The organism is Pigmentiphaga humi, assembly GCF_900606115.1.
Lineage (GTDB): Bacteria > Pseudomonadota > Gammaproteobacteria > Burkholderiales > Burkholderiaceae_B > Pigmentiphaga > Pigmentiphaga humi.
Map to the genome: position 1 here is coordinate 1 of NZ_UWPJ01000027.1, position 55,531 is coordinate 55,531.

Genomic DNA, 55,531 nt, shown 5'->3' on the forward strand with positions numbered 1-55,531 from the left:
GAGCCGGGCAGCGACGCCGGTCCCGCTGCGCGGGACTTCCCGTCGCCGGAACGCCGGCCGGGGCGGGCGCAGAACTCGCGCGGGGACAGTCCCCCGGACTGTCCCTAATGCCGCGCTCGAACAGCTGCGCCCTTGCTTCCCCGTCCGGCGCCCCGGCGACGGCGGCCCCGGATGCCCGGCTCCCGCGCGCCGCCGCGAAGACGGCCTCCGGTGATGTCATGCATCGGGCAGAAGAGCAGGCGACTCAAACCGAGGGCGTCTGCAGGGTGTTGGGATACCTGCGGGGCTACCTTTTCGCCTCTAGCCGGATCATCTCTTTCTGTACCGCTTCGTCGACCATGCGGGCGAGTTCGGCATGCAGGCTGTCGGCGATGTCGTCGAGGGCGCGGGCGGCGGCGGTTTCCAGGGCGGCGCGCATGCGGGTCTTGAGGAGCGGTTCGACGCGGTCGAGCAGGTCTTTCAGGACCTCGGCGCGCACGGATTCGAACTGGGCTTCGAGGTCGATGGCGGCTGCGGCCTGGGCGGGAGCTGCGGACGCGGTCGGCGCGGCTGGCGTGGCCGGTGCGGCGGGCCGCAGGGGCGGGGGCGTGAGGTCGAGGACCTCGGTCAGCAGGGGGACGCCGGGGTCGTCGCGCAGGGAGTGGGGGGCTGGCATGCTTTAGGGTAGCTGTTGGCGCGACACGTCGTGGCGCACGATGGTGTGGCCGCATTCCTGGTAGAAGCGCCAGCGGTCGCGGGCGGCTTCGCGGTCGGCCACGTCGTTGGAGACGACTTCGATCACGCGCCGGAAGCGGGTGTAGATGGGCGGCCAGGCGTCGTCCAGGTTCACCAGCCAGTCGTGGTGCGGCGTGGCGGCGTCGGAGGCGGTCAGGATGACGGGAGTCTGCGCCGCGAGCGGATCGCTGACGCGCACGTGCGGGATGAAGGAGATGTCGTCCAGCGCCCAGAGCATTTGATCGAATGCGTTCAGCCGCCCGCCGTCGCGGCAGAACACCACCAGCTTGTGGCCCGCCTGGTGATGGCGGGCGACGATCTGGCAGGCGGTGCGCAGGCGGTCGGGGGCGCTGAACGCGAAGTCGATCTCGGTCACGGGCTCAGACCAGCGACAGCAGGTATTGCGTGAGCAGCGGGACGGGACGGCCGGTGGCGCCCTTGTCCTTGCCGCTGCGCCATGCGGTGCCGGCGATGTCCAGGTGCGCCCAGCGGTACTTCTTGGCGAAGCGCGACAGGAAGCACGCGGCCGTGACGGCGCCGGCGGGCGGGCCGCCGATGTTGGCCATGTCGGCGAAGTTGGACTTGAGCTGCTCCTGGTATTCCTCGTCCAGCGGCATGCGCCAGACCGGGTCGAGCGCCTGGCGCGACAGCGTGATCAGAGCATCGGCGAGCGCGTCGTCGTGGGTGAACAGGCCCGAGTTCAGGTGGCCCAGCGCGGTGACGCAGGCGCCGGTGAGCGTGGCGATGTCGATGACGGCGGCGGGCTTGAAGCGTTCGACGTAGGTCAGCGCGTCGCACAGGATGAGGCGGCCTTCGGCGTCGGTGTTGAGGATCTCGACGGTCTGGCCGGACATGGTGGTGACGACGTCGCCGGGCTTGTTGGCGCGGCCGCTGGGCAGGTTCTCGCACGTGGGCACGACGCCGATCACGTCCAGCGGCAGATCCAGTTCGGCCACTGCGCGCAGGGTGCCGAACACGCTGGCCGCGCCGCACATGTCGTATTTCATCTCGTCCATGCCGGCGGCGGGCTTGATCGAGATGCCGCCGGCGTCGAAGGTGATGCCTTTGCCGACCAGCACGATGGGGCCGGGGCCGGCGGCCTTGCCGCGGCCGGTGGCCTTCTGCCTGGCGCCTTCGTGGCGCAGCACGATGAATTTGGGCGGCTCGTCGGAGCCGCGGGCCACGGAGAGGAAGGAGCCCATGTTGAGCGCCTCGATCTGCTTGCGGTCCAGCACCTCGACCTTGAGCTTGTGGCTGCGGCCCAGCTTGCGGGCGGTGTCGCCCAGATAGGTGGGGGTGCAGACGTTGCCGGGCAGGTTGCCGAGATCGCGCGCCAGCGTCATGCCGTTGGCGATCGCGCCGCCTTCGAGCAGGCCGGCGTCGGCCTGCTTGGCGTCGCCGCGCGCGACCGCCAGGGCCAGGCGGGCCAGTTTCGGGCGGTTGGACGCGTTGCGGCTGCTGAAGGTGGCATCGAAACGATAGGTAACATCGCCCGCGGCGATGGCGGACAGGCGCGCGCGGGTGCGCATGTCGGCCGCCTGCATGGGCACGGCGGCCAGGGCCGATACGGCCTCGGCCACGCCCAGGCCCGCTGCGACCGCCAGCGCGGCGCGGCTGGCCGCGGCCAGCGCTTTGGGAGAATAGGCATCGGGCGCGCCCAGGCCCGCCAGGATGACGCGCTGGGCCGCGACGCCGGACAGGCTCCTGAGCACCAGCGTCTCGCCCGTCTTGCCCTTGAAGTCGGTCTTCGCCGCCGCGCGCACGGCCCCTTGAGCAGCCTGGTCCAGGGCGTCGGCAGCAGGCGTGAGCATCCCGTCGGCGAACACGCCGACCACCAGCGCGGCGGTCTTGATCTTCTCGGGGGCGGAGGTCTGTGTGCTAAAGTCCATGCGCGATTCTTCCTGTATGTAGTCGCGAGATCGTCAATTATCCCGCAGATGCGGGTCCCTCGCACAGGCCAGCACCGTGTCCCTGTTTCAACGCTCCGTCAAAGACGAGCTGTCCAGCCATGCCAGCGTCGTATTCTCCACGCTGGTGGTCGTGTGGGGCAGCGTGCTCATGGTGCGCCTGCTGGGCGAAGCGGCGGCGGGCAGGATAGGCGCGGACGTGGTCATGGGCATCGCCGCCTTCTCGTCCATCAATGCCTTGCCCACCATCATCGGTGTCTCGGTGTTCATCGCGGTGCTGACCACGGTCACCCGCAACTACCGCGAATCGGAAATGGTCGTCTGGTTCGCCAGCGGCCTGAGCCTGCTGGACTGGATCCGGCCCATCCTGCGTTTCGCCATTCCCTCCGCGGCCCTGGTGGCCGTGCTGACGCTGGCGGCGTCGCCCTGGGCGCAGCGGCAGATCGCCGATTACCGGCTGCGCTACGAGCAGCGCTCCGATGTGTCCAAGGTCACGCCGGGGCAGTTCCTGGAGTCGAGCGGCATCGACCGCGTGTTCTACGTGGAGTCGGCCAGCAACCCGGTGGACCGCGTCAACAACATCTTCGCCCGTTGGCTGGAGAACGGCAGGCTCAATATCCTGGTCTCGGGAACGGGCCAGATCGACGAGCATTCCAATGGCGATCGCTTCATGGTGCTGGGGTCGGGCCATCGCTACGAGTTCGTGCCGGGCACCCCGGAGTTCCGCCTGACGAGCTTCGAGAAGTACGGTGTGCGGATGGAAAGCAAGGCCGGGCCCCTGGGCGACGACTTGTCCACCAAGGCGCGGCCGACCATGCAATTGCTGCGCGACGGCGGGCCGGGCGCCGCCGGCGAGCTGCTGTGGCGGATAAGCATGCCGCTGCTGGCGATCAACCTCGCCTTGCTGGCGATTCCGCTGGGCGCGGTCAATCCGCGCCTGGGGCGGTCGGGCGACGTGGTCATCGCCTTGCTGGTGGCGCTGTTCTATCTCAACATGGTCAACCTGGCCAAGGCCTGGGTGAACAACGGCAAGCTGGATTTCTTCGTGGCGATGATCGGCCTGCACGGCTCGGTCGCGCTGTTGACCGCCGTGCTGCTGCATTTCCGGCTTCGGGTAAAGAAGCCCAAGGCGGCGTGAGACGCCCGGCTTCCGACCGCCGGCATGCGGGCGAGGCCAGGCCCCGCATGCGATATGCTAATTACTAAATATAATAAGTAGATTGGTGCATATTACATTATGATCTAATGCTGCCGGCTTCCGTTCGTCGGAGCCGGCGGCCATCATAGTGAAACGCACCATGAACCTGCAGCAATTCAAATTCGTCCGTGAAACCGTGCGCCGGGACTTCAACCTGACCGAAGCCGCGCGCATGCTCTATACCTCGCAGCCCGGGGTGTCCAAGGCCATCATCGAGCTGGAGGACGAACTGGGCGTCAAGATCTTCGAACGCCACGGCAAGCGCATCAAGGGGCTGACCAAGCCCGGCCAGGCCGTTTCGCAGATCGTCGATCGCATCATGCACGAGGTCGACAACCTCAAGAAGGTCAGCGACGAATATGCGCGCCGCGACGAAGGCGGCCTGACCATAGCCTGCACCCACACCCAGGCCCGCTATGCCTTGCCGCAGGTCATTCCGGCATTCCGCCAGCTCTTTCCCAAGGTCCACCTGACCCTGATCCAGGGCAGCCCCGGCCAATTGGCCGACATGGTGCTCAACGAGCAGGCCGACCTGGCGGTGGCCACCGAGGCGCTCGCCCTGACGCCGGGCATGGTCACGCTGCCCTGCTATACCTGGGAACACGTGGTCGTGGTGACGCAGGAACATCCACTGGCGCAACTGACTTCCTCGCAGGCTAAAAAGCTCACCCTGGCACAGTTGGCGCAATACCCCATCATCACCTACGACCGCGCCTTCGCCGGCCGCGGGGCGATCGACCAGGCCTTCAGCGCCGAAGACATCCATCCCGACTTCGTGCTGGAGGCCATCGACGCGGACGTCATCAAGACCTACGTGGAGCTGGGGCTGGGGATAGGGATTATTGCGGGGGTGGCCTACGATCCGCGGCGCGACAGCAGGCTCGTAGGCCTGCCGGTGGGGCGGCTGTTCGGCGTGCACACCAGCCGCCTCGGCATGAAATCTGGCACCTTCCTGCGCGACTACGTCTATACCTTTGTGGAATTGCTGGCGCCCAGCCTGACCCGCGACGTGGTGCAGGAGGCCATCAAGCCCGCCGAGAAGGGCTGACGGAGCGCGGGCCGCCTGCCGGTGCAACGGGAGATTTGTCTTTTTCCTATCCGACCGGAGGTATCGATCATTTTATTCAAATGATAATCCGTATCATTCTTATTGACTCTATAACGAGAATGATTATCATTTGTTCATTCGTTCGATATCACGGAGAACACCATGGCTGTCAGCGCAGTCGTCGTCGGAGCGGACCGGCTCGGCAATATTCCGGACCTGCTGAAAGGGCACAACATCGCCATCACCCATCACATCAGCGGCCGGGATCCCGCGCACCAGAAAAAGACGCTGCAACTGCCCTCGGGAACGGAACTGCTGATCCTGCTCACCGATTTCCTGGGGCACAACGTGATGAAGGCCTTTCGTCAGGCCGCGCAGCGTTCGGGGATACAGGTCGTCGCCTGCCGGCGCTCGGTGTGTTCGATGCAGCAGGCCCTGGAGAACTGTGGCCTGTGCGGCGCGCAGCCGGGCGAAGCCTGCGCCCGCGGCGCCCGCCAGCAAGAGGTCAGCGTGAGGCTTATTCGGCAGAAGCCAGGCGCCGTGCGCCATTGAAGCGCTTCTTCCAGTAGGCCAGGTCCATGCTTTCGATCCGGACGACTCCCCCCGTCGAGGGGGAGTGGACGAAGCGGCCGTCGCCCAGATAGATGCCTACGTGCGAGAACTTGCGGCGCAGCGTGTTGTAGAACACGAGGTCGCCGGGCTGCAGGTCGCCCAGCGCGATGGGCGAGCCGACCCGGCTTATTTCCTCGGCCCTGCGGGGCAGCTTCAAGCCGAGGACTTCGCGGCTGACGTAATTGACCAGGCCGCTGCAATCGAAGCCCGCGTCGGGCGACGAGCCGCCGGAGCGGTAGGGGATCCCGAGGTAATTCAGCGCGTAGGCCGCCAGTTCCGCCTGGCTGGCCGCTGCCGTATCGTCGGGCGTCTCTTCCTGCCATTGTCCTGACAGGATCTTTGCCGGGTCGGCTTCGAACCGGTTGGGCAGGGCAGGAACGGGAGAGAAGTCTTTCCAGGACGGAACCGGATGGGAGGGAAGGCTGTAGCGTGCCGTGCGGCTGGCCGGTGCAGCCTGATCGGCCTTGGCCGCCTGATCGACCGTGGCGGGCTGCGTGGCGCACCCCGCCAGCGCCGCCAAGCCCAGCACCGCCATGGCATGCTTGCCCGCTTTGGCGAGGCCTACGTATTGGATGAAGGGCTTTTTTTCCATGCGTGGCGACGGCATCTGACGCGTATTGATGCAAAAGTGGCGCTAAGATACATGTTTAGGGGTGTTTCGGTCAATGCACTTGTGCACGCGCGGGCATGAATCCGGCGCGCCGCCGTCCTACAATCCGGGGTTTCCTCCCCAACTAGGATTCTCTTCATGAAGACCAAGCATGTGCTGACCGCCGAAGACGTCAAGAAGCTTCTGGCCGCCGCGGAAGCGGAAGCCGTGGCGAACAACTGGGCCGTATCCATCGCGGTAGTGGACGACGGCGGCCATCTGCTGGGTATGCTGCGCCTGGACGGCGCCCCGCCGATCTCCGCGCACATCGCGCCGGCCAAGGCCAATACCGCCGCGCTCGGCCGCCGCGAGTCCAAGGTCTATGAAGAAATCGTCAACGGCGGCCGCGCGGCCTTCCTGTCCGCACCCGTCCTCCAGGGCATGCTGGAAGGCGGCGTGCCGGTCACCGTCGAAGGCCAGGTCATCGCGGCCGTCGGCGTCTCGGGCGTCAAGTCGAACGAGGATGTCCAGATCGCCCGCGCCGGCATCGCCGCGCTCGGCATCTGAGCCGGAACGGGTCCGCACAGGGCGCCGGGATGCCGGTCCGCTTCATGCGCGGCGCGCTCAACGAGGGCGTGCGGCCGCGCGAGGTTCTGGCCTGGGCGCTCTATGACTTCGCCAACTCGGGGTACACGACGGTCGTCCTGACGGCCGTCTTCAATGCCTATTTCGTCAGCGTGGTCGCCCGCAATGCCGAGTGGGGCACGCTGGCCTGGACGGCGGCGCTGTCGTTGTCCTATCTCATCGTCATGCTGGCCATGCCGGGCCTGGGAGCCTGGGCCGACGCGCGCGCCGGCAAGAAGCGCCTGCTGGCGGCCAGCACCATAGGCTGCGTCGCCGCCACCGCCGCGCTGGCGCTGGCCGGACCGGGCAGCCTCTGGATCGCGGTGGCCGCCATCGTGGTCTCCAATGTCTGCTACAGCATAGGCGAATCGGTCATCGCCGCCTTCCTGCCGGAATTGGCGCGCCCGCAGGCCCTCGGCAGGGTATCGGGCTGGGGATGGAGCTTCGGCTACGTGGGCGGCATGCTCACGCTGGGCCTGTCGCTGGCGATCGTGCTCGCAGCCCAGGCGGCGGGTCGTCCAGCCACCGACTTCGTGCCCTGGACCATGCTGGTCACGGCGGCGGTGTTCGCCGCGGCGGCGGTGCCGGTGTTCATGTTCCTGCGCGAACGGGCACAGCCGCAGGACGCGGTGCGGGCGGTGCCCGGCCCGGGCGCCGTCCTGCGCCAGCTGGCGGCCTCGTGGCGCGGCGCGCGCGCGTTCCCCGATTTCCGGATGCTGCTGGTCTGCGGCGTCTTCTACCAGGCCGGGATAGCGGTGGTCATCACGCTGGCCGCGGTCTATGCCGAACAGGTCATGCAGTTCGCCCAGGCGCAGATCATGATGCTGGTATTCCTGGTCAACATCGCGGCGGCGGCCGGAGCGTTCAGCTTCGGCTTCGTCGAAGACCGCATCGGCCACAAGCCCGCGCTGGCCGTGACGCTGGCTGGCTGGATCGCCATGGTGCTGGTGGCTTTCTTCGCCACCAGCCCGGCGGGCTTCTGGGTGGCCGCCACGATCGCCGGCCTGTGCATGGGATCGAGCCAGAGCGCCGGCCGCGCCATGACGGGAGCCCTGGCGCCCGTCGCCCGCCTGGGCGAGTTCTTCGCCCTCTGGACTTTCGCCACGCGCCTGGCTTCCATCATCGGTCCTTTGACCTACGGCATCGTCACCTGGGCCACGGCCGGCAACCACCGCCTGGGCATACTCTCGACCGGCGTGTTCTTCGTGATCGGGCTGGCGGTACTGGGCCGCGTCGACATGGCGCGCGGCGTGGCGCGAGGGCGCGCCGCCGGGGCGGTCAGCCCTTCAGGTAGTTGAGCAGGCCCAGCACCAGGGCCGTGGCAGGCACCGCCGAGGCGGCATACCATTTCACGTAGCCGATCTCGCGGGCAACCGAGTCGATCTTGGTGTCGAGACGGTTTTCCATCGTCAGCGCGCTGAACAGTTCGATATGCACGATGGCATCCTGCGGAAATAGTAGAGCAGGACGCCATCGTGGACAATTCGGCCCGGCGCGGCATTCCTCCCTGGGACGGCCGTGTCCTGTCCGACCGGGCCGGTTACGCTTCCACGACGGGGATGTTGGCCAGTTCCGAGATCTTGGCCTGCCAGACCTTGGGGCCGGTCTGGTGGACCGACGTGCCGGTCGAATCCACCGCCACCGTCACCGGCATGTCCTGCACGTCGAATTCGTAGATGGCTTCCATGCCCAGGTCGGCGAAGCCGACCACCTTGGCGCCGCGGATGGCCTTGGACACCAGGTAGGCCGAGCCGCCCACGGCCATGAGGTAGGCCGACTTGTGCTTGCGGATGGCCTCGATGGCGGCGGGGCCGCGCTCGGCCTTGCCGATCATGGAGATCAGGCCGGTCTTCTCGAGCATCATGTCGGTGAACTTGTCCATCCGGGTGGCGGTGGTGGGGCCGGCGGGGCCGACCACCTCGTCGCGCACCGGATCGACCGGGCCTACGTAGTAGATGACGCGGTTGGTGAAGTCCACCGGCAGCTGCTCGCCGCGCGCCAGCATGTCCTGGATGCGCTTGTGGGCGGCGTCGCGGCCGGTCAGCATCTTGCCCGACAGCAGCAGGGTCTGGCCGGGCTGCCACGAGGCGACTTCCTCCTTGGTCAGGGTGTCGAGATCCACGCGCTTGGACTTGTTGTAGTCCGGCGCCCAGTGCACGTCGGGCCACTCGTCCAGCGACGGCGGGGTGAGGATGGCCACGCCCGAGCCGTCCAGCACGAAGTGCGCGTGGCGGGTGGCGGCGCAGTTCGGGATCATGGCCACCGGCTTGGAGGCCGCGTGGGTCGGGAACATGTTGATCTTGACGTCGAGCACCGTGGTCAGGCCGCCCAGGCCCTGCGCGCCGATGCCCAGCGCATTGACCTTCTCGTAGAGCTCGATGCGCAGTTCTTCCAGCTTGTTGGCCGGGCCGCGCTGCAGCAGCTCGTACATGTCGATGTCGTCCATCAGCGACTGCTTGGCCATCAGCATGGCCTTCTCGGCCGTGCCGCCTATGCCTATGCCCAGCATGCCCGGCGGGCACCAGCCGGCGCCCATGGTCGGCACGGTCTTGAGCACCCAGTCCACCAGCGAGTCGCTGGGGTTGAGCATGACGAACTTGGTCTTGTTCTCGGAGCCGCCGCCCTTGGCCGCGACCTGCACGTCGACGGTGTTGCCGGGCACCAGTTCGACGCTCAGCACACAGGGGGTGTTGTCGCGGGTGTTCTTGCGCTCGAACTGCGGATCGGCCAGCACCGAGGCGCGCAGCATGTTGTCCGGATTCAGGTAGCCGCGGCGCACGCCTTCGTCGCACAGCTCCTGCAAGGTCCTACAGGTGTCGAAGCGCACGTCCATGCCGATCTTCATGAACACGTTGACGATGCCGGTGTCCTGGCAGATCGGGCGCTTGCCTTCGGCGCACATGCGCGAATTGGTCAGGATCTGCGCGATGGCGTCCTTGGCGGCCGGGTTCTGCTCGCGCTCGTAGGCGCGCGCCAGGTGGCGGATGTAGTCGACGGGGTGGTAATAGCTGATGAACTGGATCGCGTCGGCGATCGACTGGATCAGGTCTTCTTCCTTGATGACGGTGGACATGAGCACTCCGAAAAAAGTGGAAGGCGCGGGCATGGCTGCCGCGCCGCGTGGTCGGCCGGGCGGTTCAGTGCCCCGGATGGTCCTGCGAGAGCATGGGGGCCATCAGGCGATCGCAATAGGCGATCGCCATTGCGGACAGCAGGAAGGCCAGGTGGATGCCGGTCTGCGCCAGGATGGTCTTGGCGTCGTAGTGGGCGGCGTTGATGAAAGTCTTGAGCAGGTGGATGGACGAGATGCCGATGATGGCCGTGCCCAGCTTCACCTTGAGCACCGATGCATTGACGTGCGAAAGCCACTCGGGCTGGTCGGGGTGGCCTTCCAGGTGCAGCCGCGAGACGAAGGTCTCGTAGCCGCCGACGATCACCATGATGAGCAGGTTGGAGATCATTACCACGTCGATCAGGCCCAGGACCACCAGCATGATGGTGGTCTCGGTGAGCTTGGTCGGCACCGCGGCCGGCGCGGCGCCCGGAACCACGGGCATGACCGCCTCGGCCAGCATGGCGATGGCGTGTTCGTTGCCGAAGGCGGCTTCGATCAGGTGTACGAGCTCGACCCAGAAGTGATAGACGTAGACTGCCTGGGCCACGATCAGCCCGAGATAGAGCGGCAGTTGCAGCCAGCGGCTCATGAAGATGAGCTTGGGCAGCGGCCGCAGGGGTTCCGTCCGGGGCAGGCCGGCGTGCGAGGGAGGGAAGGACATGTTCTGCTGAGAGCGCGACGTGCGATATATCGGGACGGCACGAATTGTAAGCCAAGGCCGGGCAGCGCCATTTCTGCTGCATTGCAGCGCGAACTCCACGCCAAGTTTCGGTAACCTACTCGTCTCAGCCACCACTTAACCCACCCACCCCCTCTCGCGCCGATCCAGGGCGCCGCGGATCCGGCTCCACCGGTCCGCCAGCGCCGCCCCCTTTAGGGGGCCCGCGAAGCGGGTAGGGGGTGGGCTTCCCCTATAGGACGCAAGGCGATGTCTACCATCGATTCTGTTCTGACCGAAACGCGTGTTTTCCAACCTTCCGCGGCGTTCGTCCAACAAGCGAACATCTCGGGGCCTGCCGCCTACCAGGCCTTGTGCGAGGAGGCCGAACGCGATTTCGATGGGTTCTGGGGTCGCCTGGCGCGCGAGCACCTGCAGTGGAGCAAGCCTTTCACCAAGGTGCTCGATGAAAGCGATGCGCCGTTCTACAAATGGTTCGGCGATGGCGAGCTGAACGTCTCGTACAACTGCCTCGACGTCAACCTGGCCAACGGCAACGCCGACAAGGTCGCCATCATTTTCGAAAGCGACGACGGCACGGTCACCAAGGCCACCTACCGCGACCTGCATGCGCGCGTGTGCCGCTTCGCCAATGGCATCAAGGCGCTGGGCTACAAGAAGGGCGACCGCTCCATCATCTACATGCCCATGTCCATCGAGGCCGTGGTCGCCATGCAGGCCTGCGCGCGGCTGGGCATCACGCACTCGGTGGTGTTCGGCGGTTTCTCGGCCAAGAGCCTGCAGGAACGCATCGTCGACGTCGGCGCCACGCTGATCATCACCGCCGACGAGCAGGTGCGCGGCGGCAAGACCATCCCGCTCAAGCCCGCGATCGAAGAGGCGTTCGCCATGGGCGGCTGCGACGCCGTGAGCAAGGTGATCGTCTATCGCCGCACCGGCGGCGCCGTGGCCTGGAACGATGGACGCGATCTCTGGATGCACGACGTCGAGCAGGGCCAGCCGGACACGTGCGAGCCCGTGCAGGTCAACGCCGAGCATCCGCTGTTCGTGCTCTACACCTCGGGCTCGACCGGCAAACCCAAGGGCGTGCAGCATTCGTCGGGGGGGTATCTGCTGTGGGCGGCGCTCACCATGAAATGGACTTTCGACCTCAAGCCCAAGGATGTCTATTGGTGCACGGCCGACGTGGGCTGGGTCACCGGCCACACCTACATCGCCTACGGCCCGCTGGCGGCCGGGGCGACGCAGATCGTGTTCGAAGGCGTGCCGACCTACCCGAACGCCGGCCGCTTCTGGGAAATGATCCAGAAACACCGCGCCACCATCTTCTATACCGCGCCTACGGCGATCCGCTCGCTGATCAAGGCGTCCGAGGCCAATCCCGACCAACATCCCCGGAAGTACGACCTGTCCAGCCTGCGGCTGATCGGCTCGGTGGGCGAGCCCATCAATCCGGAAGCCTGGATGTGGTACTACACCAATGTCGGCGCAGAGCGCTGCCCGATCGTCGACACCTGGTGGCAGACGGAGACGGGCGGGCACATGATCAATCCGCTGCCGGGCGTGACCGGCTTGAAACCCGGTTCATGCACCAAGCCGCTGCCCGGCATCTTCGCGGCCATCGTCGATGAAACCGGCGGCGACGTGGAGCTCGGCAAGGGCGGCTTCCTGGTGATCAAGCGCCCCTGGCCGGCGATGATCCGCACCATCTGGGGCGATCCGGAGCGCTTCAAGAAGAGCTATTACCCCGAGGAGCTCGGCGGCTATTACCTGGCCGGCGACGGCGCCAACCGCGATGCCGACGGTTATTTCTGGATCATGGGCCGTATCGACGACGTGTTGAACGTCTCCGGCCACCGCCTCGGAACGATGGAAGTCGAATCGGCGCTGGTCGCGAACCCGCTGGTTGCCGAAGCCGCGGTGGTCGGCCGTCCCGACGACCTGACCGGCGAGGCCGTGGTCGCCTTCGTCGTCCTGAAGGGCGCGCGGCCGGACGACGCGAAGGCGGCGGAAATCGCCAAGGAATTGCGTAACTGGGTGACCAAGGAAATCGGCCCCATCGCCAAGCCCAAGGAAATCCGCTTCGGCGACAACCTGCCCAAGACGCGTTCCGGCAAGATCATGCGCCGCCTGCTGCGGGTGGTGGCCAAAGGCGAAACGGTTACGCAGGACGTCTCCACGCTGGAGAATCCCGCCATTCTCGAACAGTTGGGCAAAGCGCTGTGAGCCGGTAAGATGCACGCTATTGGTGCTTTCGTGGCAGGCTTTTAAAGGCTGTTTGCACCATCTAGGGGTGAATACCTAGTGTCACATGAGTAATAGCGGTGCAGAATATCGTCATGCAGTGGAGGAGACAAAACCCCTGCAGTCTTTAGAAAAACAAAACGCCCGAGCGGCCGATGCCAAAGTAGCATCGGCCGCTCGCGGCTATAGAAATACTCCCGAATTCCGGTTCTTCTCCGCTGTACTTCTTCCTTTTGCAGTCTGCTCTGCAATTCTCCATCCATTGCCCCGCTGAGCCTTTCCAAGCCGCCGCGCCTGGTCCGGTTCGTTTCCGCCCGTTTCGCCGCGCTGTCCGGCTCGTCGAATGCCGGGGCGAACGGCGCGTCCGCTGCCCCGGGAACGTTCACGAAGCTACCAGTCGAAGCGGATCGCAGCCATCTTGGTGCGCGTATAAAAGCGCAGGCCCTCCACTCCCTGCTCCTTGAAAGGCGAGCCCGATTCCTTAAAGCCGCCGAAAGGCTGGTGCACGTCCCAGCCGGACGTGGGCAGGTTGATCCCGACCTGGCCCGTGTCGGCGGCGTCCAGGAAGCGCTGGGCATGGCGCAGGCTGGAGGTGAACAGCGCTGCCGACAGTCCGTAGTCCGAATCGTTGACCGCCGCCACGGCCTCGTCGAACGACGCGACGCGCCGTATCGCCAGCACCGGGCCGAAGACTTCCTCGCGCCAGAGCGGCATGTCGGCGGTGACGCCGGTGACGATGGTGGGCTGGACGAAGCAGCCGTGCGCATAGGCCTCGCCGTCGGGCTGGCCGCCGCCGAGTTCGATACGGCCGCCATGGGCGCGGGCCTTGTCGATATGGGCCAGCACCTCCGCCTGCTGGCGGCGGCTGACGACCGGGCCGAGCTGGGTGCCGGGATCCAGGCTGGCGCCCAGCCTGAGCGCGCCGGCGGCGGCGCGCAGGCGCTCCAGCAACGCGTCGTGTACGGTTTCCTCGACGATGACGCGGCTGGTGGCCGTGCAGCGCTGGCCGGCCTGGCCGAACGCCGCGGCCGCCAGCGTGGAGGCGGCCAGGTCCAGGTCCGCATCGGCCAGCACGACCGTGGCGTTCTTGCCGCCCATCTCGGTTTGCAGCCGTACGGTGCGGCCGGCCAGCTTGCGTGACAGGCCCAGGCCGACGGCGGTCGAGCCGGTGAAGGTGACGCCCGCCAGGCGCGGATGGGCGATCACCGCTGCGTCGAACGTGGCGTGATCGGCGATGACGGTGTTCAACACGCCGGCGGGCAGCCCGGCCTCGACCAGCGCGCGCACCAGCAGGTCCGCCGCCAGCGGCGTCTCGCGCGCCGGCTTGAGCACGACGGTGCAGCCCGAGACCAATGCCGGGCCGAGCTTGCGCGCGGGCGTCAGCATGGGGTCGTTCCACGGCGTGATCATCGCGATGACGCCTACCGGCTCCGTCATGGCCAGGCCCCGTGTGCCCGGGCGGGCGTCGGCGATCAATCCGCCGCTGGGCATGCGCGCGGTAGCGGCGTAGAAATCGAGGAAGTCGGCGCTTTTCTCGACTTCGACGGTGGCTTCGGCTAGGGTCTTGCCGTTTTCCCGGGCCACCACGCGCGCATGTTCGTCACGCCGCTGCCGCAGCAGCGCGGCAGCCTTGGACAGGACGGCGGCGCGCGCCACGGGCGAGGCGGCTTTCCAGCCCGGGAAGGCCTCGATCGCCGCGTCCATGGCGCGATCGACCTGGCTGCGGCTCATCAGCCGATAGCGCGCCAGCACCTCGCGCACGTCCGACGGGCTGGTGTCTTCGGCCCAGTCGCCGTGCTCGCCGGGGGCCCACTCGGCCCCGATTCGATATTGCAGTTCCATTGGTCTTTCCAGTCGGGTGCGGTCTCGGGTCAGGCGGAGATATTCGCGAAGAAGCGGCGGACGATGCCGGCGCATTCGTCAGGATGCGTCGCGGCGACGTGATAGGAATCGCCGGGCAGGACTTCGAGCACGGAGCCGGGTATGGTCTCTTGCCAGGCGCGGACCGTATCCACGCTGCCCAGTCCCGAGCCGGTGGTGGTGATCACCACCGTCGGGCATGCGATGCGGGGGACGTCGGCCGTGGCATCGACGGTCGGCACCATCTGCAGGAAGGCTTCCAGCGTCGAGGCCGGGGTGCGCGACATGAGTTCGACCCACCAGTCTATGGCGGCGGGCGGCAGCGAGCTGCCGAGCCGGCCGGCAGTCGTGTCGCGGACCCACCATTCCACGCCGCGCTCGCGGATCTGGCTGCGCCAGGTCGGCGCCCGTTCCGCGAACGAGGTCAGCGAGATCGGCGCGCCCACCGCGGCCACCGCGGCGACGCGCTCGGGGTAGCGCGCCGCCAGGTGCAGCGCCAGCGTCCCGCCTATCTTGCCGCCCACCAGGAAGACGCGCTCCAGATCGAGCCGGTCCAGCAGGCTGATGATGTCCCGGCCCAGTCCGTCGAAGCGGTACGGATAGTCGCCCGCCATCGGCGTGGAACCGCCATAGCCGCGCAGGTCCGGGCGGATCAGCACGTGGCGGTCGGCCAGGTGGGGCACCCACTGCCGGAATGCCTCGCCGCTCTCCGCCAGGCCGTGCAGCATCACCACCGGCTCGGACGGCCCCCAGGGGCGGACGTAATCGTCCACGCGGACGGCCAGCTCGCAGTCGTCGCCGATGCGCACGCGAGCGGGTTGATTGCTTGTCAGATGCACCGTGTGCCTCCTCCGTCGATGTTGATGCAGGTTCCCGTGATGAACGAGGCCCGTTCCGAGCACAGGAAGGCGACCATGCCTGCCACCTCTTCTGGCTGGCCCACGCGGCCCAGGGCGACCGAGGCAATGGCGGCGTCGTTGGCCGAATCGGAGTCCTGGCCGCTCAGCGCCGCGCTTTGCGACACCAGGGTGTTCCAGCGCGAAGTCTGGACAGGGCCGGGATTGACGCCGGTGACCAGAACGTTGTCGGGCGCGCATTCTTCGGCCAGCGCCAGCGTGAAGTTCAGCAGCGCGGCGTTGACCGCGCCGCCCGTCAGGTAGGCGGCGCGCGGCTGGTGTCCGCTGCGGCCGATGATGTTGACGATGCGGCCCCACCGCCGCTCGCGCATGGCGGGCAGCACGTTGCGGGCCGAACGCACATAGCCCAGCAGCTTCAGGTTGAGGCACTTTTCCCAGATGGCGTCGGGGGTCGCCGACAACGTGCCCATCGGCGACGAGCCGGCATTGTTCACCAGGATGTCGATGGGCCCCAGGGCGTCGCGTGCCGCATCCATGACGCGGTCGATGGAGGCCGGGTCCATCATGTCTCCCGCGCACGCGAGCACGCGTCCGCCCGTCTGGCCGACCAGCTCCTGCGCCGCGGCCTCGGTGCGCCGGGCGTCGCGCGCAACGATCATGACGTGCGCGCCTTCGGCCGCCAGCTCGGCGGCCACGGCCCGGCCTATGCCCAGGCTGCCGCCGGTGACTACGGCGACTTTGCCGTTCAAACTCAGATCCATGGATGTGTTCCTCATGCGCGCGGCCCGGCCGGGCCGCGCGGTTGCCTGCGCAGGGGTCAGTCGGCGCGCGCGCCCGACACTTTGATGATCTCCACCCACTTCGTCGTTTCGTCGGCGATGAAGCGGCGGAAGGCGTCTCCCGAAAGCGTGCCGGGCTCGGCGCCCAGGTTCTCGAAACGCTTCTTCACGTCCGGCGCCTGCAGCACTGCCTCCACGTCGGCCTGCAGCTTGGCCAGCACCGCCGGGGGCGTCTTGGCGGGCGCGACCAGCCCGAACCACGCGCTCGCCTCGAAGCCGGCGAGCCCGGATTCGGCGATGGTCGGCACGTCCGGCAGGGCCTTGGCGCGCTGGGCTCCGGCCACGGCAACGGCATTGATCGATTTGGCGCGGATGTGCGGCAGCAGCGCGGGCAGGTTGTCGAACATCATCGGGATGTGCCCGGCCAGCAGATCGTTCAGCGCCGGCGCGGCGCCCTTGTAGGGCACGTGCACGATGTCGACGCCGGCCTTGCGTTTGAGCAGTTCGCCCGCCAGGTGGTTGGTCGAGCCGTTGCCCGACGAGCCGAAGTTGAACTTGCCCGGTTCCGCCTTGGCCTTGGCGATCAGGTCCGCCAGGCTCTTGGCGCCGGTAGAGGGATGGGTCACCAGGACGATGGGGACCGCCGCCACCAGTGCGACCGGCGCGAAGGCGGTGGCGGGGTCGAACGGCATGCTCGGGTACAGCGCGACGTTCGAGGTCAGCGGCGGCGAGGCGGTCAGCAGCAGGGTATAGCCGTCGGGGTCGGCCTTGGCGACCGCATCGGAGCCGACGTTGCCGCCGGCGCCGCCGCGGTTCTCGACCACGAATGCGTGGCCGGACCGTTCTCCGAGCTTCTGCGCCAGCACGCGGGCGATCACGTCATTCGATCCGCCGGGCGGGAAGGGCACGACGATGCGGACGGGCTTGGAGGGATAGGACGCGGTCTGCGCGATGGCGGCCGGGGCGGCGGCCGCCAGGAGGGCTGCGGCCAGGAGGGCGGCGCCGCGGCGCGGTTGCTGGATCATGAATGTTGTCTCCGATCGGATTGGTGGGTCGGTGCAGGGAAGGGTCAGGACTGGACCACGCAGACGCTGTGGTCGACGTGGGGCGCATCGACGAAGCAATGCCCGACCAGTTGCCGCCATTGCTGGAAACCTTCCGATTTGCGGAAACCCTCGGTGTGGTCTTCCAGCGTTTTCCATCGCAGCAGCACGCGGTAGCGCGCCGGGTTCTCTATGCCCCGCTGCAGCGACAGATCGATGAAGCCGGGCGCCTTGCGGAAGATGGGGAGCGAAGCCTGCACGGCCTGCTCGAACTCCTGTTCCAGGCCGGGCTTGATTTCCATGTCGGCAATTTCCAGAACCACGTTGTCACTCCTGTTCAAATCAATGGACGTCCGCACTGGGACGGAAAACGGAAAGGCTCAGTCCTTAGCCATCATGTCCTTGGCGGACAGATGCTCGACTTCTTCGTCGCTGCCCTCGAAGGTGCGCGTGACCTTCATCGAGGCGTAGATCCAGAGAATCTTCATCGGGACGTCGCCCTTGTTGCGGAAGGCATGGACCCTGTTGCCGGGGATGTAGGTGCTGTCGTATTGCTTGAGCGGCGTGATCTCGCCGTCGATCTCGACTTCGCCCACCCCTTCGAGCAAGGTGACCTGCTCATCACAGTTGTGCACGTGCAGCGGCGCGCCCTTGCCGACCGGATACACGCTGATGCCGGTGGTGAACTTGGCTTCGGGGGCGCTGAAGTGCGTGGCCAGCGGCGTGGTGACCACGCCGCCGCCGCGCTGGATCGGCTTGATGTCGTCGATGAGGAAAATATGGGCTTGGCTCATGGCGGTGTCCTGTGGGAGGAATATCGTGGGTGGGGCGTGAGGTGCGTGGCGCCGCTCTGGTCAATGTGCGCCGGCGGCCGCTTCGGCAGCCGGAGGTGGAACGGCCTCCCGGGCCAGCAGGCCGTCGAGGATGTGGCGGCCGATGGGAATCGCCGACGTCGCGGCGGGCGACGGGGCGTTGCAGACGTGGGTCATGCGGTCGGTCTTCTTGATCAGGAAGTCGTGGATCAGCTCGCCCCGGCGCGAGACCGCCTGGGCGCGTATGCCGGCGGGGTAGGGCTGCAGGTCGGCCACGGTCAGTTCCGGGCAGTACTTGCGGCATTCCTCCAGGTAGCCGGCGCGCGACATCGAATTCGAGAACTCGTGCAGGGCATTGCGCCATTGCCCGGGCAGCAGCTTCCACAGGCCGGGGAAGGTGGCGAGCTCCCAGAGATCCTTCAGGTCGACGCTGAACCTGGGATAGCCTTCCCGCGCGAAACCGAGCACCGCGTTGGGACCCACGGTGACGCTGCCGTCGATCATGCGCGTCAGGTGTATGCCCAGGAAGGGCAGCTCCGGGTCGGGAATGGGGTAGATCAGCGCCCGCGTCACGTCGTTCAAGGCGGGAGGCAGGCGGTAATACTCGCCGCGGAACGGCACGATGGCGAAATCCACGTCCAGCCCGGCCAGGCGGGCCATCCGGTCGGCCTGCGTGCCTGCGCACACGATCAACTGACGTGCACGCAGCGGTCCTGTGCTGGTCCGGACGTCGACGTGGCCGGCGCGCTCGGCGATGGCCGTCACGCGCGAGCCCAGCGTCACCTTGCCGCCTTGCGCGGTGAACAGCTCGGCCATCTTGGCGGTGACCTGGCGATAATTGACGATGCCGGTCGAGCGCACGAAGATCGCGCCCTGGCCGCTGATGCGCGGCTCCCTGCGGCGCAGCTCGGCCTCGGACACCAGCTCGCAGTCGAGGCCGGCCTGCAGGCCCCGCGCATACAGCGCCTGCATGCGTTCCATCTCGCGCTCGTTGGTGGCCACCAGCAGTTTGCCGCAGCGTTCGTAGGCAATGCCGTGCTCATCGCAGAAGGCGTACGTGGCGGCGCTGCCTTCCTTGCACAGGCGCGCTTTCAGGCTGCCTGGCGCGTAATAGATGCCGGCGTGGATCACGCCGCTGTTGTGCCCGGTCTGGTGCGCGGCGAACGACTGTTCCTTTTCCACCAGCATGACGGTGGCGCCGGGTTCCGATTGCAGGATCTGCCAGGCTACCGAGCAGCCGACGATCCCTCCTCCTACCACCACGAAATCGTACGTTGGCATTGGCTTGGATTAATCAATTTAGTTATTAATAATTAAATGGATAGTTTTGATAATATCATGGTCGAGTTGCTGACGCTATATTTCCGACTTCGCCGCCTGCTGCCTTGCGCATCCGCCGGCGGCCCTTCTCCAGAACGATCACCGCCATGTCCATCCGCTACGAACTTCTCCTCCGGGGCAACAACCTGAGCTTCACCGGCGGCTTCTTCGGCTTCTGCAACGTCGTGCTGGTCTGGGCCGACGACCGCACGCCGCTGCTGTTCGACACCGGACACTTCTGCGTGCGGCCCGGGCTCCTCAAGGGCCTGGCCGCGCGCGGCCTGGAGCCGGCGGCGATTCCGCACGTGTTCATGTCCCACCTGCACTTCGACCACAGCCACAACCTGGACCTGTTTCCCAACGCCAAGATATGGGTGAGCCGCGAGGAAATGGACTACGCCGCCCGGCCTGCTCCCAACGACACCAGCATTCCGTGGAAAATCCACGAACTGCTGGCCGAGCGCGACGTCCAGGCCATCAGCGGCGACGGCGCCGTGCTGCCGGGCATCGAACATTTCGCCGTGCCGGGGCATACTCCGGGCTCGCAGGCGCTGCGCTTTACCGATCCTGAAGGCCGCCGGGTGGTACTGGCAGGGGACGCGATCAAGTACCCTAAAGAGGTGATCGCCGAAGGAAGCGATCTGGTCTTCGACACGGCGGCCAACGCCACCGCGTCGATACGCAACATATGTGGACAGGCGGACGTGATCGTGCCCGGGCACTTCTCGCAGCTGTTCCGGCGCAACGGCCGGTGGCTGTGGGACGAAGCCGCGCCGCTCGAACTGCTGGTCCGCTAGGGCTTCTACCGCATGCAACCGAACGAACAACAACTGGCCGCCGTCGTGGATATCCTCGAAGAGGACATCGTGCTGGGGCGGCTGCGTCCCCACCAGGAGCTCGTCGAAGACGTGCTGATGCAGCGCTTCGACATCAAGCGCCACCTGGCGCGCGCCGCCATCCTCGACCTCACCGCCAAGGGGTTGGTGGTCAAGCCGCGCAACAAGTCGGCGCGGGTCAAGGATTACTCCCCCGAAGAGGTCCACTGGATCTACGACGTGCGCATCACGCTGTGCCGCCGCGCCGTCGAAACCATGCCGCTGCCGGGCACGCCGGAACTGCTGCGCGAACTGCGCGACGTGCATGCGGCGCACGGCGCCGCCGTCGCCGAGCGCCGCCTGCGCGACGTGCGCCTGCACAACGACAGCTTCCACGACCTCGTCTTCGGCGCCTGCGGCAATCCCTACCTGATCGCCGACATCGAACGCTACAACCGGCTCTCCGACCCGATCCGCTCCACCGGCATCTCGCGGCCCGAATGGCTGGCCCGCGCGGTGGCCGAGCATGCCGCCATGGTCGACGCCATCGAGCGCGGCGACCGCGCCGAGCTGTCGCGGCTGGTGGTGGAGCACATGCTGCCGGTGCGCGACGCGTGGCTGGCTGCGCGGCAGTTGCTGGTGCCGGAGGCTTTCCAGTTCGGCCGGGGCGTCGAAGAAGCGGAGCTGCCGGGCTGAGGCGCCGGCGCGGCGCCAGCCGCCGACCGCCGGTTCCCGCCGTCAGACGTTCTGAAGAAGTTTCGAGACGTTCATTTCCCGGATCAGCTGGAGCGTTTCGGTCGTCAGCCGGGTGTCGGATTTGGCGCGCGACGTGGCCAGGACCAGGTGATTGCGCATCGTGGGGGACTCGATCCGCGATGCGCCGAGGGTGCCTTCGCGTATCTGCCGGCTGACGGCGCTGATGGGCAGGATGCCGAAGCTATGGCCCTGTTCGACGACGGCCACCAGGGTGTGCACGGCGTTCACCTCCGCCACGATGTCCAGTTGCACGTCCCGGCTGCGGCAGGTGGTGTCCACGATGACCCGGATCGTGTTGGGCATGCACGGCAGGACCACGGGAAACGCCTGCAGCTGGGACAGTTTCACGCGCGCGGGAAGCGTGGTGCCGACGCCCGGCGACTTGCCCACCAGGACCAGCTCTTCGCGGAAGATGCTCTCGTAGTCCAATTTCGCATTGGGAGCGGGGTCGTAGAACAGGGCGACGTCGATCTGCCCGTCCAGCAGCCATTCGCGCATTTTTACGCTCGGGCCTTCCGACACGGTGATGGAGGCGCCCGGCAATTGCCGCCGGAACGATTCGACCAGGACGGGCGTCAGCAAGTGCGCCAGCCTCGGCGGAAGCCCCACCGATATGCGGCCCCGGGGCATGCGTTTCAGGTTGTCGATGTCCTGCTTGGCGCGCGATGCCAGCTTGAGCATGGCGCTGCCGTATTCGAACAGCAGGCGGCCCGCCTCGGTCGGCTCGGCCCCCCGGCCCGTCCGGTAGAGCAGGTGTTCGTGCAGCTCGAGCTCGAGCAGCCTGACCTGCCGGCTCAATGAAGGCTGGGTGACGCCCAGGGCCTGGGCGGCCCGGGTGAAGCCGCCCAGTTCGACCACTCGCACGAAATACTCGAGTTGCTTGAGATCCACCTGATCCTCTCCGCGATATGCCTGCTGTCCCATAGCAAAGTTCTATATCTGCTATTGCTGACAGAATATTCTGCAAATAGTTAACACCAGGCAATATTACGGCCATAGCGATGGATTTTCTCCATTTTCAACATACGAGTTGCTTCTCCGGGAGGAGGTTTCATGTCGACGAAAAAGTCATCGGTGGCGATCATCGGTGCCGGCATCGGCGGGCTGGCGGTGGCCGCCGCCTTGCGCCAGAAAGGCATCCAGGCCGATGTGTACGAGCAGGCGCAGCGCTTCGCCCGTATCGGCGCGGGCATACAGATGAGCCCGAACGCGATGAAAGTGCTGCGAGGGCTGGGATTGGAGCAGAAGCTGCGCGACATCGCCTTCGCCCCCGCTTCATCGCTCAATAGGGAATGGGATACCGGCGCAGTCAGCAACGAGTTTCCCCTGGCCGATTTCGCCAGGACCCGGTACGGCACGCCGTTCCTTGCCATGCACCGGGGCGACCTGCATGCCTCGCTGGCCACGCTGGTGCCGGACGAGTGCATCCATCGCGGGCAGGAGCTCGTCGAGTTCGACCAGGATGGCTCGGGCGTAACGCTGGGCTTTGCCGGCGGCCTGCGGGTCGAGGCCGACTTCGTCATCGCCGCCGACGGCGTCCATTCGCTGGTGCGCGAGAAACTGCTGGGCGCGGAGAACCCGCGGTTCACCGGCCGCGTGGCCTACCGGACCACGTTTCCGGCGAGCCAGCTCAAGGACGTCGACGTCGGTTCGTCCAGGACCAAATGGTGGGGGCCCGACCGCCACATCGTCATCTACTTCATCACGCGCGCCCGGGACGAGGTGTACTTCGTGACCAGCCAGCCCGAGGACGCCGGGTGGGTGACCCCGGAATCCTGGTCGGCAAAAGGGGACGTGGAGCTGCTGCGGGCCGCCTACGCAGGGTTCCACAAGGATGTCCGCAATGTCCTGGCCTCGTGCAACGAGGTCCACAAATGGGCGATTTTCGAGCGCGACCCGCTGCCCAGGTGGAGCGAAGGCCGCGTCGTGCTGATGGGCGACGCCTGCCACCCCATGACGCCGTACATGGCGCAAGGCGCAGCGATGGCCCTGGAGGACTCCATCGTCCTGGCGCGCTGTATCGAGGGCGCGGATCGCAGCGACATCGAATCGGCATTCAAGTTGTTCGAGTCGATGCGCAAGCCTCGCACCAGCCAGGTCCAGGCAGGGTCGAAAGCCAATACCTGGATGCAGCGCAAGACCGACCCGGACTGGGTCTATGGATACGATGCCTGGTCCGTGCCCCTGGAAGCCGCGGCCGTGCCGGCTGCGCAAGAGAGCTGAAGCCGGCATGCCCAATCTGAATTGCCCGCTTAGAGGCATCAATCCGGAAGGAGACCCAACGTAATGAGATCCAGTCTGAAAGTACTGCTGGCGGCGACCGTGCTTGCCTCGACCTCGGCCGCCCACGCCGCCGACTATCCCACGCGGCCGGTCAGGCTCGTCGTGCCCCACGGAGCCGGCGGCACCGCCGATGTAGTGTCGCGGATCTTCGCCGACTACCTGGGCCGCGAGCTCGGTCAGTCGGTCATCGTCGAGAACAAGCCGGGCGCAAGCACCATGCTCGGGGCCGAACTGGTGGCCAATGCGCCTCCCGACGGCTACACATTGCTGATGGCTTCGGTGACCACGCTGGCCATCAATCCGAGCCTGTACAAGAATATTTCGTACGACCCGCAGCGGGATTTCAAGCCCGTCTCCATGGTCGCCTCGCTGCCGTTCTACCTCATCGCCAGCCCCCAGCTCAAGATCAAGTCGGTCCAGGAACTGATCGCATTGGCCCGGGCCAAGCCCGGCCAGCTGAACTACTACTCCCCGGGCGAAGGCACCTCGCCGCATCTCGTGGGGGCCTTGTTCGCCAGCATGGTGGGCCTCGACGTCGTCCACGTGCCGTACAAGACCACGGCCGCTGCCGAGGTCGACCTGAACGCCGGCAGGGTGCATTACGGATTCACCGGCTCGGCCATGCCCGCCATCAAGAGCGGCCGGGCGACGGGCATCGCCGTGACGGGCGCCCAGCGCACGCGCGTGTTCCCGGATATTCCCACCCTGGCGGAACAAGGCGTCGCGATCGACGCTGCCGTGTGGAACGGCGTCGTCGTGCCCGCCGGTACGCCCCAGCCCATCGTCGACAGGCTGGCCGCCGCGCTGGGCAAGATCGCCCGCATGCCGGAAGTGATCGAGAAGGTCGGCAGCTATTCGGGCGTTTCCGTGGGAAATACCCCCGCCGAGTTCTCCGAATTGATCAAGACCGAATCGGCGATATGGGCCAAGGTGATCCGGGAAACGGGCGCGAAGGGCGAGTAGGCCATATGATGAATCCGTCTGCCGCCGACTCCCGACGCCCCAGCGCGGGCTATCTCCTGGAAGCGCTGAACGAGGTCGGGATCGAATACCTGTTCTGCAACATGGGCACGGACCATGCGCCCATCATCGAGGAGCTCGCGGCGCGCCGCAAGCGGGGCGAGCGGTGCCCCCAGATCGTGCTGTGCCCCCACGAGAACACCGCCATCCACATGGCCGGCGGGTATGCCGCGGTCACCGGGAAGGGCCAGGGGGTCCTGGTGCACGTGGACGTGGGGACGGCCAACGCGGCCAACGGCATGCACAATCTGCTCCGGTCACGGCTGCCCGCCTTGCTGATGGCGGGCAAGGCTCCCTACACCACCGCCGGCGAAATGCTGGGCACGCGGGACACCTACGTGCATTTCGTCCAAGAGCCCTTCGACCAAGGCAGCCTCGTCCGCCCTTACGTCAAATGGGAGTGGACCCTGCCTTCCGGAATCGTCGCCAAGGAGGCGGTGCGCCGCGCGCATGCCGTCATGCACAGCGAGCCCCGCGGTCCCGCCTATCTCATGCTGCCCCGGGAAACCTTGACGGAACCGCTGCCGCCGGACCGCGTGAAAAGCTACGGCGCGAAGCAGTTCGGCGCGGCCGAGGCCAGCGGCGCGGATCCGGAACTGGTGGACCGTTTGGCCCGGCGGCTGCTTGCCGCCGAACACCCGATCCTGATCACGGCGTTCGGCGGCCGCAACGCGCGGACGTCCGAGCTGATCGAGGCGCTGGCGCAGTGCGCCGGCATACGCGTGTTCGAGTCCAACAGCGTCAACAACATTTCGCACGAGGGCGCGCATTTCTGCGGATTCCAGGTCGACCAGCACTTGCCGCGCGCCGACGTCGGCATGCTGGTGGACGTGGACGTTCCATGGTTTCCCCGCGACGTGGCATTTTCGCCGGACACGTTCTGGGCCCAGATCGACGTCGACGTGCTCAAAAGCAATTCGCCGATGTGGACTTTTCCCGCCGATCTGCGCATACAAGGCAGCAGCGACAGGGTGCTGGAGCAGTTGCTGGACCGGCTGCGCGCGCTCGGCGCTTCCGGCGCCGACCCCAAGACCGAGGCGCGGTCATTGCAGATAGCCGGCGAGCGCCGGGCATGGCGCGAACAGGTGGCGCGCCGCGCCGAAGATCCCGGCCGTCCCGACGACATCAATCCGCATTATCTGTTCGACCAACTGGGCAAGCGCCTGCAGCCCAGCGATCTCGTCTTCAACGAGGCGGTCCGCAACGCCGGCGCGCTGTCCGCGCAACTGCCCAGGCCCCGGCCCGGGACGCTGATGCGCGTCGGCGGAGGCGGCCTGGGCGCATCGGGCGGAATGGCGCTGGGCGCCAAGCTGGCCGCGCCCGAACGCATGGTCGTGCAGGTCGTGGGCGACGGCAGCTTCTATTTCGGCAACATGGATTCGGTCATGGCCGTATCCGCCCAATACCGGTTGCCGCTGCTGGTCATCGTGCTGGACAACGGCGGCTGGTCGGCCGTGAAGGAGTCGACCCTGCGGGTCTACCCGGAAGGCGACGCCCGCGAGCAGGATGAGTTCGCGGCCAACTTCACCGCGAACGCGGATTTCTCGAAGGCTGCCGAAGTGCACGGCGCCCACGGTGAAATCCTGTCCGACCCGGGCAAGGTCTGCGAGGTGCTGGATCGCTGCATCGGCATCGTCGAGAGCGGCCGCACTGCCTTGGTACACGTGAAGCTCGGCCGTATTTGAACCGCCTCCCGCCCATGCTCCAGGAGAATGTGTTGGACTATCCCGAACTCTGCATGTACATAGACGGCGAATGGATAGGCCGGGAGGGGCGCGACACGCAGCCGGTCGTCGATCCCGCGACGGGCGGCGTTCTCGCGCATCTTCCGCTGGCCCGCGCCGAAGACCTGGACCGGGCGCTGGCCGCCGCCGAGCGCGCCTTCGAGTCATGGGCAGCAACGCCGGCCTTCGAACGCGGCAGGATTCTGCGCCGCGCGGCAGGGCTGATCCGCGAGCGTGCGGAAGATATCGCGCGCACGATGACGCGCGAGCAGGGCAAGCCGCTCAAGGAATCGCGCATCGAAGCGGTGTTCGCCGCGGATCTGATCGACTGGATGGCCGAGGAGTGCCGGCGCGCCTACGGCCGGGTCATCCCGGCGCGGCAGCCAGGGTGGCGGTGGACCGCCCAGCTCGAGCCGGTCGGCGTGGTCGCCGCGTTCTCGCCCTGGAATTTTCCCGGCACCTCGCCGGCGCGCAAGATGGCCGGGCCATTGGCCGCCGGGTGCGCCTGCATCCTCAAGGCGGCCGAAGAGACGCCGGGCACCGCGATTGCGTTGACGCGGGCCTTGCATGATGCGGGGCTGCCCCCCGGCGTGTTCAACCTGGTGTTCGGAGTGCCGGACCAGGTATCGCGCCACCTGATACAGTCGCCCATCGTCAAGAAGGTGACCTTCACCGGCTCGACCTCGGTGGGCAAGCTGCTCGCGGCCCAGGCCGCCGCCCACGGCAAGCCCAGCACGATGGAACTGGGCGGCCATGCGCCGGTGCTGGTTTTCGACGATGCCGATGTCCAGCAGGCCGCGAACCTGACCGCCGCGGCCAAGTTCCGCAACGCCGGCCAGGTGTGCGTCTCGCCCAGCCGGATATTCGTGCAGCGGCCGGTGTACCGCAAGTTCCTGGCCTGCATGATCGATCTGGCCGACTCCCAGCGTGTCGGGAACGGACTGGACGAAGGCACGACCATGGGGCCGCTGGCCAATCCCCGGCGCCTCGCGGCGATGCATGAATTGCTGGATGATGCCCGGGCCCGAGGCGCGTCGGTGCATTGCGGCGGCCCTGGCGAGGGGCCCGGGCTGTTCTGGCGCCCGACCGTCGTCAGCGACCTGCCCGAGCACGCGCGCCTGCTGAGCGAAGAGCCGTTCGGCCCCATCGCCTCCATCATCCCCTTCGATACCGAAGACGAAGCGGTGCGCCGGGCCAACATGCTCAACTACGGACTGGCGGCCTATCTGCTGACGGCCGATGGCGACAGAATCGTCCGGGTGTCGAACCGCTTGCGGGCCGGCCTGGTCGGGGTCAACACCTTTGCGCTGAACGGACCGGAGACCCCCTGGGGCGGGGTGGGAGACAGCGGCTACGGAAGAGAGGGCGGCGTCGAGGGATTGCAGGGCTACCTGACGACCAAGTTCATTTCCCAGGCGCCGCTGGCGGCCGGCTGAACGCTCAGGACGGGCCGGGCACGAAAATGGCTACAGTCGGACGAGTATTCATCCTAGGCTTTGCCCATGACTCCCAAGACCCGCCGCTGGCTCACGTTTTTCATCCTCGCCGCCTTGCTCGCTCTGGCGCTGTCCTTCGTGCCCTGGTGGGGCATGGGCGCAGCGGCGGCAGGCGCATAGCCCGGCTCCAGGAATTCTGGTAATATGGCGGGCTCATCGCATCCGGTGCCTTTTGTTCGGGCCCGAGCAAGGCGATAAGGACAGGTGGCCGAGCGGTTGAAGGCGCACGCCTGGAACGCGTGTATATGTGAAAACGTATCGTGGGTTCGAATCCCACCCTGTCCGCCAAGGACACTCCCGGCAACGCCGAACGTTGCCCAGAAAACCGCGATTTCCCTAGGGGATCGCGGTTTTTTTATTGCCCAGCGTCTACGGTCAATCCGGTTGGCGGGCAAGCGGCGGTCTGATCACCGTTCGGCCGAGGCTCGCGCCTGTCCTCGTATCTCGGTTCTTTACAATACGAGAGGAGAAATAAACGGAGCCTCTCATGACCGGACGGGAACCAGCCGCCAACACCCGAAGGGTGATGCACAAGGCGACTGGCGTATTGCCGGCGCATGCAGCCAAGTTAAAGGTCCGGCATTTTCTGCTGCTCGAGCGACTGATCGAACATGGGTCGCTCCGCGGAGCAGCGCGCAGTCTGGGCCTGGCGCAGACTGCGGCTGGCGCGCTATTGCGCGAACTGGAGCACGCGCTGGGCGACACGCTCTTTATTCGGTCCCGAACGGGTGTGATACCAACGAAAAGTGCCATGACATTGGCCGCGCGATCTGGCGTGGCGATGGAGGTGCTGCGTGTCGGTCTGGCCGAAGCCGCGCGAGGTGCCTTGCCCACGCTGCGCATCGGGATCGTCCATCACGCGATGATGTTGCACGGCACTGCATGGCTGGCAGCAATGCGCCGCGAGGCTCCGGACTTGCAGTTGCATGTACATGTGGCGCCGGCGCCCGAGCTTTTGCGAGGTATATCCAGCGGCGACCTCGACTGTGCCATTGCTCGCTTTCCTCCCGCGAACATGACGGCGGCAATTCATGAACAATGTCGGGTATGGCCTCTCCAGCCAGACCGCTGGAGCGTGGTGGCGAGGCCTGGGCACGAGATCTTCAAGGCGCGGCGTTCGCTTCCTGCAGCGTCCTTGCTGCAATACGACTGGGTGTTGCCTCACCGCGATAGCCAGACCTCGCAAGTGTTTCGTAGCGCATGTATGGCGGCAGGTATCTCACCCCCACAACCTGCGTTGGTCGTGGATGGAGTTCAGTACTGTGTGTCGATTGCCGCAGCGACCGACTTGCTGACCATCTGTCCAGATTCCATGCTGGGGCGGCCGCTAAGCGTGAAACTCAAGCCCATCCGAACCGATCTTGCCATTGATGCGTCACCGCTGGCAGTTATCTGCCGGATCGAGTCGCAGAGATTGCAGTCGGTGCGGATGTTGCTGGAGCTGGTCTTGTCAGGGCCCGCTGCCGCCACTGGCGAGGTGAGCTGAAAATCAGTTCACGTGAAGCCTAATTGCCATCTTTTGGCTTGCTGCCAAGTGGGCTAGATTGCGTCCAAGGCATTTCAAGGCGCAATCCTGATGGCACCCAACATCATTTTCATCACCTCCGATCAACACCGCGCTGACGCGATGGGGTTTCTGAAGCCGGAGGTTCACACTCCGCATCTCGACCGGTTGAGCGCCGACGGCACCCATTTCGGTACCTGCATTACGCCAAGCTACGTGTGCCAGCCGGCGCGCGCCTCCATATTGACCGGGCTGCTGCCGCTCACCCACGGCGTACGCGACAACGGCATCGACCTGCCGCCCGACACCGGCGCGCGCGGCTTCGCCGGTCAACTTGGCAGCCGTGGCTATGAAACGGCATTCTTCGGAAAGGCGCACTTTTCGACGAAAGCCACGTTTGCCGCGACGGGGACCCCCGAGGATCAATACAACGGCGCGCTTTACGAGCGAGGTTGGGAAGGTCCCTACATGGGTTTCCAACACGTAAACCTCTCCGTAGTCGGTCATTTTCACAAGGATCGTCCCCCCAAACGCCCGCTCGTCGGCCATTGGGAGCGCTGGTTTCTCGAGCGCGGCCACGATGAGGAAGCGTTGAGGGTCTGGGCAGAGGAGGTCGAGGCAGGGCAGGGCGCCGCGCAGACATGGGCCTCGGCGCTTCCCGTCGCCTGGCATTCGTCCACCTGGATTGCCGACCGGACCATCGAGTGGCTCAGCAGGCGTGATCGCCGGAAGCCGTTTTGCATATGGACGTCATTCCCGGACCCTCACCATCCGTTCGATTGCCCGCTGCCGTGGAGCAGGTTGCACCGTCCCGCCGAGATATCGCTTCCGGCCAACCGAGTCATGGACCTGGATCGCCGTCCGTGGTGGCATCGAGCCTCGCTCGAAGGCAAGCCTGAATTGGACGATCCTGTATTGCGCAGATTTCGGGAGAAGGGGTCTCGCATGCCTGTACAGAGCGATGGACAGCTTGCGGAAATGACGGCCAATTATTACGGAATGATTTCACTTGTCGATCACTCCGTGGGTCGCATATTGGAGGCGCTGTCGCATCTGCAGTTGGCGGACGAGACCTATGTGGTGTACGCAAGCGATCACGGAGACATGCTCGGCAATCACGGGCTGTACTTGAAGGGCCCTACGCCGTACGAAGATTTGCTGCGAGTACCGTTGCTGGTCCGCGGCCCGGGTGTCGAGGCTGGCGCGACGGTCAACGAGCCGGTGTCCACCCTCGATCTGGCTCCCACCTTTATGGAGTGGAGCGGTGCGCAGCCCGGCGCCAACCTGCATGGAAGCAGTCTGGCCGGACTCTGCCGCGGAGAAGACGCGCCGCGCGAGGCCGCGTACTGCGAATGGCATGTCGAGCCTTCCCGTTGCGGCGTGGCGCTTCGTCTCCATACCGTCCGTACCCGAACGGCAAAGCTTACCGTCGAAGCGAACTCAGGTGCCGGAGAGATGTACGACCTGGCGGCCGATCCTGACGAGATGGACAACCTATTCGACAAACCCGAGGCTCTCGCATTGCGCCAGGAGTTGGAGGGGCTGCTGGCCAAGGCGCCTTCCCGTTCCGCAGAGGCGGCGCCTTTGCCCATCGTGGGTATGACCTAGAGAAGACCGTGCACGGAGGAGACAAAAAATGCCAACACGTCGAGAAGTCATCCAGTACAGCTTGCTGCAAAGTGCGGGGGCGCTCGTAACGTTCCCCAGGCTTTCAAAAGCGGCCTCGTGGCCGGAACGCCCAGTGCGCATTGTCGTGCCCAACCCTCCGGGAGGCACGGCGGACATCACTGCGCGCATCGTGTTCGAGCGGGTGGGAGCGGCAACCAAACAGTCCTTCGTCGTTGAGAACCGGGCGGGAGCGGGTGGGACGATTGCGATGACTTCGGTCGCTCGCGCCGAGCCCGATGGGTACACGTTCGTGGTTGCCGGGGACTCGGCAACCTACATTCCGCTGATTCAAGACAAGCCCCAATTCACGATGGAACGAAATTTTGTTCCGGTGTCATTGTTGATTGCGCAGCCGGTGGTGTTAGTGGCATACCCCGGCACCGGCATCAAGTCCGTGGCCGATCTCATCGAACGTGCAAAGGCTGCTCCAGGAAAGCTTTCATATGGTGTGTCGGGCGTAGGCTCCACGCACCACATTGCCGCCGAGATGTTTTGCGAGTCGGCGGGCATCCAGATGACCTCCATTCCTTACAAGGGAGGTGGCCAGGCTATCGCCGATCTGCTGTCGGGCCAAATTCCGGTGGCATGTCTCGGTGCGGGAGCTGTCGCTGCCCACGGTCGGACGGGACGGGTCAGGATGCTTGCCGTCACCTCGAATGAACGCTCCGCCAGCCTTCCCGATGTGCCGACGCTGCGGGAGCTGGGTATCAGCGGCGTCGATATCACGCAGTGGTTCGCTTTGTATGCCCCCCACGACACGCCGTCTCATATTGTGTCTGCGATGCAGGAGCGTGCCTCCGAAGCGCTCAAGCTGTCCTCTGTGAGAAGCAAGCTCGCCGAGAACGCCATTGACGCTGTCGGCAGCGATGGCGCGGCGCTACAGGCACGGCAGCGCCGCGACGGCGAGGCGTGGTTGTCAGCAATGCAGCGGCTTGGCATAAAGCCGGCAGGTACCTGAGGCGCAACGGCGTCCGGTCTCGCCGGACCGATCGCTCGGCACGACGTCCCACATCGGCTCTTCTTGTTCACGAGGTTGGAGCAATTGATCAACGACTTCCCACCTGTCAGGATTGCACGCATCGATGTGCATATCCTGCGCCATCCCATTGCCAAGCCGGTCCAAACATCTTTTGGCCTGATGCATGAACGCCCCGCCTTGTTCGTTCGAGTGGAAGACGCCGATGGCGCATACGGGTGGGGCGAAATCTGGTGCAATTATCCCGCGTGCGGCGCGGAGCATCGGGCAAATCTCACGCAGACAGTGCTTTGGCCGCTGCTGGCTGGGCGCGAGTTCGCCTCTCCACAGGCTTTGTACCGTGCCCTCACCGCAGCGACGGCGGTACTCGCCATTCAATCTGGAGAGCCTGGACCGATTGCGCAAGCGATTGCGGGGGTAGACCTGGCAGTCTGGGACTTGTGCGCTCGGCGCGCCGGAGAGCCGTTATGGCGCGTTCTCGGCGGCGCAAGCGGAACGATCGGCGTATACGCCAGTGGTCTGAATCCGGACATGCCCGAAGAAGTGGTCGCACGCCGATCCGAAGAGGGATATCGCGCCTTCAAACTCAAGGTCGGTTTTGAGCCTGGACGTGACCTTGAGAACTTGCGCAAAATTGTCGATATCGCAGGCTCTGGCGCCTCAATCATGGTCGATGCAAACCAGGCCTGGGACCTGGAGACGGCTCAGAAACGGGTGCGCGAGCTAGCTGAATTCGAACTGGAATGGATTGAGGAGCCGTTGAGGGCGGATCGGCCATGGAAGGAGTGGCGAGAGCTTGCGGTAGCCGCCCCCGCTCCGCTGGCCGCAGGGGAAAACGTTGCCGGCGAATTGGCTTTTCGAGCGCTGTTCGAGTCTGCTGCCGTGAAAGTCGTGCAACCGGACGTAGCGAAGTGGGGTGGCATATCGGGAGTTCTTCCGGTAATTCAAGAAATAAAAGCGCATGGCCTTCGATATTGCCCGCACTATCTTGGCGGCGGAATCGGTTTGCTGCACTCCGCACATCTGCTCGCGGCGGTCGGCGGTGAAGGCTGGTTGGAAATCGATGCCAACGAGAATCCACTGCGCACTCAGTTCTGCGGACCGCTTGATAAAATTATGGAGGGGCGAGCGCAGCTCGCTGACTCTGCGGGCATCGGCGTGGATCCCGACTTGTAGGTTGAGAGCGAGCATCGATGATAAGAGATGAGCGATGCGGCAAACGAGCAGCCGATCATCACTGATCGAACAAGATCGACTGCGATGGAACCGCGTGCTAGCCGTCCGCGCGCCTTCAGCGTACCGACAAACTAAGCTCCCGCCCGAGGCTGGCCAGCGCGGCAGCGATGGTATCGATCTTGGTGGCGTGACCAAGATCCATGATGCGGGTGACTTCCTGCTTGCGAGTTCCCAGCCGGCGCGCCAGCTCTACAGGCGCTACGTCCTGGCGGACCATTTCGTTGAGCAGCAAGACCTTCGCCCATAGGCTGGCGGGCAACTCGACCAGGACCTCGCCGGCCTTGGCCTCGGACGGCAGGGGTACGGCCCGCCGGTCCTCGAAGTAAAAGTCCATGGCCGTGCGCAATGCATCGGCTGCCGCGATCTCCGCTTCCTCGCGCGTATCCGCAGCGGTCAGGGCTTCGGGGATGTCGCGGAACGACACCATGAAAACATTGTCATCCGGTTCGATTCGAGCGGCGTAGCGCATATGAAACCTCTCTCTGTGATCGGTTGATGGGTGAAATGCCGCTGGGTAGCTCCTTTCGGGGCTACCCCGCTCTTCTGATTTGGGAAAACGGTAAACAAAAAGATTACCTGATCAACAAAAAAGTTGACCTTGCCTAGCTTCTGAGAGGATTTCCGGTCTATTTTCGGAATACACCCTGCCGCCAGGGATATTTCCGGCAACGCCCAGCGTTGCCCAAAAAAACGCGATTCCCCTAGGGATCGCGTTTTTTTATTGCCCAGCGCTCACCCTCCCCGCGGCCGGCGCATCTGCGCCGACGTGCTGCGCGCGGAGAAGTCGCAGCAGCGCCGGGCAAGCTGGGCCACGGCGTCATAGAAGCGGGTCGGGCCGTCGTTCCTGTACGCCGCGACGTAGCGTATCTTGGGCAGGCGCGGGGTCGAGCGCACGACCGCCAGCAGGCCGGTGTCCACCAGGTCGTGGAAGTAGTGCAAGGGCAGGTAGGCGAGTCCGAGCCCTGAAACCGCCAGGCCGCAAAGCGCGACGTTGCTGTTGCTGGACATGCAGTCCCCGGGAGCCACGTTGTGCGCCTCGAACCAGCGGATGACCGCGCTGCTGGTGAAGGACATCGGGCCCAGGGTCAGCAGTGGGTAGCGCGCGATTTCGGCAAGCGGCACGAGGCGGCTGGTGTCGAGCAGGTCGGGGTGGCACATCCACGCGTTCATGACCTGCTGCAAAGGCACTTTGGCAATGGCCGCATCCTGCGGGAAATCCGGCGTGACGATCAACTCGATGCTGCTATCGGATAGCCGTCCCAGCAGATTGACGCTGGTGTCGACGGTGGGCGCAAGCGTCACATTCGGGTAGCGGGCGCGCATGGCCTGCACGAATGCCGGCAGCCAGGTCTGGGCCGTCAGTTCGGTAATGCCGAAGTGCAGCCGCCTGGCTTCGCGCTCCTGGCCATTCAGGCAGTCCACGATGCGATTCCGCGCATCCAGGAGATCGCGCCCCAGGCGGACGACTTCCTCTCCTTTGGCGGTCAGCCGCGCCGTGCGCCGTGAACGGTCGAATATCGGGACGCCGAATCCGGTTTCCAGTTCCTGGATGCGCTTGGAGATGGCGGTCTGAGAAGTGTGCAGCTTGCGCGCGGCGGCCTCGAAACTTCCCAGCGTGGCTATCCAGTAAGCGGCCTCGATCTGTTTGACCGTCAGCATTCACGTCTCCTCGATACATGCATTTTATGCATGTTTATCACGAAAATATATCGCTTTTCTGGCGGGAATCGATTGCCTAGCATGCAGGCAGTCATTGATTCCTGCACGTACGCCCATGCTCCCAACATCGATCGTCATCCATGAGGAAGGCCCCAGGGAGGGCTTTCAGTTCGAGCGGCAGTTCATCGCCACTGCCCGCAAGCTGGAACTGATCGAGGCGCTCGCGCAGACCGGGCTGGCGCAGATACAGGTCGTGTCGTTCGTGAACCCCAAGCGGGTTCCCAATATGGCGGATGCCGACGAAGTCGTGGCGGCGCTTCGTCCCCGCGACGGTGTGCGCTACACCGGCTTGTGGCTGAACGAACAGGGGCTGGAACGGGCGCTGCGCGCGCCGTCCCTGACCGTGGCCGGACGGATCGGGCTTTGCGCGTCGGCGCCGTTTCTCGCCCGCAACCAGAATGCGACCCCCGAGAGTGCCCGGGCCGCGCAGCGCCGCATGGCCGGCACGTTCCTGGCCCACGGCATCGCGGTGGACCAGGGCGTCATCCAGGCCGCCTTCGGCTGCAATTACGCGGGCGACGTGCCCTTGCCGGTTTTGCTGCAGACGATTGCCGACCTGCTGGACATCGCGGCGGAACGCGGCGAGCGGATTCGCATGCTGACCCTGGCGGACACGATGGCCTGGGCGACGCCGCGGTCCATACGCGAGATCGTGGGCGCGGTGCGCGACAAGCATCCTGACCTGGATCTGGTCCTGCATCTGCACGATACCCGCGGCATGGGCATTGCGAATGCCTACGCCGGCATGTCGATGGGCGTGCGCCGATTCGACGCCGCGGTGGGCGGCCTGGGCGGATGTCCATTCGCCGGGCACAAGGGCGCCGCCGGCAACGTGTGCACGGAAGATCTCGTTTTCATGTGCGACGAGATGGGAATCGAAACCGGCATCGACCTGCAATGCCTGATCGAGGCCGCGCGTCTGGCCCAGGACATCGTCGGACACGAGCTGCCGGGCGCCGTCATGAAGGGAGGCGCATTGTCGGCGATGCGCCGTTCCCTGTTATCCGCGCAATGAGCGCCGCTTTTTCCACGAGGATTTCTCCAATGCCCAAGCAAGTACCGCCGCCCGATCCGAATCCGCGCAAGCCGAACCTGCGTCTTCCCGCCGGGGCCGTCGACTCGCACATTCATCTGTTCGGCCCCTCCAGCCAGTACGCGTTCCATCCGGACAGCCGGTATGTCTCCGAGGATGCATTGCCGGAAACCTACATCGCCATGCAGGAAGTCCTGGGGCTGACGCGCGCGGTGGTCGTCAGCGGCGGCGGCTACGGACCCGACTTCAGGCATCTGAGCGCCGTGCTGGAGCGCTTTCCCGAGCGCTTCCGCGGCGTTGCGCTGCTGCCCGAAACCGCCTCGGCCGCCGAGATCCGCAATCTGGACCGGCTGGGCGTGCGAGGTGCCCGCTTCCACAGCCCCAAGCATGGAGGCAGCATTCCCGAGCTGTCGAAACAGACCGCGTCGAAGATTGCCGACCAGGGATGGCATGTGCAGTTCTATCCCTATCGGGGCGACCTGGTCGAGTATGCGGATCAGTTGATGGACCTGCCCAACGTGATCGTGCTGGATCACTTTGCCAGCGTGCCCGCCGAGGAGGGGGTCGATCATCCGTCGTTCCAGACTTTGCTGCGCATGCTGGACAGCGGCCGCGTATGGGTCAAGCTGTCCGGGCCCATGCGCTGCTTCCAGGGCGATCCGCCGTACGCCTGCGTGACCCCGATGGCGCAGGCGCTGGTGCGGCATGCGCCGGAGCGGCTGGTATGGGGCACGGACTGGCCCCACGTCAACATGACCGGCCGGGTCATGCCCAACGATGGCGATCTGGTCGATCTGCTGGCCGAATGGGTGCCGGATCCCGAGACGCGCCATCGCATCCTCGTGGCCAACCCCTGCGAGCTGTACGGCTTCGAACCTCCCGCCGCAGCCGGCCAGGGCTGACGGGGAGCTTTCCTGATGACATCGGAGACATTGGACTTGCCCCAGTTCATTGAGCCCAGGGACCGGGACACGGCCGAGGCGGCCATCCGGGCGCTGATGGAGCCGGCCTCGATCGCGTTCGTCGGCGCCAGCACTTCTTACGAGAAAATGTCGGGCCAGCCGGTCCGCAACGTCGGCGCGGTCGGGTATGGCGGCCGCATCGTCGCGGTCAATGCCCGGGGCGACGCCATCGCCGGCGTCGAAACCGTGCGTTCGGTGACGGAGCTGCCGCAGGGAATGGATATCGCCGTGGTCACGGTGCCCGCCGCGGCCTGCCCGCAAGCGGTGCGCAACCTGGGCGCCAGGGGCGCGAAGGCCGCCATCATCGCGGTAGCCGGATTCGCGGAGCTGGGCACGGAAGAAGGGCGCCGGCTCAGCGCGGAGCTGCTGCGCGCGAGCCGCGAAAGCGGCGTGCGCCTCATCGGCCCGGTGTGCAACGGCATCTACAGCACGCCCACCGGACTTTCGCTGGGCTACAACGAGATCCACACCCGGCCGATCCGGCGCGGCCGCATCGGCCTGGCCTCCCACAGCGGCGCGCTGGTCGCGCCATTCGTCACGCTGATCGAGCAATGCGGCGCGGGGCTCAGCCGCTACATTTCGGCGGGAAGCGAGATCGACCTGGGCATGTCGGATTTCATCCGCTATCTGGCGGACGATCCGGAGACCTCGGTCATTGCCCTGATCCTCGACCACGTCGGCGACGGCGGCGAGTTCCGCCGCGCGATCCGCCTAGCACGCGACAACGGCAAGTCCGTCCTCGTGCTGAAACTGGGGAACTCGGCGCTCGGCAGCGCGGCCACGCTGGCCCACTCGTCCAATCTGGCGGGGACCAAGCATGTCTATGACGCCGTGTTCGCCGCGGAAGGAATCCGCAGCGTTCCTACGCTGGAGTCCATGGCCTATGCGAGCGCGCTACTGTCGCAAGGCAAGCGGGTGGACCAGGGCGGGGTGGTCGCCTGCAGCACTTCCGGCGGGGGCGCGATCATCCTGGCCGATCAGTTGTCGGCGCACCGGCCCCCCATCCCGGTGCCGAGCCTGGATGCCTCGACCGTCGAGGAGGTAGCGCGCCATCTGCTGTTCGACGCCGCGACCATACTCAATCCCTTCGACCTGGGGCTGGGGGGCCGGCATCACTATGCCGCCAACATCATGGCGCTGGCGCGGGATCCCCAGACGGCGGTGCTGCTCGTGTTCGGCACGCCGATGGCCACACCCGCCAAGCGCGAACAACTCGCGGGCGCCGTCGCGGCGGCCGCCGCCGCCAAGCCCGCGCTGCCGATTCTCTATTTGTCTCCCGCGGCCTTGTTCGATGACGAGCGGTCGATCCTGCAGAACGCAGGGATTCCTGTCTGCGGCTCGACCCTGGAGGCCATCGCCGTGGCGGCGGCCCTTGCGCCCAGGCCGGTCCACGTCCCGGCTCCCGCGGCGTGCACGGCGCCCGTCCCGAGTCCGGTCCAACCGGGCGGACCGCTGTCGGAGCACCGGAGCAAGGAACTGCTGCGGCGCCATGGCATCGATTTCGCCGAGGAAGCGCTGGTCGACACGGTGGAAGCGGCGGTGAACGCCGCGCAGGCCATGGGCTATCCCGTGGTGCTCAAGGCCTCGGGCCAGGGCATCTGGCACAAGAGCGAAATGGGCCTGGTGGCGGTGGGCCTCGCATCGGCCGACGCGCTGCGCGACGCCTGGCACGGCATGCAGGCGAGCCTGCGCCGGCAGTCGCTCGATGCCACGGACGGGTTCCTCGTGTGCCGGCAGGTGCGGGAGGGCGTCGAGGTGCTGCTGGGCATCACGCGCGATCCGGAATTCGGCCCGGTGGCCGTGCTCGGCCCGGGCGGCGTGATGGCGGAGCTGTTCGGCGCCGAGGCGATGCGCCATCTGGTCTTGCCCACCAGCCGCCCGGCCGTCGAGCAGGCGATCGACGATGGTCCGCTGGCGGCACTGCTGGCCGGCTTTCGCGGCGCGCCGGCCTGCGATCGGGACGCATTCGTCGATCTCGTCTTGCGGGTGTGCGCGGCCGCCGGCGAGCTGGGGGACGGATTGCAGGAAATCGACCTGAACCCCGTCAAGCTCGCGCCCGGCTCGGGTGGGGCGTGGCCGCTCGACGCCTTGGTGGTTTTCGATGACGAGACGGCAGACCGGTGATCTCCAGGAGATATTCATGAATGCATCGCTTTCTTCAGAGTCGCAGTCCCAAGAGGTGCTCTACCGGGTAGAGGAGCATGTGGCATACGTCACGATCAACCGCCCGGACCAGCGCAACGCCATCAATCGTTCGGTGCGGCGCACGCTGATCGACCTGTTCAGCAATGCGTCGGTGGATCCGGACATCTGGGCGGTCGTGCTCACGGGGGCGGGCGACAAAGCGTTCTGCGCCGGAGGCGACCTGAAAGAGTTCGACCAGGCGGCGCGGGACGCGAATCGTTTTCCCGTGCCGATGACCGGCCCGGACCGCAATCTCCACGAAACCGTGCTGGAGACCTACAAGCCCACCATTGCGGTGCTGAACGGCGGCGCGTATGGCGGGGGATGCGAGCTGGCCATCGCATGCGACCTGCGCATCGCCGCCAGTCACGCCACGCTGCAATTGCCCGAGGCCAGGCGCGGCATGGGGGCGAACTTCGCCTCGGTGCTGCTGCCGCGCATGTTGCCGCGCGCGGTGGCGATGCGGATGCTGTACACGGGCGACCCGATGACGGCGGAAGAGGCCCGTCACTGGGGGCTCGTCAACGAGGTCGTGCCGGCGGAGGCATTGGACGAGGCGGCACGGGCGCTGGCCCGCAAGGTGGCGACGAATGCGCCCTTGACGCTGCGCCGCTACAAGCACGTGGCGGTGAAGGGATGGGACATGCCGGTCGCCGCCGCCTTGCGCATGGACGTCGGACCCAACCCGTATGTCAGCGAAGACCGGCAGGAGGGGGTTCGGGCGTTCGTCGAAAAGCGGGCGCCGAGATGGCGCGGGCGCTGAGCCTTTGGGCGCGGCAATGGATGGCTGCGGCGGCCTGCCGCCGGCATCGTCGATCAATCGAGGAGACAGTATGAAAACGAAGAAATGGGCTCGCTTGCCGGCCTGGCTGACGGCGGTCTGCGCCGTGCTGTCGGGCCCGGCGGCGCATGCCGCGTCCGCGGCCGGCTATCCGTCCCGCCCCATTACGCTGATCGTGCCGACGGCGCCGGGGGGCGGCGCGGACTTCATGGCCAGGGTCCTGGCGCAAACCATGACCAGGATGCTGGGCGAGACGGTGGTGGTCGAGAATCGCGGGGGCGCGGGGGGCACCATCGGCTCCAGCCACGTCGCCAAGGCCGCGCCGGACGGCTACACCCTGCTGCTGGGCTATATCGGCACGCACGGCACCAATCCGGCGCTCGGCAAGCTGCCCTACGATGCCGTGGCCGATTTTGCTCCGATTTCGCTGATCGCCGATGCCCAGACCGCGATTCTGGTCCACCCCAGCGTAAAGGCCGGGAATCTTGCCGAATTGATCGCGCTGGCGAAGGCGAATCCCGGACAGCTCAACTTCGCCTCGTCGGGCAAAGGCAGCATGCCGCACGTGGCCGGCATCATGTTCGGCCAACTTACCGGCACGAGCATCGTCCCCATCCATTATCGCGGGTCGGGGCCGGCCCTGAGCGATACCGTCGCGAATCGCACGCAACTGATGTTCGGAACGCTGGTGAGCGCTTCGCAGTACATCCGCGACGGCCGGCTCAAGGCGCTGGCGGTGACCGGCACGAGCCGGTCCGCGCTGTTCCCCGACGTGCCTACCGTGATCGAATCCGGGCTGAAAGGGTTCGAGGTGCCCCAGTGGTACGGCGTGCTGGCGCCGGCGAATACGCCTCCTGACATCGTCCGGAAACTGAATGCCACCGTGCATGGGGCATTGGCGGACCCGGACACCGCGAAACGCTTCGCCGATCAGGGCTCGGATATCCGCACCAGCACGCCCGAGGCGTTCAAGGCCTTCATCGGAACCGAGATCACCCGATGGACCGAGGTGACCCGGTCCGCCAACATCACCGCAGACTGAGCTGCCCCGGCGCGGCCGGCCGCGCCGCCATCCTGGATTCGCCATGACTACACCCATTCTTCCCGGCGTCTATTCTCCCGTCATGACGCCCTTCACCCGGGACGCCGAGCCTGCCGTGCCCCAGTTCGTCAGCTTGTGCCGATGGCTGCGCCGGTGCGGCGTCGGCCTGGCCGTGTTCGGCACGAACTCCGAGGCCAACTCCCTGACCGTGTCCGAGCGGCTGGATCTGCTCGACGCATTGATCGGCGCCGGCATCGAACCCGCCAGCCTCATGCCCGGAACCGGCAGCTGCGCCGTCGGCGATGCCGTGCAGCTGACGCGCCACGCGACGAGGCACGGCTGCGGCGGCGTGCTGATGCTGCCGCCTTTCTACTACAAGGGCGTCGGCGACGAGGGGCTGTTCCGCTACTACGCGCGCGTCATCGAAGCGGTCGCCGACGATCGCCTGCGGATATTCCTCTACCACATCCCGCCGGTATCGCAGGTGCCGATCAGCCTGCCGCTCATCGAGCGCCTGCTTCGGGAGTTCCCGGGAACCGTCGCGGGCGTGAAAGACAGTTCGGGGGACTGGGCCAATACCGCGGCCATGATCGAGCGTTTCGGTCCGCAGGGTTTCCTGGTCTACGCCGGCAGCGAGACCTTCCTGCAGCGCACCTTGGAGGCTGGAGGGGCCGGCTGCATCACGGCCACCGGCAATGTGAACCCCGCAGCCATCGTCGATGCCTGCCGGCGTTGGCGCGAGCCCGGCGCCCAGGCACGGCAGGCATCGCTGGACGCGACCCGGGCGATATTCCAGAAGTATTCGATGATCCCGGCCATGAAGGCGGCAATGGCCTGGAAGTCGGGCGACGGCACCTGGCGTTCGGTGCGGCCGCCGCTCGTCGAGCTGGATGGCGGCCAATGCCGGCTGCTGGAAGACGAACTCGCCGCTGCCGGCTTTGAACTGCCGGACGTCGATGCGTTGCGCGCGTGAGCTGATCACAACCAGAAACCAGAGAAGAGAACAGGAGACTTGCATGAAATCGCTTTTGGCATTGTTCGGATTCGCCGTCGCGGTAGGGACGGTATCCAGCGCGGCGGGCGCGGAGTTTCCCGTGCGCCCCATCAAGTTCGTCATTCCTTTTACGCCCGGAGGCTCGGCCGACGTCACCGCCCGGATACTGGCGCCGCGGCTGATGGCCGTGCTGGGCCAGCCGGTCGTCGTCGAGAACCGCGCCGGCGGGAGCGGAATCGTGGCAACGCAGGCCGTGCACGGCGCCGCGGCGGACGGCTATACCTTGCTGATGCTGACGCCGTCGCATACGGCCAACCCCGTCATCCAGAGCAAACTGCCCTACGACACGCTCGAAGATTTCGTGCCGGTGGCCATGCTGGTCGATGTGCCGGGCCTGCTGGTCATCAACAGCAGCCTGCCCGTCTCGACCTTGCCGGAACTGCTCGACTACGCCAAGACCCACCGTGTCTCGTACAGTTCGGCCGGTGTCGGCACTTTCCCCCATCTCGGCGTGGAGGACCTGGCCAGCCGGGCCGGCGTGCCCATGCTGCACGTCGCCTACAAAGGCGCAGCCCCCGCCCTGAACGACCTGATCGCGGGCCACGTGGACATGAAGCTCGATGGGTACACCACTTCCATTGAGCATATCAAGGCAGGAAAGCTGCGAGCCATCGCCGCGACCAGTACCGAGCGGCTGGCGGAACTGCCGGACACGCCCACTGTTGCGGAGCTCGGATTCCCCGGCTTCGAAACATCGTTCTGGATGGGGGTCGCCGCGCCGGCCGGCACGCCGCCCGCCGTGGTCGCCAAGCTGCAGCAAGCATTCATTGCCGCGTTCGATACGGCAACGCGCGAGCGCCTGGCCAATCTCGGCGTGCGCGTCATCGCCAAGCCCGGCGACGAGCTCGACGCCCTGGTCAGGCGCGAAATCCAGCAGTGGAGCGAGCTCGCCAAGCGCCAGGGTTTCGTCAAACAGTAGCGCCGGCGTCCCTTCCCGGGCCGGCGGCGGGCCGGCTGCCGTCAGGGCGTGCGCTGGCCCGGGAAGGATGGAAAGCCCGGTTCAGACCCCGAGGAATTTGAAAGGCGCTGCCTGCTTGAATCCGCCGTTGGCCATGCCCGAATAGATGTTCGCCTGGTTCGGCCCGAGGTCGAGTTTCATCACCTTTCCGGTCTCGCGCGAGAAGTCCAGCTTCGTCAGGTCGACCCAGAAGACGTTCGGCGTCAACGCCGACTCGAAGAAGTAGCGCTTGTGCTTATGGTCGGCAACGGTGCGCCAGCGGGTCGAGGAAATGTTGGGCTGGTCCGGCGTGGTGATGCCCAGCGGAACCGACACGTTGCGGATGACGCTGAAGACGCTGGCGATCGTCTCGACCGGATCGCTCGTCTTGGGAATCGCGCTTACATAGAAAGCCGCGCGGGCGAAACGGTCGGCCGAGCGGTTGGTGCCGGGCAGCATGACGGTGCCGCCGATCTGCTTCCAGTACTCCTCCATCGCAAGCTGCTGGTCGAAGGTCGGCGAGTTGGTCATGACCTGGTAGCTGCGGCCGTGGTGGATGACCTGCCTGCCGTCGAGGTACTCGATGATGGCGCTGTCGCCGCCGGCGTCCGAGAGCGAGAGGTGCAGGGTTGCAAGACGCGCTTCGCCGGGGACGTTGTCGGTGACGACCGTGTAAGGTTCTTTCGCCAGCGTATCGACCGCTTCCTGCACGGTGGCGAAATTGTCGAGCGCATATTGCGCCCAGGCCGCCAGCGTCAGGCCGGGCGTCTTGCCGTCGTACGCCGGATAGGACGATTCGACCAGCCACAGGACATTGGCAACCAGTCCCGCTTCGTTCATGCCGTCCGTGGTCGAGATGTCATAGCCCGAGGCGATGACGCTGCCGTATTTCGAGGTCCACTGGACCGAGTTCGGCCCGGCTTCGCCGGACCGCTTCATGCCACGCGGGAACACCCAGAGATTGGTGCCGACATCCACCTTCCAGTCCATCGAGCGCGCCGTGACGACCTGGTCGTCGGCGCCGAAATAGACGAAGCGCGTGCAGGCTTGCGCGGTCGAGGCTGCCAGCATGCTCGCGCAGGCCAGCAGGGCGGCGCAGGCGGATGCGCGGGGGTGCGTTCTTCCGTTCATCGAGCTCTCCATTCGAAGCGGTCGGTCCTACTGCGGCCAAATGATGGAAGGCCGCCAGTGCCAGCGACGATTACGCTGGTGCGACAGCGTGACGACTTTACCGCATCCATCAGCAGAGGACCAACCATCCGACGAGGGCCGGAATCGAGCGAGCGAAGGCGGCTGGCCTATTGCGGCTCGATCCCCGCGTCTTTCACGATCCTGGTCCACTCCGGAATGTCGGATTGGATCAGCCTGGCGAAATCGGCTTGCGAGCCCGGCATCATTTCTATGCCCACGGGAGCGAATTTCTCGTGCGTGGAGGGCAGTTTCAGCATGGCTTGCACGGAAGCGTTCAGCTTGTCCGCAATCGGCTGCGGCACGCCGATCGGCGCGACCAGGCCTATCCAGACCGTCATCGAGAACCCCGGGATGATTTCGTTCAAGGCCGGCAGGTCGGGCATGGCCTCGGACCGCTTTTCGCCGGTGGACGCCAGCGCCCGCAGCCGGCCGGCCTGCACATAGGGCAGGGTGGAAGTCCCGCCTTCGAACATCATGTCGATCTGGCCGCCCAGCAAGTCGTTCATGGCCGGAGCGCTGCCCTTGTAGGGGACGTGCAGGATATTCGTGCCGGTTCGGCGCGTGAGCATTTCGCCCGCCAGGTGGTGGGTGCCGCCGCGCCCCAGGGAGCCGTAGGTCAGTTTGCCGGGCTTGGACTTGGCCAGCGCCACCAGATCCTGCACCGTCTTGACCGGAAGGGAGCTGTTGACCACCAGATAGAAGGGCGTGGAGAACATGGTGGCGATAGGCATGAGGTCCTTCGCCGGATCGACCAGAAGCCCCTTGGTCGTCAGCGGGTTCAGGATCATCCCGGTCTGCGAACTGACGAACAGCGTATAGCCGTCGGGCGCCGCCCGGGCGGCGGCCTGGGCTCCGATGGCCTGGTTGGCGCCGGGGCGGTTCTCGACCACGACGGGCTGCCCCAGCCGGCCGGCCATGTCTTCGGCCAGGGTGCGGGTAAACGTGTCAACCAGGCCGCCGGGCGTATAGGGCACGATGATCTTGATCATGCGGTCGGGATAGCGGCCGGCCTGGTCCTGGGCGGGCGCCGCCGCCGGCGCCAGCACCGCGGCGGCTAGGGCCAGCCAGGCCACTGCTTTTTCTCCAAGGCGTATCTTCATTCCGTCTCCTCCTGTGGTCGAAGCGGGCGCTGTCGATGAGCGCCGCGGTTGCGCCGCCATCTATGGATGGTCGTGGCGTTTCTCTGTTGTCGAGATTAATATAAAGATATCTTATATAAACAATCATTACAAACTTTCCATGAAGACAAGGAGGAAAAACATGGACCGGCACCCTTCTCGCTCGCACAGCGGTCCCGACCTGCAACGATTCGGCCTGCGCGCCTTCCTCGCGTCCTTGCCCGGCGATGAACTGGAACGGGAGGCCGCTCCGGTCGCGCTTGCCGATGTCGCGGCCCGCCTGGACGGCAATCCGCGCGCGGTATGGTTCGAAGGCCTCGAAGGAAGCAGTTTCTCTTTATGCGGCAATGTCGCGGGCAGCCGAGCCCGCCTGGCGGCCGCTTTCGGGACCACGGCGGATCGGGTGCTGCCCGAGATCCTTTCGCGCTTGCGCAAGCCGGGCGAACTGGTGGAAGTCCCTCGCGCGCATGCGCCGGTCCAGGAAGTCGTGCTGACCGGCGACGAATGCGACCTGACCGCCTTGCCGGTACATCTCCAGCATGAGTTCGACGGCGCGCCCTATATATCGGCCTCGGTCGACTTCGTCCACGATCCCTCCGCGGGGCATACGAACGTAGGCATGCGCCGTCTCATGCTGCGCGGCCGCCGCGTGGCAGGCGTAGACCTGGTCGCGCCGTCCGACCTGCGCGCCATCTATCTCGCGCGTGCCGAACGAGGCGAGCGCACGCCGGTTGCGTTCGCCATCGGCAGCCATCCCGTCGACCAGCTCGCCGCCACGCTGCGTTTTCCCGGCGACGAACTGGCGCTCGTCGCGGCGTTGCGAGCCCAACCGCTGGGCGTGGTCAAGTGCGTGACGAACGACCTCCTGGTGCCCGCCGACGCCCAGATGATTCTCGAAGGCTATTTCGACGAACGCGGGCATGTGGAGCCCGAAGGCCCTTTCGGCGAGTTCCTGGGCTACTACGGAGCGGTAAAGCGCAATCCGCTATTCCATCTGACTGCCATCACCCATCGCCGGGACGCGATTTTCCAGACCTCGTCCATCGGGGGGCCGAGCATGCACTGCACGGATACGGCGCAGCTGTGCTCGCTGCGGACGGAGATCCTCGTATGGAAGGCGCTGGAGGCCGCCGTGCGCGATGTGCGGGCGGTCTACGCGCCTGCCGCCGCGGGCGGATCCTTCAACGTGCGGATCGCATTGCAGCAACGCGTCCCGGGCGAGGCGCGCAATGCCATCGCGGCTGCTTTCGGCTGCCTGGGCAACGTCAAGAACGTGTTCGTCGTCGATCCGGACATCGATATCTATTCCGACGCCCAGATGGAATGGGCGCTGGCGACGCGTTTCCAGCCGGGCAGGGACCTGGTGGTCCAAAGCGGCCTGCGGACCGTTCCATTGGACCCTTCCCTGGACGGCTCGCGGATTACCGACAAGGCCGGATTCGATTTGACGCTGCCGTTGCTGGCGCCCGGGGCCAGGCGCCCGATCGAACACGAAGTCCCGCATCCCCCAAGCTTCGGCTCTCCCCGCCATGTTTCCCTGGATGCCGCATTGGAGAGCGGGCCCAAGTTCTTCGCGGAGCTCATGGCGGCCATCGGAACGCGCGACGGCCGCGAGGTCGTCCGGTGGCTGGAAGATACTGCGCCACGCCGTCCCGTCGTGCGCGACAGCGAGGGCCGTTATTGCTTCGGTTGATTCCGCCCCGCGCGCTTTCGCCAGTCCATGATCTTTCCGCTCGCAGGCGGTCGCCGGGCAGGGAAGAGGCGGCTCAGCTTGCCGGCCCGTTGCCTTCGTCCAGCAGGTGCCGCTTGTCGCGGACCAGGGCCCATGCGTCGGCATCCGGCAGCGAGCCCTTGCCGCGCGAGATCACGCGCCAGCGCTTGGCCAGCCGTGCGTTGAGGGCGAGGAAATCGCGCTGGTCGGGCGGGGTCAGGTCGTCGAGGAAGATCGCGTCAACCGGACATTCCGGCACGCACAGCGCGCAGTCGATGCAGTCGTCGGGATCGATGGCCAGCATGTTGGGGCCTTCCCGGAACGCATCGACGGGACAGACGACGACGCAGTCGGTGTACTTGCATCGGATGCAGGCTTCCGTGACGACGTGGGTCATCGTGTGTCCCCGTGCTTCTGCTATTTGGCGATGGCCAGCGTGCCCTTCATGATGCCCGAATGCCCGGGGAAGGAGCAGAAGAAGGCGTAGTTCTCGCCAGCCTTGAGCTTGGAGGTGTCGAACGTGACCGAGTCGCTTTCGCCGCCGCCCAGCATTTTGGTGTGGGCGATGACGCGCGCATCGTTCGGTTTGAGGTAGTCCTTGGCCAGGCCGGCCGGAATGCCTTCGGCGGCAATGCCTTGCAGGTCCGCGGCCTTGCTCAGCACCCAGTTGTGGCCCATCGAGGCCTTGGGCATTTTGCCCGTGTGCTTGAGCTTGACCGTGAACTGTTTGCAGCTCTCCGGCACGGCGATGCTGGTCTTGTTGAATTTCATGGCGTCGTTGGCCTCCACGTCCACGTCGCAGGTGGCGGCCATGGCAGGGCTTGCGAACACGGCTGCCAGCAGCAATGGCGGGAGGGTATGCAGGACTTTCATCAGTGCTCCTTCAGGAAAGCGGGTGGAAATTCGATGCCGTCTTGCGTGGCACGGGGACACGCGCGGCGGCCTGGTCGATGCGCGGCCGGATCAGCATCGGGAAAAAACGCCAGAGATAGAGCCCGAACGCGAGTATCCATGCCGCCGTCGAAGCGTGCAGGGCGCCGATGGCGAAGGCCGTGGGCAATAGCGCCAGCAGGCGCAGCGCCGCCGCCAGGATGACGAGCGCATAGGCCGCCACCATGCTGCGGTCGGTGCGCAGCGGACGTCCGAGGTGGCCCAGCGCCGTGCGCGTGACCATGCCGATGATCAGTACGGAAAAACCTCCCACGCCGATGACGTGCGCCGGCCAGGCCAGGCGCAGCACCCAGCCTGCCGCGTGCGCGGCGGCCACCAGCAGGCCCGCGCCCAGGGCGGCGTAGCCGGCGTACAGGATCCACAGCAGCGGCACGCGCCGTACCGCCCAGGGACGCCACGCCAGTACTTGCCAGCAGGTCAGCGCGCCGGTGGCCGCCAGGGCGATGCCCGCCGCCGGCAGCCAGCCTGCCAGCAGGAAGGCGATCGCGAGCAGGCCGGCGCCGAGCTGCCACTGGCCGCTGCGGGTGTGCATGGGAATCTCCAGGCCCGCGACGGCGCGTGTCGCGAAGAACGGGATCACCCGCCGCGCCACCAGCAGCGCGATGACGGCCATGCACAGCAGGCCGATGTCGAAACGCATCAGCAGCACGGCGTAGTCGCCTTGCCGGGCGGAGAGGAGATAGAGCGCGTTCGCTGCGCCCAGTCCCAGCACGAGCAGCGGTATGCCGTAATTGCGCCGGCTGCGCGCCGAGTAGATGGCCCGCCCCAGGGCCGCGGCCGCCCAGCCGAAGAACAGGGTCTCGCTGGCGGCGCCGAGCCAGAATCCCGCGCCGGCGGGAATCAGGTAGCCGGCGCGCGCCAGTACCCACAGGAGCGCCAGCGCGCCCAGGCGCTTGCCATGCAGCGGGTTGATGCCGGTCCAGTTGGCGCCGGCGGTGAGCAGGAAACCGACCGCGATGGTGGCGATGAAGCCCCACAGCATCTCGTGGGCGTGCCAGGCCACGCCGCCGAGCGGGCCCGTGAGCGCCTGGGGCGCGAACACCCAGAGCGCGAGCGAAACGGCGGCCCACAGAGTGCCCGCAAGATACAGGGGCCGGAAACCCAGTTCCAGGAAAGCGCGCCACTGCGGCGGCGCAAGCGCGCCGCGCACCGGCTCTTCGATTTCCAGCAGCTTGGCCATGGACGGGCTCCGTAGGCGTATTGGGCGATGGTCCTTAAGATGTATTTTAAATGAATCTTATGGGGAAAAAGCAAATATCGTTCTTGGCGGCGAGGATTTCACTTGGGCCCGAAGCCGGCCGGCGCGGCGGACCGGTTCGGCAGGGCGGTGGTGGGGGGCGCCCACGTCTGGTGATGCCATTCCGACGGCAGCAGGCCGAAGCGCATCTTGAACAATTTGCTGAAGCCCGATTGATCCGCGAAGCCGCAGCGCCACGACAGCGAACCGATGTGCAGCCTGGGGCTGCGTTCGATCAGTTCCTTGGCGCGCTGCAACCGGATCTCGCGCAGTGTCCCCATCACGGTTTCTCCCCGTGACGCGAACGCCGCATACAGGCGCGTGCGCGAGCAGCCTGCGCCGCGGGCGATGGCCGTGGCGTCCAGGTCGTGGCGATGGGCCTCGCGGTCCATGAAGCGCAGCGCCGCGGCGTGGCGGCCGGCGTTCAGGTCTTCTTCCATATCGGACTGCCCTGTACGCGAGTCCTGGCGTCCGAGATTGCGCAGCATCAGCAGCGCGAGTTCGCGCGTTCCCTCCAGCAAGCCCGCATATTCCACGCCGTCGAGCTTTTGCGGCTGGCGCGCCAGCAGGGCCAGATGGTTCAACTGGCTGGCCAGCGCGGGAGCCAGCACGCAGCGTTCCAACGGGATCGGCACGTTGCCGGGTTCGCGTCCCAGCGCCGCCCGCACGTCGTCGCGCTGCAAAGCCAGGAATACCTCCCGCGAGCCCTGGCTCCAGCGGTAGTTCCCCATGCGCCTCGGGTCGTACAGGCCCAGCGTGCCCGGGCCGACGCGCTGCAGCTCGCCCGGGGCGGCATCGCGCAGCAATTCGCCGGACTGGATCAGGGTGACCACCACCATGTCGGGCGCATTCGCCAGGCGGCGTGATGCCGCGCGCATCTCGTAGGCCGATGAGCGCATGGTGCCGAAGATGCAGGTCTGGCTGCGCAGAATGAGCAATTCCGCATCCAGTTCGGCGCCTGGCGGCAAAGGCTGCAGCTCTACCCATTGGTGCGCGCGCTCCCGCCAGGAGTCGAAGCGCAGCGCGGGTTCGACGTCGTGGGAGGACAGATGCTCCGGCACGCAAGGTGGTTTGGAGGAGGGCATGACACAAAATGATACACCTCGCGGGCGCGGTGCTGCATCCGGGACGCGTCCGCCGGTAATCAGCGATGTGCCGGGTCCGGTATCGGATTCAGCCGTCGAGGCCGACGATGACGCTGGATGCCTTAAACATGGCCGCCGCGGGCTTGCCCGGGGCGAGGCCCAGGCGCTCGGCGCTGGTGTTGGTGATGATGGCGGCGACTTCCAGTCCGTTGCCGCCGGTGATCGTGACGTCGGTATTGACGGCTCCCTTGGTCAGGGCGCTTACCTTGCCCGATATCACGTTCCGGGCGGAAACCTTGCCGGCGTCGACGTCCACCATGACGATGACCGAGCTCGCCTTGACGAGCGCCGCGACCGCGACGCCGGGCTTCAGGCCGAGGCGGTCGGCGCTTTCGCGCGTGACCGTCGCGACGATTTCCTGGCCCGCCGCGGTACGGATGATGATTTCGTCATTGACGGCGCCGGCGGTAGTCTGGGCCACGGTGCCGGAAAAATGATTGCGTGCGCTGGTTAGCATGGTGGGTATTCTCCTGGTGCGAGTCGTCGAGTGTACAAGCCGGCCGTTCGCCGGGCGTCCCGCGGATCCGGCTCCGCCGGTCCGCCAGCGCCGCCCCTGGGGTGCGCGCGAAGCGCGTAGGGAGGTCCTACCCCAGCGGCGGCAGCATGTTCATCAGCAGCACCATGCCCAGCCCCACCAGGGCGACGATGGACTGCACCACCGAGATGGTCTTGGTGGCCTCGCCCATGGTCATGCCGAAGGATTCTTTCACCATCCAGTAGCCGGCGTGGTTGGCGTAGTTGAAGAACAGCGAGCCGCAGCCGATCGACAGCGCCAGCAACGGCACGTTCAGCCCCGGCTCCACGCCGGCCAGCGGCGCCAGCAGGCCGGAGGCGCCGACAATGCCGACCGTGGCGGAGCCGGTCGATACCGACAGCAGCATCGAGATGATCCAGCCCAATACCAGCGGCGGCAGCGCGAAGGCCTGGGTCAGGTGGACGATGGCGTCGCCGACCCTGGCGTCGGTCAGCACCTGCTGGAAGGCCCCTCCACCGGCGATGATCAGCAGGATGCCGGCGATGGGCTTCAGGCTGGCGCCCAGCGATTCGCGCAGTTTCTCGGCATCGCCCCGGCGGGCGTAGACCAGCAGGATGGCGGCGAACAGCACGCCGATCAGCATGGCGATGACGGGATTGCCGAGGAAGGCGGCGAGCTTGAAGGCGAAGCCGGTCTTGGGCAGCAGGATTTCCGCCACGGCGTGCACCAGCATCAGGATGGCCGGCAGCAGCGCCACCAGTACGCCCAGGCCCATGCCTACCGGAGCGCTGCCGTGCGCCTGGCCGGTGGAGAATTGATCGATGAGCGCCTGGTCGGGGCGCACCGCCAGGCGCGGGGCGATGAAGCGGGCATAGACCGGACCGCCCAGCACGATGGCGGGGATCGCCGCAATGAAGCCGTAGATCATGGTGGCGCCGACGCTGGTCTTGAGCGTGGCGATGGCGGTCAGGGGGCCGGGGTGGGGCGGCACCATGCCGTGCATGGCGGCCAGGGCGGCGATGACCGGCACGCCGACGTACACATAGGCCGAGCCCTTGAGCGCCTGCTGCTGCTCGAGCTTGCGCGCCACGCTGAAGATCAGCGGCAGCAGCACGACCAGGCCCACTTCGAAGAACATCGGGATGCCGACGATGAAGGCGACCAGCGACATGGCCCACGGAATGCTCCTGGCCGAGGCGCGTTCCAGGATGACGCCGGCCAATCCATCGGTCACGCCGGTATCGGCCAGGATCTTGCCGAGCATGGCGCCCAGTGCGATGACCACTCCCACGGCGCCCAGCGTCTTGCCCGCGCCGTTGGTGATCGCCTGGGCCAGCGCGTCGGGCGCCATGCCGGTGACAAAGCCCACGCCTACGCAAACCACCAGCAGCGCCAGCAGCGGGTGCATGCGGATCCGCGAGACGATGAGCCCGACCAGCACCAGTACGCTGATCAGGGCGGCGACAAGAAGGTGGACGTCATTTGCTGTCATGGTATCCCCGGTTGTGCGGCCGACGGCGGTTCGTCCAGTCTATACGAATCCCCTTGGAAAATTGCTGAACGGCCCGCCGTTCCGGCGGCCGGCGGGAGGGGGAGAACTGCGATAATGGCCGGGTTCATTCCCAGTTCCTATGGATACGTAGCGCCATGCAATTCCACCTGAACGGTTTCAAGGCCGGCGACCCCGACATCTCCGAACCGGCCGCGCACGCGGCGAGCGGGCATGACGGCGTACTGCCCGGCAAGGTCGACGTGCTGATCGTGGGCAGCGGCCCGACCGGCCTGACGCTGGCCACGCAGTTGTCCGCCTTTCCCGATATCCGTACCTGCATCGTCGAACAGAAAGAGGGCCCGCTGCGGCTCGGGCAGGCCGACGGCATCGCCTGTCGGACGGTGGAAATGTTCCATGCCTTCGGCTTCAGCGAACGCGTGCTGCGCGAAGCCTATTGGGTCAACGAGACCTCGTTCTGGAAGCCCGACGACGCGCAGCGCGACCGCATCGTGCGCAGCGGCAGGATCCAGGATACGGAAGACGGCCTGTCGGAATTTCCGCACGTGATCCTGAACCAGGCCCGCGTGCACGATTTCTACCTGGACGTGATGCGCGACTCGCCGTCGCGGCTCGAGCCCGCCTATTCGCGCCGGCTGCTGGAGCTGACGGTGGCGGGGCCGGAAACCGGCACCAGCCATCCCGTCACCGCGCGTTTCGAGCGGCTCGACGCCGGGCACGAGGGCGAAGTCGAGACGGTGCAGGCGCGCTTCGCGGTCGGCTGCGACGGCGCGCACAGCACGGTGCGCAAGTCGATCGGGCGGTCGCTTCACGGCGAATCGGCCAACCAGGCCTGGGGCGTGATGGACGTGCTGGCCGTGACCGATTTCCCGGACATCCGCATGAAGTCGGCGATCCATTCCGCCAGCGAAGGCAGCGTGCTGATCATCCCGCGCGAGGGCGGCTACCTCGTGCGCCTGTACATCGAGCTGGACAAGCTCAACGAGAACGAGCGCGTCGCCAGCCGCCAGATCACCTCCGACCGGCTGGTCGCCGCGGCGCAGCGCATCCTGCACCCGTATGCGCTGGACGTGAAGGAGGTCGCGTGGTGGTCGGTCTACGAGATCGGCCAGCGCCTGTGCGACAAGTTCGACGACGTGCCGGAGCAGCAGGAGCACGAGCAGCTGCCGCGCGTCTTCATCGCCGGCGACGCCTGCCACACGCACAGCCCCAAGGCGGGGCAGGGCATGAACGTCTCGATGCAGGACGGCTTCAACCTCGGCTGGAAACTGGCGGCCGTGCTGCGCGGCCGGAGTTCGCCGCAGATCCTGCACACCTATTCCAGCGAGCGCCAGACCGTCGCCAAGGAACTGATCGATTTCGACCGCGAGTTCGCCAAGATGTTCAGCGCGGCCCCCAAGGATCCTTCCAGGACGGACAGCACGGGCATCGACCCGGCCGAGTTCCAGCGCTATTTCGTCAAGCAGGGACGCTTTACCGCCGGCACCGAGACCTGCTACTACCCGTCGCTGGTCTCGGCCGAGCCCACGCACCAGGAGCTCGCCGCCGGGCTGCCCATAGGCATGCGCTTCCATTCGGCGCCGGTGGTGCGGCTGGCCGACGCCAAGCCCATGCACCTGGGGCATGCGGGCGGCGCCGACGGCCGCTGGCGGCTGTATGTCTTCGCCGATGCCCAGGATCCTGCCAGCCCGGACGGCAGGCTCGCGGCGCTGTGCGATTTCCTGGCCGTATCGGAGCGGTCGCCGGTGCGGCGCTATACGCCCGCGGGGGCCGACGTCGACGCCGTGATCGACGTGCGCGCGGTCTTCCAGCAAGGGCACCGCGCGCTCGCCCTGGATGCGATGCCTGCCTTCCTGCTGCCCCGCAAAGGCCGCCACGGGCTGGTCGACTACGAGAAAATGTTCTGTGCCGATTCGAAGAGCGGCCAGGACGTCTTCGACATGCGCGGCATCGACCGCGAGCGCGGCTGCGTGGTGGTGGTGCGGCCCGACCAGTACGTCGCGCACGTGCTGCCGCTGGATGCGCATGCCGAACTGGCGGGGTTCTTCGACGGGTTCATGGTGGCGGAGAGCTGAGCCGCCCGAACAGCCCGCGTCCGGCCGGGCCAGGGGCAGACGGCGCTCTTCTATAATCAGGGCCCGCCCCCCGGCCCCATCCGACAAGCCTCCCCCACGTATGTCTACGATCCCCGCGAAAATCCAGGCCCTGATTTCCGAGCGCATCATCAGCGGCGACTTTCCGCCGGGGACGCGCCTGGACGAGCGGGCGCTGGCAGAGGAATACAAGGTGTCTCGCACGCCCATACGCGAGGCGCTGCGCCAGCTCGCGGCGCGCGGGCTGGCCGAGATCGTGCCGATGCGGGGGGTGGTGGTCAAGCAGATCGGAGTCAAGGAACTGGCCGAGATCCTGCATGCGGAATGCGAGCTGGAGGCGCTGTGCGCGCGGCTCGCGGCCGAGTCCATGACGGCGCTGGAGCGCAGCGAGCTGGAATACATCCACCAGCGCTCCAAGGAACATGTGGACAACGGCGACGTGGACGGCTACCTGGAGACCAACAAGGAACTGCACCGCCTGATTCTCGAAGGCGCGCACAACCAGGCGCTGGGCGACATGGTCGGCGACATCCGCGAGCGCCTGAGCCCCTATCGCCAGTACCACCCCGCCGAAAGCGACCGGCTGGCCTCCTCGCACGCCTCCCACGAGAAGATCGTGCGCGCCATCCTCGACGGCAAGGGCGAGGAAGCCTTCCTCGCCATGCGTTCGCACAATGCGCACCTGGGCAACGCCGCGCTGCGCGCGATCCGCCAGGCCTACGAAGAAGCGGGCAAGTCGGCCGAGACCGGCGCGCCTGCGCCGGCCAAACGCAAGCCCGCCGTCCGCCGGCGCGCCGCCCCGGCGGCGTCCTGAGCCGCCGGGGCCGGCGCCGCGTTCAGAACCGGTGCAGCAGGCCCATCGACAACTGCTTCTGTTCCTTGCGGATCGCAACCGCGCCGCTGCTCGAGTCGCCGGTGTTGAAGTAGGCGTACAGGGTCGTGCGCTTGGACATGGCGTGGCTGTAGCCCACCGCGATGTTGTCGACCTTGCTGCCCGTGGCGCGCTGGTAGCCGGCCAGCACCTGCCCGCTGCCGACCGGAACGTTCACGCCTATCGAATAGGCATGGTCGTTCCGGACGCCGTAGAGCGCGCCGTTGGAGTTGTGCAGCCGCCCATAGGCCGCATGCACGGTGAGCGGGCCGAAGTCGTACGCGGCGGCCAGGGTCAGGTTCTGCGGGTTGCGCTGTCCCGATACGGTCTTGACGTACTGCCAGGTCGCCACGGCGCGCAGGCCGGCGCGGGTATAGCGGGCGCCCGCTTCCATCATGCGGTTGTTGTTGCCCGCGCCGGGCACCTCCGCGTCGGCCTGGGCGAAGGAATAGCCCAGGCTTCCCTGCAGGCCGGCCATGACCGGGGTCGTGTAGTAGATGGCGTTGTTGGTGAAGCCGTTGCCGAATTCCGGGTCGTTGTAGGCGAACGCCGTGCCCAGCGTGGAGCGTCCGTAGCCCAGGCCGAACGGATTGCCGGTCATGCCGGCCCAGGTGAATGCGGTACCCATGAAGCGGCCG

The 55,531-nt window shown here is 66.4% G+C and carries 52 protein-coding genes and 1 tRNA gene (1 of these 53 cut by a window edge); 27 read left to right on the forward strand and 26 right to left on the reverse strand.

The genetic code is table 11. The features are described 5' to 3' along the window. Positions 1 to 286: 286 nt before the first annotated feature. Genes PIGHUM_RS17645 through PIGHUM_RS17655 form a run of 3 tightly spaced genes read right to left on the reverse strand, consistent with a single transcriptional unit; the run spans position 287 to position 2,603 of the window. Complete coding sequence (locus tag PIGHUM_RS17645; RefSeq protein WP_124080981.1) at positions 287 to 655, reverse strand: hypothetical protein; 369 nt, start codon at positions 653 to 655, stop codon at positions 287 to 289. Positions 656 to 658: 3 nt separating this feature from the next. Further along, on the reverse strand, positions 659 to 1,090 hold the full coding sequence (locus PIGHUM_RS17650) for a DNA polymerase III subunit chi (protein WP_124080983.1): 432 nt from the start codon (positions 1,088 to 1,090) through the stop codon (positions 659 to 661). A gap of 4 nt (positions 1,091 to 1,094) precedes the next feature. After that, positions 1,095 to 2,603 (reverse strand): leucyl aminopeptidase, encoded by a 1,509-nt coding sequence (locus PIGHUM_RS17655; protein ID WP_124080986.1) that lies wholly within the window; start codon positions 2,601 to 2,603, stop codon positions 1,095 to 1,097. A 76-nt stretch (positions 2,604 to 2,679) separates the two neighbouring features. Between PIGHUM_RS17655 and lptF the strand changes: the two genes are divergently transcribed. The 3 genes from lptF (at position 2,680) to PIGHUM_RS17670 (ending at position 5,419) form a co-directional block, all read left to right on the forward strand. Continuing rightward, entirely contained in the window at positions 2,680 to 3,759 is a 1,080-nt protein-coding gene (lptF, locus tag PIGHUM_RS17660) for an LPS export ABC transporter permease LptF (protein ID WP_124080988.1), read from the forward strand. Between the two features lie 160 nt (positions 3,760 to 3,919). Beyond that, on the forward strand, positions 3,920 to 4,867 hold the full coding sequence (locus PIGHUM_RS17665) for a CysB family HTH-type transcriptional regulator (RefSeq protein WP_124080990.1): 948 nt from the start codon (positions 3,920 to 3,922) through the stop codon (positions 4,865 to 4,867). Positions 4,868 to 5,029: 162 nt separating this feature from the next. Then, complete coding sequence (locus PIGHUM_RS17670) at positions 5,030 to 5,419, forward strand: DUF2325 domain-containing protein (protein WP_124080992.1); 390 nt, start codon at positions 5,030 to 5,032, stop codon at positions 5,417 to 5,419. Here PIGHUM_RS17670 and PIGHUM_RS17675 read toward each other — a convergent pair. Then, entirely contained in the window at positions 5,385 to 6,071 is a 687-nt protein-coding gene (locus tag PIGHUM_RS17675; protein ID WP_246013294.1) for a C40 family peptidase, read from the reverse strand. The genes PIGHUM_RS17670 and PIGHUM_RS17675 overlap by 35 nt on opposite strands. A 156-nt stretch (positions 6,072 to 6,227) precedes the next feature. Between PIGHUM_RS17675 and PIGHUM_RS17680 the strand changes: the two genes are divergently transcribed. Then, complete coding sequence (locus PIGHUM_RS17680) at positions 6,228 to 6,635, forward strand: GlcG/HbpS family heme-binding protein (protein WP_124080994.1); 408 nt, start codon at positions 6,228 to 6,230, stop codon at positions 6,633 to 6,635. Between the two features lie 29 nt (positions 6,636 to 6,664). Continuing rightward, positions 6,665 to 7,990, forward strand: coding sequence for an MFS transporter (locus PIGHUM_RS17685; protein ID WP_246013295.1), 1,326 nt, complete (start codon positions 6,665 to 6,667; stop codon positions 7,988 to 7,990). Here PIGHUM_RS17685 and PIGHUM_RS23950 read toward each other — a convergent pair. The 3 genes from PIGHUM_RS23950 to PIGHUM_RS17695 all read right to left on the reverse strand — a co-directional run bounded on the left by PIGHUM_RS23950 (position 7,971) and on the right by PIGHUM_RS17695 (position 10,468). After that, positions 7,971 to 8,129 carry a hypothetical protein gene (locus tag PIGHUM_RS23950; RefSeq protein ID WP_160142334.1) on the reverse strand — a complete coding sequence of 53 codons (159 nt, stop codon included), beginning with the start codon at positions 8,127 to 8,129 and terminating at the stop codon, positions 7,971 to 7,973. The two genes, PIGHUM_RS17685 and PIGHUM_RS23950, sit on opposite strands and share 20 nt — an antisense overlap. A 103-nt stretch (positions 8,130 to 8,232) precedes the next feature. Further along, complete coding sequence (locus PIGHUM_RS17690) at positions 8,233 to 9,765, reverse strand: fumarate hydratase (RefSeq protein WP_124080996.1); 1,533 nt, start codon at positions 9,763 to 9,765, stop codon at positions 8,233 to 8,235. Positions 9,766 to 9,829: 64 nt separating this feature from the next. Further along, the gene (locus tag PIGHUM_RS17695) at positions 9,830 to 10,468 is read right to left on the reverse strand and encodes a YqhA family protein (RefSeq protein ID WP_124080997.1); all 639 of its coding nucleotides are present in this window, start codon (positions 10,466 to 10,468) and stop codon (positions 9,830 to 9,832) included. A gap of 267 nt (positions 10,469 to 10,735) precedes the next feature. Here PIGHUM_RS17695 and acs point away from each other — a divergent pair, with 267 nt between their 5' ends. Beyond that, positions 10,736 to 12,712, forward strand: a complete 1,977-nt coding sequence (gene acs / locus PIGHUM_RS17700; protein WP_124080999.1) for an acetate--CoA ligase — start codon at positions 10,736 to 10,738, stop codon at positions 12,710 to 12,712. A 408-nt stretch (positions 12,713 to 13,120) separates the two neighbouring features. Here acs and PIGHUM_RS17705 read toward each other — a convergent pair whose 3' ends face one another. The 7 genes from PIGHUM_RS17705 to lhgO are packed head-to-tail and all read right to left on the reverse strand — an operon-like array spanning position 13,121 to position 19,362. Beyond that, positions 13,121 to 14,572 carry an aldehyde dehydrogenase family protein gene (locus tag PIGHUM_RS17705; RefSeq protein WP_124081001.1) on the reverse strand — a complete coding sequence of 484 codons (1,452 nt, stop codon included), beginning with the start codon at positions 14,570 to 14,572 and terminating at the stop codon, positions 13,121 to 13,123. Between the two features lie 29 nt (positions 14,573 to 14,601). Beyond that, the gene (locus tag PIGHUM_RS17710) at positions 14,602 to 15,429 is read right to left on the reverse strand and encodes an alpha/beta fold hydrolase (protein ID WP_222929276.1); all 828 of its coding nucleotides are present in this window, start codon (positions 15,427 to 15,429) and stop codon (positions 14,602 to 14,604) included. Beyond that, complete coding sequence (locus tag PIGHUM_RS17715) at positions 15,420 to 16,208, reverse strand: SDR family NAD(P)-dependent oxidoreductase (protein ID WP_124081003.1); 789 nt, start codon at positions 16,206 to 16,208, stop codon at positions 15,420 to 15,422. The genes PIGHUM_RS17710 and PIGHUM_RS17715 overlap by 10 nt, the downstream gene beginning before the upstream one ends. Positions 16,209 to 16,264: 56 nt before the next feature. Then, positions 16,265 to 17,251: a tripartite tricarboxylate transporter substrate binding protein gene (locus PIGHUM_RS17720; RefSeq protein WP_124081005.1), complete on the reverse strand. Its 987-nt coding sequence runs from the start codon at positions 17,249 to 17,251 to the stop codon at positions 16,265 to 16,267. 44 nt (positions 17,252 to 17,295) lie between these two features. Further along, a complete protein-coding gene (locus PIGHUM_RS17725) occupies positions 17,296 to 17,592 on the reverse strand; it encodes an antibiotic biosynthesis monooxygenase family protein (protein WP_124081007.1) in 297 nt (98 codons plus the stop codon). Between the two features lie 57 nt (positions 17,593 to 17,649). Then, positions 17,650 to 18,063 carry a cupin domain-containing protein gene (locus tag PIGHUM_RS17730; RefSeq protein ID WP_124081009.1) on the reverse strand — a complete coding sequence of 138 codons (414 nt, stop codon included), beginning with the start codon at positions 18,061 to 18,063 and terminating at the stop codon, positions 17,650 to 17,652. 60 nt (positions 18,064 to 18,123) lie between these two features. Next, a complete protein-coding gene (gene lhgO, locus PIGHUM_RS17735; protein WP_124081011.1) occupies positions 18,124 to 19,362 on the reverse strand; it encodes an L-2-hydroxyglutarate oxidase in 1,239 nt (412 codons plus the stop codon). A 146-nt stretch (positions 19,363 to 19,508) separates the two neighbouring features. Between lhgO and PIGHUM_RS17740 the strand changes: the two genes are divergently transcribed. Together PIGHUM_RS17740 and PIGHUM_RS17745 are read left to right on the forward strand one after the other, a co-directional pair. Continuing rightward, a complete protein-coding gene (locus PIGHUM_RS17740; RefSeq protein ID WP_124081014.1) occupies positions 19,509 to 20,198 on the forward strand; it encodes an MBL fold metallo-hydrolase in 690 nt (229 codons plus the stop codon). A 12-nt stretch (positions 20,199 to 20,210) separates the two neighbouring features. Continuing rightward, on the forward strand, positions 20,211 to 20,912 hold the full coding sequence (locus tag PIGHUM_RS17745; RefSeq protein WP_124081016.1) for a GntR family transcriptional regulator: 702 nt from the start codon (positions 20,211 to 20,213) through the stop codon (positions 20,910 to 20,912). Positions 20,913 to 20,954: 42 nt separating this feature from the next. Here PIGHUM_RS17745 and PIGHUM_RS17750 read toward each other — a convergent pair whose 3' ends face one another. Continuing rightward, a complete protein-coding gene (locus PIGHUM_RS17750; protein ID WP_124081018.1) occupies positions 20,955 to 21,863 on the reverse strand; it encodes a LysR family transcriptional regulator in 909 nt (302 codons plus the stop codon). A gap of 162 nt (positions 21,864 to 22,025) precedes the next feature. Here PIGHUM_RS17750 and PIGHUM_RS17755 point away from each other — a divergent pair, with 162 nt between their 5' ends. From PIGHUM_RS17755 to PIGHUM_RS17795, 9 genes are all read left to right on the forward strand, one after another. Next, positions 22,026 to 23,195, forward strand: a complete 1,170-nt coding sequence (locus tag PIGHUM_RS17755) for an FAD-dependent monooxygenase (protein ID WP_124081021.1) — start codon at positions 22,026 to 22,028, stop codon at positions 23,193 to 23,195. Positions 23,196 to 23,258: 63 nt separating this feature from the next. After that, positions 23,259 to 24,218: a Bug family tripartite tricarboxylate transporter substrate binding protein gene (locus PIGHUM_RS17760; RefSeq protein WP_124081023.1), complete on the forward strand. Its 960-nt coding sequence runs from the start codon at positions 23,259 to 23,261 to the stop codon at positions 24,216 to 24,218. 5 nt (positions 24,219 to 24,223) lie between these two features. Continuing rightward, positions 24,224 to 25,960 (forward strand): thiamine pyrophosphate-requiring protein, encoded by a 1,737-nt coding sequence (locus tag PIGHUM_RS17765; protein WP_124081025.1) that lies wholly within the window; start codon positions 24,224 to 24,226, stop codon positions 25,958 to 25,960. Positions 25,961 to 25,974: 14 nt separating this feature from the next. Next, positions 25,975 to 27,435, forward strand: coding sequence for an NAD-dependent succinate-semialdehyde dehydrogenase (locus tag PIGHUM_RS17770; RefSeq protein ID WP_124081027.1), 1,461 nt, complete (start codon positions 25,975 to 25,977; stop codon positions 27,433 to 27,435). Positions 27,436 to 27,693: 258 nt separating this feature from the next. Next, positions 27,694 to 27,783 (forward strand) — tRNA-Ser (locus PIGHUM_RS17775). Between the two features lie 199 nt (positions 27,784 to 27,982). Beyond that, a complete protein-coding gene (locus tag PIGHUM_RS17780) occupies positions 27,983 to 28,981 on the forward strand; it encodes a LysR family transcriptional regulator (RefSeq protein ID WP_124081029.1) in 999 nt (332 codons plus the stop codon). A 90-nt stretch (positions 28,982 to 29,071) separates the two neighbouring features. Further along, the gene (locus PIGHUM_RS17785) at positions 29,072 to 30,607 is read left to right on the forward strand and encodes a sulfatase-like hydrolase/transferase (protein WP_246013297.1); all 1,536 of its coding nucleotides are present in this window, start codon (positions 29,072 to 29,074) and stop codon (positions 30,605 to 30,607) included. Between the two features lie 28 nt (positions 30,608 to 30,635). After that, positions 30,636 to 31,625 (forward strand): Bug family tripartite tricarboxylate transporter substrate binding protein, encoded by a 990-nt coding sequence (locus PIGHUM_RS17790; RefSeq protein ID WP_124081034.1) that lies wholly within the window; start codon positions 30,636 to 30,638, stop codon positions 31,623 to 31,625. Positions 31,626 to 31,709: 84 nt separating this feature from the next. Then, positions 31,710 to 32,819 (forward strand): mandelate racemase/muconate lactonizing enzyme family protein, encoded by a 1,110-nt coding sequence (locus tag PIGHUM_RS17795; protein WP_246013299.1) that lies wholly within the window; start codon positions 31,710 to 31,712, stop codon positions 32,817 to 32,819. Between the two features lie 115 nt (positions 32,820 to 32,934). On the opposite strand, the gene PIGHUM_RS17800 is transcribed toward PIGHUM_RS17795, so the two are convergent. Together PIGHUM_RS17800 and PIGHUM_RS17805 are read right to left on the reverse strand one after the other, a co-directional pair. Continuing rightward, entirely contained in the window at positions 32,935 to 33,348 is a 414-nt protein-coding gene (locus PIGHUM_RS17800) for a type II toxin-antitoxin system HicB family antitoxin (protein ID WP_124081036.1), read from the reverse strand. 263 nt (positions 33,349 to 33,611) lie between these two features. Continuing rightward, the gene (locus PIGHUM_RS17805; protein WP_124081038.1) at positions 33,612 to 34,538 is read right to left on the reverse strand and encodes a LysR family transcriptional regulator; all 927 of its coding nucleotides are present in this window, start codon (positions 34,536 to 34,538) and stop codon (positions 33,612 to 33,614) included. A 115-nt stretch (positions 34,539 to 34,653) separates the two neighbouring features. On the opposite strand from PIGHUM_RS17805, the gene PIGHUM_RS17810 reads away from it, so the two are divergent. The 7 genes from PIGHUM_RS17810 (at position 34,654) to PIGHUM_RS17840 (ending at position 42,573) form a co-directional block, all read left to right on the forward strand. Further along, positions 34,654 to 35,613: a hydroxymethylglutaryl-CoA lyase gene (locus tag PIGHUM_RS17810; RefSeq protein ID WP_124081040.1), complete on the forward strand. Its 960-nt coding sequence runs from the start codon at positions 34,654 to 34,656 to the stop codon at positions 35,611 to 35,613. 29 nt (positions 35,614 to 35,642) lie between these two features. Beyond that, the gene (locus PIGHUM_RS17815; protein WP_124081042.1) at positions 35,643 to 36,533 is read left to right on the forward strand and encodes an amidohydrolase family protein; all 891 of its coding nucleotides are present in this window, start codon (positions 35,643 to 35,645) and stop codon (positions 36,531 to 36,533) included. A 36-nt stretch (positions 36,534 to 36,569) separates the two neighbouring features. Beyond that, positions 36,570 to 38,717: an acetate--CoA ligase family protein gene (locus PIGHUM_RS17820; protein WP_160142335.1), complete on the forward strand. Its 2,148-nt coding sequence runs from the start codon at positions 36,570 to 36,572 to the stop codon at positions 38,715 to 38,717. A gap of 16 nt (positions 38,718 to 38,733) precedes the next feature. Then, positions 38,734 to 39,540 carry an enoyl-CoA hydratase/isomerase family protein gene (locus PIGHUM_RS17825; RefSeq protein ID WP_124081046.1) on the forward strand — a complete coding sequence of 269 codons (807 nt, stop codon included), beginning with the start codon at positions 38,734 to 38,736 and terminating at the stop codon, positions 39,538 to 39,540. 70 nt (positions 39,541 to 39,610) lie between these two features. Further along, complete coding sequence (locus tag PIGHUM_RS17830) at positions 39,611 to 40,600, forward strand: tripartite tricarboxylate transporter substrate binding protein (RefSeq protein ID WP_160142336.1); 990 nt, start codon at positions 39,611 to 39,613, stop codon at positions 40,598 to 40,600. A 43-nt stretch (positions 40,601 to 40,643) separates the two neighbouring features. Next, a complete protein-coding gene (locus tag PIGHUM_RS17835) occupies positions 40,644 to 41,573 on the forward strand; it encodes a dihydrodipicolinate synthase family protein (RefSeq protein WP_124081049.1) in 930 nt (309 codons plus the stop codon). Positions 41,574 to 41,616: 43 nt separating this feature from the next. Further along, entirely contained in the window at positions 41,617 to 42,573 is a 957-nt protein-coding gene (locus tag PIGHUM_RS17840) for a Bug family tripartite tricarboxylate transporter substrate binding protein (protein WP_160142337.1), read from the forward strand. Positions 42,574 to 42,654: 81 nt separating this feature from the next. Here PIGHUM_RS17840 and PIGHUM_RS17845 read toward each other — a convergent pair whose 3' ends face one another. Next, positions 42,655 to 43,722 carry a linear amide C-N hydrolase gene (locus PIGHUM_RS17845; RefSeq protein ID WP_124081053.1) on the reverse strand — a complete coding sequence of 356 codons (1,068 nt, stop codon included), beginning with the start codon at positions 43,720 to 43,722 and terminating at the stop codon, positions 42,655 to 42,657. A gap of 167 nt (positions 43,723 to 43,889) precedes the next feature. Next, on the reverse strand, positions 43,890 to 44,882 hold the full coding sequence (locus tag PIGHUM_RS17850) for a Bug family tripartite tricarboxylate transporter substrate binding protein (RefSeq protein WP_160142338.1): 993 nt from the start codon (positions 44,880 to 44,882) through the stop codon (positions 43,890 to 43,892). Positions 44,883 to 45,042: 160 nt separating this feature from the next. Here PIGHUM_RS17850 and PIGHUM_RS17855 point away from each other — a divergent pair, with 160 nt between their 5' ends. Beyond that, positions 45,043 to 46,593 carry a UbiD family decarboxylase gene (locus PIGHUM_RS17855; protein WP_124081056.1) on the forward strand — a complete coding sequence of 517 codons (1,551 nt, stop codon included), beginning with the start codon at positions 45,043 to 45,045 and terminating at the stop codon, positions 46,591 to 46,593. Between the two features lie 73 nt (positions 46,594 to 46,666). Here PIGHUM_RS17855 and fdxA read toward each other — a convergent pair whose 3' ends face one another. The 6 genes from fdxA to PIGHUM_RS17885 all read right to left on the reverse strand — a co-directional run bounded on the left by fdxA (position 46,667) and on the right by PIGHUM_RS17885 (position 51,911). Continuing rightward, the gene (fdxA, locus tag PIGHUM_RS17860) at positions 46,667 to 47,008 is read right to left on the reverse strand and encodes a ferredoxin FdxA (RefSeq protein ID WP_124081058.1); all 342 of its coding nucleotides are present in this window, start codon (positions 47,006 to 47,008) and stop codon (positions 46,667 to 46,669) included. 20 nt (positions 47,009 to 47,028) lie between these two features. Then, positions 47,029 to 47,484 (reverse strand): azurin, encoded by a 456-nt coding sequence (gene azu, locus PIGHUM_RS17865; RefSeq protein ID WP_124081060.1) that lies wholly within the window; start codon positions 47,482 to 47,484, stop codon positions 47,029 to 47,031. A gap of 10 nt (positions 47,485 to 47,494) precedes the next feature. After that, on the reverse strand, positions 47,495 to 48,742 hold the full coding sequence (locus tag PIGHUM_RS17870) for an NnrS family protein (protein ID WP_124081062.1): 1,248 nt from the start codon (positions 48,740 to 48,742) through the stop codon (positions 47,495 to 47,497). A gap of 98 nt (positions 48,743 to 48,840) precedes the next feature. Next, positions 48,841 to 49,884, reverse strand: a complete 1,044-nt coding sequence (locus tag PIGHUM_RS17875) for a helix-turn-helix transcriptional regulator (protein WP_124081064.1) — start codon at positions 49,882 to 49,884, stop codon at positions 48,841 to 48,843. Positions 49,885 to 49,972: 88 nt separating this feature from the next. After that, on the reverse strand, positions 49,973 to 50,401 hold the full coding sequence (locus PIGHUM_RS17880) for a TOBE domain-containing protein (RefSeq protein WP_124081066.1): 429 nt from the start codon (positions 50,399 to 50,401) through the stop codon (positions 49,973 to 49,975). 127 nt (positions 50,402 to 50,528) lie between these two features. Then, positions 50,529 to 51,911 (reverse strand): GntP family permease, encoded by a 1,383-nt coding sequence (locus tag PIGHUM_RS17885; RefSeq protein WP_124081068.1) that lies wholly within the window; start codon positions 51,909 to 51,911, stop codon positions 50,529 to 50,531. Between the two features lie 155 nt (positions 51,912 to 52,066). Here PIGHUM_RS17885 and PIGHUM_RS17890 point away from each other — a divergent pair, with 155 nt between their 5' ends. Both PIGHUM_RS17890 and PIGHUM_RS17895 read left to right on the forward strand, forming a co-directional pair. Beyond that, positions 52,067 to 54,004: an FAD-binding monooxygenase gene (locus tag PIGHUM_RS17890; protein ID WP_124081070.1), complete on the forward strand. Its 1,938-nt coding sequence runs from the start codon at positions 52,067 to 52,069 to the stop codon at positions 54,002 to 54,004. Positions 54,005 to 54,104: 100 nt separating this feature from the next. Next, the gene (locus PIGHUM_RS17895; protein WP_160142339.1) at positions 54,105 to 54,836 is read left to right on the forward strand and encodes a GntR family transcriptional regulator; all 732 of its coding nucleotides are present in this window, start codon (positions 54,105 to 54,107) and stop codon (positions 54,834 to 54,836) included. Positions 54,837 to 54,858: 22 nt separating this feature from the next. Here the strand turns inward: PIGHUM_RS17895 and PIGHUM_RS17900 are convergent, their stop codons facing one another. Beyond that, on the reverse strand, positions 54,859 to 55,531 hold the 3' portion of the coding sequence (locus PIGHUM_RS17900) for a porin (RefSeq protein WP_124081074.1). The gene runs 329 nt beyond the window's last position; the window shows 673 of its 1,002 coding nt (coding positions 330–1,002); its start codon lies beyond the right edge, outside the window; its stop codon occupies positions 54,859 to 54,861.

Bases quoted from the DNA above. Each gene is read 5' to 3' on its own strand.
- PIGHUM_RS17740 (WP_124081014.1), top strand. From the start codon at position 19,509: ATGTCCATCCGCTACGAACTTCTCCTCCGGGGCAACAACCTGAGCTTC.
- PIGHUM_RS17655 (WP_124080986.1), bottom strand. From the start codon at position 2,603: ATGGACTTTAGCACACAGACCTCCGCCCCCGAGAAGATCAAGACCGCC.
- PIGHUM_RS17680 (WP_124080994.1), top strand. From the start codon at position 6,228: ATGAAGACCAAGCATGTGCTGACCGCCGAAGACGTCAAGAAGCTTCTG.
- PIGHUM_RS17895 (WP_160142339.1), top strand. From the start codon at position 54,105: ATGTCTACGATCCCCGCGAAAATCCAGGCCCTGATTTCCGAGCGCATC.
- PIGHUM_RS17880 (WP_124081066.1), bottom strand. From the start codon at position 50,401: ATGCTAACCAGCGCACGCAATCATTTTTCCGGCACCGTGGCCCAGACT.
- PIGHUM_RS17855 (WP_124081056.1), top strand. From the start codon at position 45,043: ATGGACCGGCACCCTTCTCGCTCGCACAGCGGTCCCGACCTGCAACGA.
- PIGHUM_RS17790 (WP_124081034.1), top strand. From the start codon at position 30,636: ATGCCAACACGTCGAGAAGTCATCCAGTACAGCTTGCTGCAAAGTGCG.
- PIGHUM_RS17770 (WP_124081027.1), top strand. From the start codon at position 25,975: ATGCTCCAGGAGAATGTGTTGGACTATCCCGAACTCTGCATGTACATA.
- PIGHUM_RS17850 (WP_160142338.1), bottom strand. From the start codon at position 44,882: ATGAAGATACGCCTTGGAGAAAAAGCAGTGGCCTGGCTGGCCCTAGCC.
- PIGHUM_RS17760 (WP_124081023.1), top strand. From the start codon at position 23,259: ATGAGATCCAGTCTGAAAGTACTGCTGGCGGCGACCGTGCTTGCCTCG.
- PIGHUM_RS17755 (WP_124081021.1), top strand. From the start codon at position 22,026: ATGTCGACGAAAAAGTCATCGGTGGCGATCATCGGTGCCGGCATCGGC.
- PIGHUM_RS17875 (WP_124081064.1), bottom strand. From the start codon at position 49,884: ATGCCCTCCTCCAAACCACCTTGCGTGCCGGAGCATCTGTCCTCCCAC.
- PIGHUM_RS17780 (WP_124081029.1), top strand. From the start codon at position 27,983: ATGACCGGACGGGAACCAGCCGCCAACACCCGAAGGGTGATGCACAAG.
- PIGHUM_RS17835 (WP_124081049.1), top strand. From the start codon at position 40,644: ATGACTACACCCATTCTTCCCGGCGTCTATTCTCCCGTCATGACGCCC.
- PIGHUM_RS17840 (WP_160142337.1), top strand. From the start codon at position 41,617: ATGAAATCGCTTTTGGCATTGTTCGGATTCGCCGTCGCGGTAGGGACG.
- PIGHUM_RS17675 (WP_246013294.1), bottom strand. From the start codon at position 6,071: ATGGAAAAAAAGCCCTTCATCCAATACGTAGGCCTCGCCAAAGCGGGC.
- PIGHUM_RS17720 (WP_124081005.1), bottom strand. From the start codon at position 17,251: ATGATCCAGCAACCGCGCCGCGGCGCCGCCCTCCTGGCCGCAGCCCTC.
- PIGHUM_RS17730 (WP_124081009.1), bottom strand. From the start codon at position 18,063: ATGAGCCAAGCCCATATTTTCCTCATCGACGACATCAAGCCGATCCAG.
- PIGHUM_RS17645 (WP_124080981.1), bottom strand. From the start codon at position 655: ATGCCAGCCCCCCACTCCCTGCGCGACGACCCCGGCGTCCCCCTGCTG.
- PIGHUM_RS17765 (WP_124081025.1), top strand. From the start codon at position 24,224: ATGATGAATCCGTCTGCCGCCGACTCCCGACGCCCCAGCGCGGGCTAT.
- PIGHUM_RS17745 (WP_124081016.1), top strand. From the start codon at position 20,211: ATGCAACCGAACGAACAACAACTGGCCGCCGTCGTGGATATCCTCGAA.
- PIGHUM_RS17815 (WP_124081042.1), top strand. From the start codon at position 35,643: ATGCCCAAGCAAGTACCGCCGCCCGATCCGAATCCGCGCAAGCCGAAC.
- PIGHUM_RS17695 (WP_124080997.1), bottom strand. From the start codon at position 10,468: ATGTCCTTCCCTCCCTCGCACGCCGGCCTGCCCCGGACGGAACCCCTG.
- PIGHUM_RS17805 (WP_124081038.1), bottom strand. From the start codon at position 34,538: ATGCTGACGGTCAAACAGATCGAGGCCGCTTACTGGATAGCCACGCTG.
- PIGHUM_RS17890 (WP_124081070.1), top strand. From the start codon at position 52,067: ATGCAATTCCACCTGAACGGTTTCAAGGCCGGCGACCCCGACATCTCC.
- PIGHUM_RS17690 (WP_124080996.1), bottom strand. From the start codon at position 9,765: ATGTCCACCGTCATCAAGGAAGAAGACCTGATCCAGTCGATCGCCGAC.
- azu (WP_124081060.1), bottom strand. From the start codon at position 47,484: ATGAAAGTCCTGCATACCCTCCCGCCATTGCTGCTGGCAGCCGTGTTC.
- PIGHUM_RS17870 (WP_124081062.1), bottom strand. From the start codon at position 48,742: ATGGCCAAGCTGCTGGAAATCGAAGAGCCGGTGCGCGGCGCGCTTGCG.
- PIGHUM_RS17885 (WP_124081068.1), bottom strand. From the start codon at position 51,911: ATGACAGCAAATGACGTCCACCTTCTTGTCGCCGCCCTGATCAGCGTA.
- PIGHUM_RS17830 (WP_160142336.1), top strand. From the start codon at position 39,611: ATGAAAACGAAGAAATGGGCTCGCTTGCCGGCCTGGCTGACGGCGGTC.
- PIGHUM_RS17845 (WP_124081053.1), bottom strand. From the start codon at position 43,722: ATGAACGGAAGAACGCACCCCCGCGCATCCGCCTGCGCCGCCCTGCTG.
- PIGHUM_RS17800 (WP_124081036.1), bottom strand. From the start codon at position 33,348: ATGCGCTACGCCGCTCGAATCGAACCGGATGACAATGTTTTCATGGTG.
- lhgO (WP_124081011.1), bottom strand. From the start codon at position 19,362: ATGCCAACGTACGATTTCGTGGTGGTAGGAGGAGGGATCGTCGGCTGC.
- PIGHUM_RS17685 (WP_246013295.1), top strand. From the start codon at position 6,665: ATGCCGGTCCGCTTCATGCGCGGCGCGCTCAACGAGGGCGTGCGGCCG.
- PIGHUM_RS17670 (WP_124080992.1), top strand. From the start codon at position 5,030: ATGGCTGTCAGCGCAGTCGTCGTCGGAGCGGACCGGCTCGGCAATATT.
- PIGHUM_RS17715 (WP_124081003.1), bottom strand. From the start codon at position 16,208: ATGGATCTGAGTTTGAACGGCAAAGTCGCCGTAGTCACCGGCGGCAGC.
- PIGHUM_RS17810 (WP_124081040.1), top strand. From the start codon at position 34,654: ATGCTCCCAACATCGATCGTCATCCATGAGGAAGGCCCCAGGGAGGGC.
- PIGHUM_RS17785 (WP_246013297.1), top strand. From the start codon at position 29,072: ATGGCACCCAACATCATTTTCATCACCTCCGATCAACACCGCGCTGAC.
- PIGHUM_RS17705 (WP_124081001.1), bottom strand. From the start codon at position 14,572: ATGGAACTGCAATATCGAATCGGGGCCGAGTGGGCCCCCGGCGAGCAC.
- PIGHUM_RS17665 (WP_124080990.1), top strand. From the start codon at position 3,920: ATGAACCTGCAGCAATTCAAATTCGTCCGTGAAACCGTGCGCCGGGAC.
- acs (WP_124080999.1), top strand. From the start codon at position 10,736: ATGTCTACCATCGATTCTGTTCTGACCGAAACGCGTGTTTTCCAACCT.
- fdxA (WP_124081058.1), bottom strand. From the start codon at position 47,008: ATGACCCACGTCGTCACGGAAGCCTGCATCCGATGCAAGTACACCGAC.
- PIGHUM_RS17825 (WP_124081046.1), top strand. From the start codon at position 38,734: ATGAATGCATCGCTTTCTTCAGAGTCGCAGTCCCAAGAGGTGCTCTAC.